Consider the following 49,587-nt stretch of genomic DNA (forward strand, 5'->3'; position numbering starts at 1 on the left):
ACCGCTGCGCCCACACCTTCATGTCCGCCATCTGCCTCGCCGCCACCGTCCTCTTCTGGATCAAGGAGTCCTGAGCCTAGGCTGAAGACCTGACCGGTATGCTGATTTGAAGCAGTTCTTCTGATCCGCTCAGCCTGGGCTACGGAGGGTGCATGAGCGGATCAGACCGGCTGAATGAGGGGCTTTGCTGTAATGGGACCCGACTTTTGCAACGGCTCCCAGCCACGACCAACACCCAGCTAAGGAAACTCTCTGTTACAGTGCATCTGCGGTAAGCTCGCCGGAGCTGCCGTGCTGACCGGATGAACCAACCATCGTGCCGACGGCGCCGTACTTCTGACGCGGCAGTAATTGGGCCTTGCTGCTCGCTTCAGGACCCAGGAAGCGTAGGCGCTGCGCGTTACGAACCGAACATGTCACGTGTGATGCTGGCGTACCAGCCATCCGCGTGCAGAGCCTCCAGCCGCCGCTGCTCTGGCAGGCCGCCACGTGGAGAGGTGCCGCCAGAGCCGGGTACCTCCAAGAAGCTTCCGGCCCCGGTATCCGCGTGGAAGATGTTCGCAACGGAAATTGCGTAGTCCGGCCCAATATGGGAATAGCAGGTGTTGACGAAAACCGGCTCCGGTGGAGCTGCGCCGCGCAGCAGGGCGGCCGCTGCGCTCACCGCAGCCTTTGCCTCGGAATTGGCGAGGAAGCCGGATTTCGGCATGGGGCCGGGAAACATCGCGTCCCCTACCACATGGATGCCCGGCGCGATGCGTGACTCCAGCGTCCGTGGGTTCACGGGCACCCAGCCCGTACTGTCGGCCAACTCGCCTTCGGTCGCGATGGCGGCAGCCGTTTGCGGCGGGATGACATTCGCCACATCCACCCGGTGGTGGGTGCCGAACTCCGTTTCCAGCACCATGGCCTCGGGGTCGACGCGCACCACACGCCCGTCATTCGTGGCCGAGACCCACTCGATCATGCCGGGATAAAGGGCCTGCCAGGCATCCTGGAACAGCGCCTGCTTGGAGAAAGTGTCTTTCGCATCGAGGGCCAGGATCTTGGAGCGCGGCTTGTGCTTCGAGAGATAGCTGGCGATCAGGCTGATCCGCTCATATGGGCCGGGAGGGCAGCGGTAGGGATTGGGCGGAATGACAAGCCCGACGACGCCACCATCCGGCATGGCTTCCAGTTGCCGCCGCAGGAGCGTGATCTGCGCGCCATCAGCGGCGATCCAGGCATGCGGCATTCGTGTTGATGCCGCCTCGTCATAACCTTCCAGCGCCTCGTAACGCAGCGCGATGCCTGGTGAGAGGATCATGCGGTCGTAGGAGAGGGTCTCGCCGCCGCCGAGGCGCAGGCGCCGCGCCACAGGGTCAAGATGGACGGCGCGGTCATGGATCACCCGCACGCCCATGGCACGCAGGCCCTCGTATCCATGGGTGATGTCCGGCAGCGCGAGGTCGCCCGCGAGGACGCGGTTGGAATAGGGGCAGGTGACGTACGACTGCCGCTGCTCCACCAGCGTCACGTCCAGCCAGGGATATTCGCGGCGTGCAAAGGATGCGGCAGTTGCACCGCCAAAGCCGCCGCCGACCACCAGCAACCGGGCCGCGGCCTGCGCATGGACGAGCGAGGGTGCGGCGAGCGTGGCACCAAGAAGAGTGCGGCGGGTGAGGGGAATCGTCATCGCAACCCTGAGAAATAGGCGGCGGCGGCGGCACTCTCCGCCTCGGTATAGCCGCGTGCGATCCGGTTCATGATGGTTGCGGGCCGCTCATTGGCGCGAAAGGCGGTCATGGCCGCGCTGAGTTCGGCCGCATCCCGTCCCGCAAGCGGCGGCACCGTTCCGGAGCCCCTGCCGCCGGGGCCATGGCAGGCCACGCAGCCCTCGGCCACGACACTCGCGGTCTGTGCCGCGGCGGAACTCGCGAGGAGCATGAGGAGGAGGGCCGCCCTGATCATCGCCGCAACCCCGGCGCCTCGATGGGCAGCCCCTTCGCACGGCTCGCCAGGAAAAGCTCCAGCGTCAGGTATTCCCGCGATCCCGGGGGAAACTGCTCCGCCCTCACGCCCAGCGAGCAGGCCCGCAGGCGGCGATGCAGCGAGCCCATCGTGTTCCATTCCAACCGGTAGGCCGGGTATCCGGTGCCGAGGCCGTTGGAGATCACATCGCCCCGCAGCCGCCGGCCTGCATTGTCGTCATGGCACTGGCCGCAGGACAGGTTCAGCTGCCCTTGCCGGGTCTGATAGAAGCGGCGCCCCTCTTCCAGGAAGGGCGCCGCAGGCCCATCCGTCGCGACCGCCACGGGCATTCCCCGGGATTGCAGCGCGATGGCGGCTGTCAGTGCCAGCAGCGCCTCGCTTTCCCGGCCAAAGCTGGCCTCCCCTTGATGCTGGGTCCGGCATCGTTCGATCCGCCCCTCCAGATCCAGCAGCTCGCCATCCGACGCGACGGCGGGATAGCGTGCGGCCACCCCCGTCATGCCGGCGATGCCCCCGTGGCAGGAGGCGCAGGGCTTCTCCCCGGCTCGCCACAAGGCCTCGCCCTCCTCCACCCAGAGCCAGCCCGGGTGACGGGAGGGGTCCTCCTGTGCCTCGCGGATCTCCGGCGAGAGGTATTCCTGCGTGGGCCGAACATCCGCGCCGCCGAGGAGGAGAGCCGTGAGCGGCAGCAGCCCTCGCCAAGCGCCGGTCATGTCACCACCAGGCGCGCCTCGCGCTGGTAGAGCGTCCCGCCGTCCTCCTCCCATGTGAAGACGAGGTCGCCCGTCTCCGTGGCGACCGTCGTGAACTCCAGATAGGGATTCGCGGCGATGCCGGGGGAGAGCGCCATGCGGAAGACCTCCTCTCCGGCATAGGTGACGCGCAGAGTATGAAGAATTTTCCGCGGCAACGGCGTCAGTCCCGGTGCGTCCACCGCGCGCTCCATAGGGTGGCGGACAAGGACGCGCACCGTCACTACCTCGCCCCGCTGCGCGGAAGGCGGAAGCGTGATCCGTGCGGTGATCGGGAGTGTCGGCATGGCTAACCCGTCTCCACGCAGGCGCCGAGCACCACGATCACATCGCGCGTTGCGCGATGGACCACGCCCCGGTTCGTCTCGGCAAGCGCCACGATCTTCTGGCTGGTGGCGAGGCGAATGCGGGTAGCGACCTCCGCCCGGCCAGCCCGCGGTGTCAGCGAGAAGGTGGCAACGAGGGGGAAGGGGTTCTTCTCGGCCAGGATGTGGATGGCGGTGACGTGGTCCTCCGTTGTCATGGGGCTATCCACGCGCACCGAGAGGTCCACCGAGTTCCCGTTCTCGGACAGCGGCGGAATGTCGAAAGCGATCGCGCCCTCATCCGGGCTGCGGTCCTTGAGGATGGCGCGCAGCGCTCCGGCGAAATCCGCCGCCGCCGCCTCGGAAGCACCGGCAAGCAGTAGGGGAACCGCCAGCACGGCACGGCGAGACAGCACCGTCATCGCTCCGGCGCCTCCAGCGCGCTTAGGTAAGCCACCACGTCCTCCACCTCCTGCGCCGTCAGCACCGGGCGGCCGCGGTATCGCGGATCCACCCGCAGCAACCCTTCCGTGCGGTGATAGGCTGGCATGATCGCCTGCGGGTTCCACAAGGTCGGGTCCACCACGCGAAGCCGGATCTGCCCCGGATTCAGGCGCGACCCCACCCCGGCGAGCGGGGGCCCGACCTCTCCCATAAAGCGCTCGGCCGTACCAGGAATGCTGTGGCAGATCAGGCAATTGGCCGTCTCCCGGTTCCGTACGACCACCTCACCCCGTGCCCGGTCACCCCGCAGCCCGTCCAGTGGCACTTCGATGGCATCCTCCGTCACCGCGAAGGATGCCACCTGTCCGGCTGCAGGCATGGCCAGAAGGAACAAGGCCAGCATGGGCGCGGTGCCCTGCACTTCAGGTCCGCTGTCGCAGTTGATCCCCCAGCGGCATGTTGCGGATGCGCCGGCCGGTTCCCGCGAAGACGGCGTTCAGCACCGCCGGCGCCGCGACCATGATGGTCGGCTCACCCACGCCGCCCCAGAAGCCGCCGGAGGGCATGACGATGGTCTCGACCTCCGGCATCTCATCGATCCGCATCACGTTATAGGTGTCGAAATTCGTCTGCTCGATCGCGCCGTCCTTCACCGTGCAGGCGCCATAGAGCATGGCGGAAAGGCCATAGACGAAGGACCCTTCCACCTGCATCTCGATCTGCCGGGGGTTCACCGCGTGGCCGCAATCCGTCGCGGCCACGATGCGGTGCACCCGCAACTGCCCCTTGTCGCTGACGGAAACCTCGGCCGCGGCGGCGACATAGCTGCCGAAGCCCATTTGCTGCGCGATGCCGCGATGGATGCCGGCCGGTGCCGGCTTGTCCCAGCCGATCCGCTCCGCCACCGCGTTCAGCACGGCCAGATGCTTCGGGTGGTTCGCCATCAGTGAGCGGCGCAGCGCCAGCGGGTCCTGGTTGGTCGCATGCGCCACCTCGTCCAGGAAGCATTCGAGGTAGATGGCGTTCTGGTTGTGGTTCACGCCCCGCCAGAAATGGGCGGGCACATGCGGGTTCCGCATCGCGTGATCGATCAGCAGGTTGGGAAAGGTATAGCCGATGGCGCCTTCCGCCCCCCCCGCGTTCAGCCCCTGGAACTGCACCGGGTCGCGCCCGTTCTGCAGGCCGCCCGGGAAGGCGGTGGACAGGATGGACTGGCCAGAGATGCGCATGTGCAGCCCGACGATCCGGTTCTCCGCGTCCAGGCCCGCAACGAGGCGGCATTTGGTGACGGGGTGGTAGCGCCCCTGCACCATGTCCTCCTCACGCGTCCACATGGTCTTGACCGGGGTGCCCGGCACCTGCCGCGCGATCAGGATCGCATCCGCCAGCCAATCGTGCACCGTGCGCCGGCCGAAGCCGCCGCCGAGGTCCACGCGATGGATGTCGCAGGCCGTCTGCGGCAGGCCCGCCGCCTGGGAGGCAGCGGCCAGCGCCGCCTCGCCGTTCTGGGTCGGGCACCAGACGTCGCAGCGTTCGGCCGTCCAGACCACCGTGGCGTTCATCGGCTCCATCGGAGCGTGGTTCTGGTAGGGGTAGGAGTAGGTCGCCTCCACCCGCCGGGCCGCGCCCGCGATGGCCGCCCGCGCGTCGCCCTGCTGGTTGCCGATAAAGGCCTCGGGCGCCGTGAGCCCCTCGTCCAGCATTGCCGAGATGGTCTCGGAGGAGACGCGGCCATTCTCGCCAGTGTCCCATTCCACCGGCAGCGCATCGAGCGCAGTCTTGGCTTGCCAGAAGGTGTCGGCCACCACCGCCACGGCGGCATCACCCACCTTCAGGACATGGCGCACCCCGGGCATGCCGGATACCGCCGCAGCATCGAAGGACTGCACCGTGCCGCCGAAGACAGGGCAGCGCTTCGGCACCGCGATCAGCATGCCCGGCATCCGCAGGTCCTGGCCATAGACCAGCTTGCCCGTGGTCTTGTCCGCGGTATCCAGGCGCGGGAGAGGCTTGCCGATCACCGCCCACTGCGCCGGGTCCTTCAGCGGCACATCCGATGGCGGGGTCAGGCGCGATGCTTCCGTCACCACCTCGGCATAGCGCAGCGTGCGGCCGCTGCCGGCATGGGTGATGACACTGTCCTTGGCGGAGCATTCGGCGGCCGGCACGCCCCAGCGGGCGGCCGCGGCCTCGGTCAGCATCATCCGCGCCGCCGCGCCGCCCTTGCGGACGATCTCCTGGCTCGACCGGATCCCCTGGCTGCCGGCAGTCAGGAAGTTGCCCCAGACCCGGTTCCGGGCCAGGCTTTGCCCCGGCGTGACATATTCCGTGGAGAGCTTCGACCAGTCGCAGTGCATCTCCTCCGCGAACATCTGCGCGAGACCCGTCCGGACGCCCTGGCCCATCTCGGTCTTCGCCATCCGCAGCACCACCCGGCCATCGGGATGGATCACCACCCAGGCGTTCAGCTCGGGCTGGGAGCCGGCGGCGGGAAGCCCCTGCGCCAAGGCCTGACGCGAGGGCAGATGGAACCCCAGCAGCACCGCCCCGGCGGCACCCTTCAACAGGCCGCGGCGGGAGGGACGTATGGCTTCATGCATCGTCATGTCGTGCCCTCCCTCAGCCTGCAGTGGCGCCGCCGGCGGCGGCGGCCTGATGGATGCCCGCGCGCACCCTTCTATAGGTGCCGCAGCGGCAGATGTTGGTGATGGCCTCGTTGATCTCCTCATCCGTCGGGCGCGGCTTCTCGGCCAGCAGCGCGGCGGCGGCCATGATCATGCCGGACTGACAGAAGCCGCATTGCGGCACGTCCAGCGCGCGCCAGGCGACCTGGAGGGGATGGCTGCCATCGGGCGAGAGGCCCTCGATGGTCACGATCTTCTGCTCCTCGGTCACGGCCGAGACCGGGAGGACGCAGGAGCGGACAGCCTGCCCGTCCAGATGCACGGTGCAGGCACCGCATTGGGCAACGCCGCAGCCGTATTTCGTGCCGGTGAGGCCGATATGCTCGCGAATGGCCCAGAGCAGGGGGGTATCCGGGTCGGCATCCACCTGCACGCTTTGCCCGTTGATGTTCAGCGTCGCCATCTTGGTGTCCTCTCCTGCGCGGACTGTCGCCGCGCTGTTCCTGCAACTATCGGCAAGGCCGCACCTGGGCCGCAACGCCGAAGTGGTTTCTCGCCACGTCTCGCGCCAAAATGATCGCTGAAGGCTTCGGAGACGGTCGTTACATTACGTTCGACTACACGCACCTTGCCGGGGCCGAACCATGTGCCAGGCCTTCACGCCACGATCCGTACGCATATCTCCTTGAGCGAATCAGAAAAAGTCGCCTTAGGTCAGGATGCTGATCAGGTTCTCAGCTTGGCGTGCCACGGTGAGCCAATGGCTATTGTTGGGAGTGAGCACTTCCCGCAGCGCGTGGAGCTTTGAACCGGCGGCAGTCTCTGCGGCGCAACCGGGGGTTTCGTCCGGCCGGAAGCCGCAGCACGGCAAGCCGTGAAGACTTGGCGTTGCTGCGGATCATCCTTTCTCAGCCAAAGGCGCCAGCGCAAGACTTGATGAACTATCAGGTTGCATAGTCGGGCTCCTCGCGGTCAAGCACCCGGCGCCAAGCGTTCAAATGCAGCCGGGCATCGATCTTGTCGCCCCATGTGCCGTGCCAGTGGCGGCGCAGGCGGTCCGGTAGCGTATGCATCGGCTGCCCGGTGGACATGGCCGTCATCTGGTACATCGCCGTACGCTCCGCGATGAAGCATTCGTCGAAGGCGTCGTGCACCGTGGGGCCCACCACCGTCACGCCATGGCCGCGCATCACCATGACCGACTTGTTGCCCATCAGCCGGGCGATGCGGTCGCCTTCCTCGTTCTGGTGTACCGGCTCGTCGCCTTCATGGTCATAGACCACGCGGTCGTTCAGCAGCAGGTTGTTGTGGTGCGACAGGTGCAGCTCCGCATCCCGCAGCAGCGACAGGGCGGTCAGCCAGCGCGGGTGGACATGCACCACGCATTTCGCTTCAGGGTTCTGCAGGTGGATGCGCGCATGGATATGGAAGGCCACCTTGCGCAATTCGCCGCTGCCCTGCAGCACCTTGCCGTCCAGGTCGCAGATGATCAGGTCGCTGGCCTTCAGCTCCTGGAACAGGTAGCCGCGCGGGTTGATCAGGAAGCGGGGCGGTCCGTCGCCAGGCAGCATCAGGGAGTTGTGGTTGCCGATCTGCTCGTTCCAGCCCTCCCGCGCCGCGACGCGAAAGACCGCCGCCATGTCGCGGCGAAGCTCCCATTCCTGTTCCTCGGCCTCGCTTCCGCTCAGCGCTTCGATCACAGCCGCCATCGATGCCTCCCAAGGCTACGGAAGGGCAGCATGGTATGGCGGGGCAGCGCAGGTCTACAATTTATAAATCATGCGCAACGATGGCCACGGGGTCGCCGGCCCGCACCCGACCGGCGAAGCGCACGCACCAGAGCAGGCCGGAACTGCCATAGGCGAGGGGGATGGCGTCGCGGCCCGGCGCCTCGGTCAGGTGCAGCCGCCCGGCGGGGGCACCGGCTTCCACGGCGCTGCCCAGCGGATCGGCGGCCTCCCAGATGCCGTCCTGCGGCGCGAAGACATAGTCGGAGAAGTCCGGCACCGTCATGCGCCGTGAAGGGCCATAGGGCCCTGCCTCAGGCTGCCCTGGCAGCACGCCGGCATGGCGCAGCACGTTGGTGGCGCCGCGCCGCGTGATGGCCAGGTTGCCCGCGTGCAGCCGGCCGCCGCCACCCAGCTCGGAAGACAGCGCCACGATGCCGCGCCGCTCGGCGGAGGCCAGCAGGGTCGGGCCGGCATTCACCTCCCGCAGCACCATGGTGATGGGGGCGCCGAAGGCATCGGCCATGTCCAGCGTGCGCCGCATCATCTCCGGCTCGTCCAGCGCGTGGCCGACGGCGCAGGGCAGGATATCCATGCCCGTGCCGCCGGAATGCAGGTCCATCTGGAAGTCGCAGAGCGGCAGCAGCACGCTGTCCACAAAATGCGCCAGCACCTGGGCGAAGGTGCCGAAGGGGTCGCCGGGGAAGCAGCGGTTGAAGTCGCGGCCATCGATGGGCGAGAGGCGCTTGCCGGCGGCGCAGGCGGGGTAATGCATCGCCGGCAGCAGGATGACGCGGCCCTGCACCTCCTCCGCCCGCAGGCTGCGGGCGAGGTCCAGCAGAGCGACCTGGCCCTCGTATTCGTCGCCGTGGTTGCCGGCAGTCAGCAGCACGGTTGGGCCGCTGCCATTGGCGACGGACACGATCGGCACCAGCTCGGTGCCCCAGCCGCTGTCGTCGCGGGAGCGCGGTACCCGGAGATGGCCGACCTGCTTGCCATTCTTGCCGAGATCCAATTCCGCCACGACCGGACTTGCTGCCATCGAGCCTCTCCCGAAAAGGATTGATTGATGCAAACTATAAACGAAGGCTAGCATCCCACGCAGAAGATGGGAGAGGGCTCGACCATGCTGACGCGACGGGATCTCGGCCTCGCTGCGGGTGGATTGGTGGTTCTTCCGGGGCTGGCGCGGCCCGCGCTGGCGCAGCGCGCCGGCGGCAACCTGGTCATGGCGCAACAGGCCCAGCCGCCGACGCTGGATGCACAGGTCACCACTGCGCAGGCTGCGCGCAACATCTCGCTGCATCTCTATGAGACGCTCTATGCCCGCGACGAGGCCGGCAACCCGGTGCCGGACCTGGCGGAGGGCGTGGATATTTCCCCCGACGGTCTGACCTACCGCTTCGCCCTGCGGGAAGCGCGCTTCCACAACGGCAAGCCGATGACCTCGGCCGATGCGAAGGCCAGCCTGCTGCGCTACGGCCGCGTCGGCGGCTCGGCCTTCATCATGCAGCCGGTGGATGCCATCGACACGCCGGACGCCCGCACGGTGGTGGTGCGCATGAAGGCGCCTTCGCCGGGCTTCATCGCCGGCATTTCCTCCCCCCGCGCGCCCTGCGCCATCATGCCGGAGGAGGAAGCGGGCAAGGACGCCAACAAGAACGAGGCGATCGGCACCGGCCCCTACCGCTTCGTGGAATACCGGCCCGACAGCCATGTGCAACTGACGCGCTTCGGCGACTATGTGCAGAACCGCGCCTACCAGGGCATGGACGGCTTCGCCGGCCGCAAGGTGCCGAATGTCGAGAACATCACCATCCGCTTCGTGGCCGAGGGCGGTGCGCGCACGGCCGGGTTGCAGGCGGGCGAGATGCATATCCTGGAAGCCATCGCGGTGCCGGCAGCGGAGCGGCTGCGCTCAGATGCCTCGCTGAAGATGCATGAGATGATGCCCTGGTCCTTTCAGACGCTCATGCTCAACCTGGCGCAGCCGCCGATGGACAATCCGGCCTTCCGCCGCGCCCTGCAGGCGGCGCTGGACCTAGAGGAGATCATGGCGATCTCCACCGACGGCCTCTACCGCATGACGCATGGCTGGCAGCACCCCGGCACCACCTATTTCGCCGGCGATGCCGGCAAGCAAATGTACAACATCAACAACAAGGACCGCGCCAAGGCCCTGCTGAAGGAAGCGAACTACAAGGGGGAGGAGATCGTCCTTCTTGGCGACAGCAGCTTCAAGAACCACAACGATACCATCGTCACCGCGGCCGAGCAGCTGCGCGGCATCGGCATCAATGTGCGCGTGAACATCACGGACTGGCCCACCGCCTTCAGCCAGCGCACGCAGCGCAGCGGCTGGCATGTCTGGGCGCTGATGCTGGGCATCGAGCCCTATGAAGGGCCTTATGGCGTCGTCGGCTTCTTCTCCGGCCACGCGCCGGTGCAGCATGTGCGGGACGAGGTGATCGAGGACTGCCAGCGCCGTCTGACGACGGGCCTGAAGGAGGAGGAGCGCAAGCAGGCCGTGGTAGATTTCCAGAAGCGCATGTACGACGAGGCCATCGCCATCAAATGCGGCGATGTCGGCATCGTGCAGGCCACGCGGGCGCAGGTGCGCGACTACAAGCCCTATCGCATTCCCCGCATGTGGGGGGTGTCGCTCGGTTAGCCCGGCATGTTGAGGTATGCGGCGGGACGGTTGGTGTCGGCGCTGCCGGTGCTGCTGCTCGTCTCGCTGATGTCCTTCGCCATCGTCTGGATCGTACCGGGTGACGTGGCCTCGGAAATGGCGGGTCCGACCGCGACGGCCGAGGAACTGGCGCAGCTGCGGGACCGCCTGGGGCTGAACAAGCCCTGGCCCGACCAGCTTCTGGGCTGGTACAGCGCGCTGGCGGTGGGGGATCTCGGCCAGAGCATCCTGCTGCGCCAGGGCGTCGGCGCCGCCATCCTGGAGCGGCTGCCGGTGACGCTGTCCCTGACCTTCCTGGCGCTGGCCATCGCCCTGGTCCTCGGCACGGCGCTGGGGGTTCTGGCCGCCGTGCGGGCGGGGCAGGGGGCGGACCGGCTGGCCATGGGCGCGGCGCTGATCGGCTTCTCGCTGCCGGATTTCTGGCTGGGGCTGGTGCTGATGTACGTGCTGGCCGTGCAACTGGCCTGGCTGCCGACCGGCGGCTTCGTGCCCTTCAGCCAGGACCCGCTGGGCTGGCTGCGCTTCATGGTGCTGCCGGCGGGCACCCTGGCCCTGTCCCAGATGGGCCTTTTCGCCCGCATGACCCGCGCCGCCATGCTGGAAGTGCTGTGCCAGGACTACGTCCGCACGGCGCGTGCCAAGGGCATGCCAGGCTGGGTGGTCATCGGCAAACATGCCTTCCGCAACGCGCTGATCCCGGTGGTGACGGTGGCCGGCATCGCCTCCGGTGTGCTGCTGGGTGGGGCCGTGGTGATCGAGCAGGTCTTCAGCCTGCCAGGGGTGGGGCGGCTGATCATCGGCGCCATCCAGCGGCGGGATTATCCGGTGATTCAGGGCGGGCTGCTGCTGACCGCGACCATCTTCGTCCTCGTCAACCTCGCGGTGGACCTGCTCTACGCCTGGCTCGACCCAAGGATCCGCCATGGCCGTGGCTAAGCGTGTGCCGGGCACATGGTCCCGGCTGCTGGCGCATCCTTCCTTTCGCCTGGGCCTGGTGCTCTTCGCGCTGGTCGCGCTCTGCGGGCTGCTGGCGGCCTGGCTGGCGCCGTATGACCCGTTGCGGAACAACTTCCGCGCCCGGCTGGTGGCACCGGGAGAGGCGCATTGGCTGGGCACCGACCGCTTTGGCCGCGATATCCTCAGCCGCACGCTCTACGGCGCGCAGGTCTCGCTGCGCATCGGGCTGGCGGTGGCCGGCGTCACGGCGCTGGTGGGTGGCGCGGTGGGCGCGCTGGCGGGCTTCGCGCGACGGCTGGACGGGCCGCTGATGCGCTTCATGGATGCACTGATGGCCTTTCCGGCGGTGCTGCTAGCGATTGCCCTGGCGGCGGCGCTGGGGCCTTCCGAGGTCAACGCGATCCTGGCGCTGAGCATCGCCTATGTGCCGCGCACCGCCCGCGTGATGCGCGCGGGTGTCATGGTAGTGCGGGAATTCCCCTTCGTGGAAGGCGCGCAGGCCATCGGCGCTTCCTCCACCCGCGTGCTGCTGCGGCATGTGCTGCCGAATGCCCTGGCGCCGCTGGTGGTGCAGCAGACCTATGTCTTCGCCCTCGCGGTGCTGGCGGAAGCGGTGCTCTCCTTCCTCGGCGTCGGCCCGCCGCCGCCGACGCCGACGCTGGGCGGCATCATCTCGGAAGGGCGTGACTACATCCAGGAAGCGCCCTGGATCTCCATCGTGCCCGGCATCGGTATCGCGTTGACGGTGCTGGGGCTGAACCTGATGGGGGATGGGCTGCGCGACGCCCTCGACCCCCGTCTGCGGGACGCTGTGCGGTGACCGCGCCGCTGCTCTCGGTGCGGGACCTCTCCGTCACCTTTGGCCCGGTGCGGGTGCTGGAAGGCCTGTCCTTCGACCTGGCGCAAGGGGAGGTGCTGGGCGTCGTCGGCGAAAGCGGCAGCGGGAAATCCATGACGGCGCTGGCCATCATGGGACTGCTGCCGCGCGGCGGGCGTGTTGTCGCCGGGCGCGCGGTGCTGGAGGGGCAGGAGGTCACCGCGCTGCCGGAACGCGACCTGCAGCGCCTGCGCGGCGCCCGCATGGCGATGATCTTCCAGGAGCCGATGACCAGCCTGAACCCGGTACTGACAGTGGGGGAACAGGTGGCGGAGGTGCTGCGCCAGCATCGCGGCATGAACCGCCGCGCCGCCCATGCCGAGGCGGTGAAGCTGCTGCGGCTGGTCGAGATCCCGGCCGCCGAGCGGCGGGTGGATGACTACCCCCACCAGCTTTCCGGCGGCCAGCGGCAGCGCGCCATGATCGCGATTGCCCTGGCCTGCCGCCCCAGGCTGCTGATCGCGGATGAGCCGACCACGGCGCTGGATGCCACCGTGCAGGCAGGAATTCTCGATCTCCTGCGTGGATTGCAGCGGGAATTCGGCATGGCGGTGCTGCTGATCACCCATGACCTTGGCGTCGTTGCCGATTTCGCCGACCGTGTGCTGGTGATGTATGCCGGGCGGGTTGCCGAGACGGGGCCGGCGGCTGCCCTCTTCGCGCATCCGCAGCATCCCTATACCCGTGCGTTGCTGGCAGCCATTCCCCGCCTCACCGGGCCGATCGCCGGGCTGCCCTCCATCCCCGGCGTGGTGCCCAGCCCCATGGATTTCCCGGCCGGATGCCGTTTCGCGCCACGGTGTCCCCATGCTCATCTTGAATGCACGCTGGCACCGCCGCCGCTGGTGCCCTTGCCGGATGGCGTCGCGGCAGCCTGCATCCTGCACCTGGAGCGCGCTTCATGACGGATGTGCCGCTGATCGAGGCGCGTGGCCTCCACAAGACTTTTCCAGGCGGGGTGCATGCCGTGGACGGCGTGGACCTGCGGCTGCGGGCCGGAGAAACGTTGGGACTGGTCGGTGAATCCGGCTGCGGCAAATCGACCATGGCCCGGCTGCTGCTGCGCCTTATCGAACCGGACGAGGGGGTGCTGCACTTCCGTGGAGAGGACCTGCGCGCCCTCGGCGCAACGCGCCTGCGCCAGATGCGGCGCGACATGGGCATCATCTTCCAGGACCCTTTCGGCAGCCTCAATCCCCGCATGACGGTGTCGCAGCTGCTGGCGGAACCGCTGGTTGTGCATGGCATCGGCAACCGCGCGGCGCGGGCGCAACGGGTGGCGGAACTCCTGACGCTGGTGGGGCTGCTGCCGGAGCATGCGGCGCGTTATCCGCACGAGTTCAGCGGCGGGCAAAGGCAACGTATCGCCATCGCGCGCGCCTTGGCCAGCCGTCCTGCGCTGCTGGTCTGCGACGAGCCGACCAGCGCCCTCGATGTTTCCATCCAGGCGCAGGTGCTGAACCTACTAGGCGACCTGCAGCATCGGCTGGCGCTGGGCGTGTTGTTCGTAAGCCACAACCTGGCGGCCGTGCGGCACCTCGCCCCAAGGGTCGCGGTGATGTACCTGGGCCGCGTGGTGGAGGAAGCGCCGCGGGAGGCCATCTTCTCCAACCCGCAGCATCCCTACACGCAGGCGCTGATATCGGCCGTGGTGGACCCTGGCGCACCGCCCCGGCGCCGGATCGTGCTGCGCGGGGAGGTGCCCAGCCCGGCCAACCCGCCCAGCGGCTGCGGCTTCCGCACCCGCTGCCTGCGCGCCCAGCGCCGTTGCGCCGAGGAGAAGCCCTATCTGACCGAGCAGGGACCCCGCCATCTGGCTGCCTGCCACTTCCCCGGCCAGTACACCATGGCGGAGCTGGAGCGTGCAGGCACGGCGCCCGCCCATAGCTGATGCCGTGGCGCAGCAATGGTGCGCGGCGCCGGGGAACTTGCGATCTGCATGCGGCGGTTCATGCCGCTGCGGGAACACCCACCACTGCTGCAGCGAAGACAATGAAGGTCCGGCGTTCAGGCCTTCAGCATGAGAACGGCCCTCTGAGGAGCGGCCTGCTGCCTACTCGATCCGCATGCCTGTCTGCCGCACGAAGCGGGCGAAGCGGTCCGTCTCTGCCGCCATGTAGCTGGCAAATTCCTCCGGGGAGGAAGGCCGTGGCTCCAGCCCGTTGCGGGCGCACCATTCTGCCATGGCCGGGTCCGTCATCACCGCCCGCAGGTCGGCGTTCAGCCGCTCCTGCTGCGCCGGCGGCAGGCCGGCGGGCGCCAGCAGCCCCAGCCAGGTCACGAAGAGGTAGCCGTCCAGCCCGGCCTCGGCCATGGTGGGCACATCCGGCAGCAGCGCGGCGCGCTGGCGGCCCGTGACAGCCAGAGCCCGCACGCCCCGCGACTGGATATTGGGCATGGCGGTGATCAGGGTGTCGAACATGCCCTGGATCTTGCCGCTCAGCAGATCGGTATTCGAGGCAGCAGCGCCGCGATAGGGCACGTGCAGGATCTCCACCCCGGCATCGGCCTTGTAGAGTTCCAGCGCCCGGTGCGATGCCCCGCCATTGCCGGATGAACCAAACGCCAATGCCTCCGGATGCGCCTTGGCATAGGCGGTCAGCTCGGCAAGGCTATTGGCCGGCACGGAAGGGTGCACTGTCAGGGCCAAAGGGGATTCAATCAGCAGGCCGAGCGGCGTGAAATCCCGCACCGGATCATAGTTCAAGCGGGGATAAAGGCTGACATTCATGGCATGCGTGCCGGCGAAGCCCACATAGAGCGTGTCGCCATCTGGCGCGGCGCGGGCCGCGATCTCGGCTGCCAGGTTGCCGCCCGCACCGGGGCGGTTGTCCACGACCACGGGGCGGCCCTGCCGCTGCCCCATTGCATCCGCCACTCGCCGGGCAACAAGGTCCGTGATGCCGCCAGGCGGGTAGGGCACGATGAGACGGATAGGCTTACCGCCCTGAGCTGAGGCACGGCGGGCGGGCCACAGTGCTGGAAGGCTGAGGCCGCTGGCGAGAACGAGGCGGCGAGGCAGTTGTTCGGGCATGTTCAGGTTTCCTCCGCCGCCAATATACACCATATATATGACCTTTAGGACTATCGCGGATCACATCATGCCCGACCGCCGCCTTGGCCATGGGCCAGTGAGGCAATCTTGGGGTGCTAGCCGCTGGTGATGTTGTTCTTGCGCGCCACCTCGCCCCAGCGCGCATGGTCGGCGCGGACGCGTCGGTCGAAAGCCTCGGCCGTGCCGCCGCCGACAACCGCGCCCTGGGCCTCGATGCGCTCGCGGACATTCGGGTCGCGCAGGGCCTCGTTCACGGCGGCATTCATGCGCGCGACCATCTCAGGCGGCGTACCCTGCGGGGCCGAGATGCCGGTCCAGGCACCGACGACGAAATCACCGATCCCCTGCTCGCCGCCGGTCGGGATGTCGGGGAAGGCGGAAACGCGCTGCGTGCTTGTCGCCATCACGCCACGAACCTGGCGGCCGTTCAGCGCCGGTGCCATGACGGAAAGGGAGTCGGTCATCACCGGGAAGCGGCCGGCCAGGAAATCCTGCAAGGCAGGGCCGCTGCCGCGATAGGGAATAGGCTGCAGCTCCGGCAATCCCATCCGCGAGCGGAAAAGCTCCATCGCCAGGTGCGGCAGGCTGCCGGAGGCCGGGATGCCGTAGTCGATCATGGCCGGCTGCGCCTTGATCCAGGCCACCAGCTCAACGGCATTCGCCACGGGCACCGACGGATGCACGCAATAGGCCAGCGGCGCGTCCAGGATCATGCAGACATTGATCAGGTCGAGCGGGTCGAGGCCCGTCGGTGGGAAGGTATGCGGGTTGATCACCATCGGGCTCGAATTCGAGGCCAGGAAGGTGTAGCCGTCCGGCCGCGAGCGTAGCACGGCTTCCAGCCCGAGATTGCCGCCGGCTCCGCCCCGGTTCTCGATCACGACCGGCTGGCCGAGTGCCTTGCTGATGCCAGCCTGCACGATGCGGGCGGCGAAATCCGTCTGGCCGCCGGGCGGATAGCCCACCACCAGCGTGATCGGGCGGCTCGGCCATGCCTGGGCGAGGGCCGGCTTCGCCAATGCGGCGGCGCCAGCGCCGAGCAGCAGGCGCCGGGACAGTGTGGGGCGTGCGGTCATTCTGGCTTTCCTTCCCTGTTCTTCTGGGCGGGTTACAGGCCGGCAGCCGCCAGGATGGCCTCGCCATCCGGCATCGGGCCGCCAAGGTCCGGGCTGGCGGCGCCCGCGGCAACAGCGGCCGCGCGGCGGGCGGGATCGGTCGTCAGCAGGGTGACCTCCGCCGGCGCGATGCCGAACAGCGCGGCGAGGCGCGGCACCAGTTCCGGCTCCCGCGTGATGGCCTCGGCGGGAAGGCGGCGGCCGGGCTGCTCGCCCTGGGGCAGGTAGATGCACAGCGCATCGGCCTGTCCGACATTCGCCGGCAGATCCTGGAAAAACGCGTCATGGGCGTACTGGACGCCGCGCCAGGTGGCCGCGTCGGTCTCCGGCGCATGCCAAGGGGAAGCGATGGCGAGATGTCCCATGCCAGCGAGTCCGGCCACGATCCGTCCCATGTCGGGGCGCGGCGTCAGGCGGCTTGCGGTGCCCGGCGGCAAGGTCAGCAGACCCGGGCGGTCCAGGATGGTCAGGCGGGTGTCGGGCGAAAAGGAGGCGCCCAGCTCCTCCTCCTGCATGGCCACCGGCTGCCCGGGCTCGATGCGGAAGACGCGGTAGCGGTGCGGCGGCTCGCAGAAGGCGGGGCAGCCGCCCATCAGGGCATTGCCGAGCTGCACCATCGGCGTGCCCTCGTGCCAGTGGCCGGAGAGCAGCAGGCGGCGGCCGGGCGCCTCCGCCACGCGCCGCGCGATGTCGTCGGCATCGCCGTAGAGCAGCGGGTAATGGTAATCGACATGCGGCCGGACAAGGAAATGCTGAAGGTGGACCTCATCGGTCTCCTCCGTCGCCGCGGCGATCACCTGCTCGAAGTGCCGCCGCGGCGTGCCGATGCGGAGGGCCTGGTTGCCGGCCTGCTCCCAGTCGTGGAAGGCATGCACCGCGAGTGGGCCGAAGTGCCTCGTGACCGGCTCCGAGCCGAAGACCACGTCGAAGGTGGGGCCATGGTCGTGGTTGCCGGGCAGCACCATCCAGGGCCGCCCCAGGGATTCGAGCCAGCGGCGCACCAGCCAATAATCGGCCAACGCGCCCTGCGTGAGCGCCCGCAGGTCGTAGCCCGGTTCTCGGTCGAGCAGCGCGTGGGGAACGTCGAGCAGATCGCCAGTGACAGCCACCAGATCGGGAGCCACGGCCTCGATGCGCTCGGCCAGCTTGGCGAGGAGCGACGGCATGTGCCGCGACAGCCGATGAACATGGCCGTTATGGCCGGGCAGAGCCTGGCGCAGGTGCAGGTCGGTGACGTGAAATATGGTGGTCATGCTGTTCCTCGCCGCGGCGGAAGCCCGCCCGAGTCTTGGCTGACGGGATAGAAGTATGAAATATTGTGCTATGGAAGATACAAAATATCAGAATCGTGGTGCGCGATGCGGTCAGACCGGGAACTGAAGCTCTGGGTGGGCTGGCTCCATCTGGTGGAAGGCGCCACGCAGGATTCCATCGCCCAGCGGCTCGGCCTGACGCGGGCGAAGGTGAACCGCTATGTCGCGGCCTGCCGGGAAGAAGGGCTGATCCGCGTCTCCATCGATACCAGCCTCCGCTTCTGCTTCGAGGCGGAACGCGAGCTCATGGCGCGCTACGGGCTCCCGGCCTGCTACATCGTGCCGACGCCGGCGGAGCGGGAGGGGACGGCCTCGGTGGTTGGCGCCGCGGCAGGGGCGTTTGTTTCCGCCCAGCTGCAACCCAGGCAGACGCTGGCGCTGGGCTGGGGCCGGACGCTCGATGCCTCGGTGCGGGGGCTGGAGCCGCGCAGCGCGGCGGGGAACGTGATCGTGGGGCTGATGGGAGGGCTGGCGCGCGCCGGCAGCATCAATCCCTATGACATCGCGGCGCGCTTCGCCCGCAAGCTGGATGCGGCCTGCTACTACCTGATCGCGCCCATCGTCGCGGAATCCGTCCAGGCGGCCGAGAGCTTCCGCTCCATGCAGATGGTGCGCGACGTGCTGGCGCGCGCCGCCGCCGCCGAACATGCGCTGGTCGGCGCGGGAGATCTGCGCCAGACATCGATGGACCTCTCCACGGGCGTACTGGGGCCACGGGACCAGCAGCGGCTGGAGCGGGCCGGCGCGGTGGGCAATGTCTTCGGGATCTATCTTTCCGCCGATGGTCAGGTGGTCGATGATGAAGTGAATACGCGGCGCGTGCAGCTCGACCCGGCAGCGATCCGCCGCATTCCCAACCGGATGGTGGCTGCAGGGGGGCCGGAGAAGGTGGCGATCCTGCGTGCCGCGCTAGTGTCAGGGCTCTGCACCAGCCTCATCAGCGACCTAGAGACAGCCAGACAGCTTCTCGATGAATGAGCCAACTCTGCAAGTAGCCTTGGGTCAAAGCTCTGTCGGCGGGACCGGGAGGGGTGGACAGCGGCGGTGCGCAACTCCGCTCTTGGACTTCAGTGGTTCAGCGTGGCAGCCAGACCGGGCTGCCGCCGCCGAGGGGCGGTGTCGGCTTGTCCCAGAATGGCGGCGCCCCGGACGTTCGCAAGACAGGCCCCACGGTCTTCAGGTCGCCATGTTCCTGGACTTGGCGGGCGGCGAGCTGCTCCTCGGCCAGGACTTCGGGAGCATCGCTGAACTGGCCCAGCAATTCCTGGCGCTGAAGAAGCATGGCAGACTGGCAGAGCGAGACATGCACCTGCCAGCCGCCGCCTTTGCGCGCGTGGCGGGCCAGGGCCGGTTGCGAGGTACCGGGTGGTGTAGTCGCAGACCGGCGCGAAAACGAGCCTGGGCTGGCCGGCCCCGATGGCTGCGCCGTGGGTCTCGCAGATGCCCGTCACCGCCTGGGCTACCTGGGCGGGGATCGCCGTGCTGGACGGCTTCGCGCTCATGAGCGAGCGGGAACAGGGGCTTGAAGTCAGGCCTTTCCGACTAGCCGTGATGATGCAGGCGCGGCTGCCCCAGTCACGGCGGCGTCCACTGTCCAAACAGGCGCATGCTTATGCGCAGATCCTGGCCTTGGATGTGGCCGATCCATCCGCCAGCCTCAGCGCTGGCGCGAATTGGCCCAAGCTTCCGCGATGCGGTCTATGCGTTGCTCGGCAGCTGTGCGGGGCGGGGGCCGCCTCGCCATGGGCGCGGTAGGTGTGGGCTCGCCGTTATCGGTCCAATGCCGCACGGGGCCGGAATCGAGGTGGATGAACCCATGCGTCGGATACAGCCCCACGCCGCCGCGGCCCAGCTCGATCGCTTCTTCCCCAAAGCTGCCAAACCTGGCCTTCGGAATCTGCAGGTCCAGCGCAGCGGCGCGTAGATGCTGGCTGTTGACTGCGCCGTTGACTTCGCGGTTCGTGGCCACGGTCCGGTAACCGGACAACACGATGAGTTCCGCCATGCGCTGGCGGCGGCCCATTTCCCAGGCGATGTCGAGGGCAGCAACATCAAAGGACCGGGTTTCGCCGGTGCGGGTATCGGCTAGCACTTCCGAGAGTTCCGCCAAGGCCCCAGGGTCTGCCCTGAGGCCGTTGTGGTAGATGCCGGAGAAGGTGGCGCCTGATGCGGCGTGGCGCAACTGAAGCCTGCGGGCGTTGAGCGGACCGGGCAAGGGGAGCATGGCGGCCGAAATCGATGCAGGCTTTGCAAACACTGCGGTTGTAAGCGAGGTGATACAGAAAATTCGGCGGTGCATGCCGATATGCTAGACAGTTTCCATTAATTTCGGAACGAAAACTGTTTATGCCGGAAAGATTTTCGTCTGGTTGAGCAAAATGAAACAAAATAACTGGCCTTGAAGATTCAAAACGGTGCTGCGCCTGTTCCTGCATCATTTTCCGCAATTGCCCTCGCTGTTCTCGCGCAGGCATCGTAGGAGCAGCGCTCCTCCATAAGCAGACTTCTCCGCCCACTACTCGTCCCTTCAGAAATCATGCCCCTGCGGCGAGTATGCTATTCGCCGATTTACGGAAGGCGGGTTGGTCAGGGTTGAAACATATTGGTGTCACCACCTCGGGAAAGCACCCACCATTGGTGGGTAGAGTCGCCAGCATTCGTCCCATCAGACGGAGGAACAACCGATGCCAGCGTCACGCCTCCTCCTGAAGCCGGGAGTTTTGGCCTCAGCTCTTGGCCGGGATAAGCCCAGGCGAGCGTGATGCCAGCCTCTGCGGCAATTGCGGCGAAAGGTTTGGTCGAAAATCCGATCAGCCTGTCGCAGCTGTCGAATGCCGCCTTCCTGGCGCTTTCCAGCGACTTCATCTTGATGTCGCTTCTCGAAAAAATACCCTTCCACGGGTCCGATTACACACCTGATCATATAGCAACGATGGGGAGGCTGCTTCGGGCCTCCTGCTCGGTGCATGATGGCGGCAGCCTTCCGTACGCTGGAATGGGGCTGAATGGTTGCTGCCAACCTCCTCAGGGCGGCGTACGACTGACCGCCTGCAGGCATGGAAAGGCCGGATTCCTCATGAACCGTCGTCAGGTGTTGATCGCCAGCAGCCTCGGCCTGCCGTTCCGGCGCGCGCAAGCGCAGTCCTTTCCCACGCGGGCTATCCGCGTCATCGTGCCATATGCTGCGGGCGGAACCGACCAGTACATCCGTGTGCTGCAACACAGCTTCGCGGAAGCGCTGGGCCAGCCCGTCCTGATCGACTCTGTCCCCGGCAGTGGCGGCGGCATCGGCGCCAACCGTGTCCGCACGAGCTCCGCGGATGGCTATACCGTGCTGTTCGCCGGCACCGCCGCACTGACCATCGTGCCACGCGTCCAGAACCTGTCCTACACAGCCGCGGATTTTGCGCCGGTCTGCAACCTCGTCTCCATTCCCATCATGCTGGCAGGCAGGCGGGGCTCGCGTTTCAGCACCATGGAGGACGTGCTGGCGGAGGCACGTGCCAAGCCTGAGAGCATCACCTTTGGCTCCCCAGGCATCGGCAGCTCGCCACACTTGGCCGGGGAAGCCGTGGCGCGCGCGGCGGGGGTGAAACTGCTGCATGTGCCTTATCCCGGCATCGCCCCGGCGCTGACGGCCCTGCTCGCGGGCGATATCGACCTGGTCGTGGGCGCTCCTGGCATCATCATGCCGGCGGTGGAGGCGCATGGCATCCTGCCGCTGGCGCAGACCGGCGCGACGCGCATCGCGTCGCTGCCGGACCTCGTGACCTTGCGGGAACTGGGGCTGGATGTGGACATGGTGACGCGCTTCGGCTTCCTCGCCCCACCCCGGACCCCTGAAGCGATCCTGGACCAGCTCGGCCGGGCCTTTCTGCGGGCGGCGAGTTCCGCCGAGTATGCCCAGGCCATGCAGCGCTCCTACAACGAGGTCCTGCTGCTGGACCGCGCGCAATTCGCCCAGGCTCTTGCCGAGGAGGATCAGCTCAATGCTCGGCTGATCCGGGATCTCGGCATCCGCGTCCAGTAACAGGAAGGAATTACCGGTGCCCATCGTGACAGCGGAACTGCGCCCTTGCGTCCAGCGGCAGGCGGACCCGGGCTGGACATTCGCCCGCGCGACGGTGCCGGAGCTGCAGGGCTGGGTGCTTGCCCTGACAGACGACGCCGGTGTCACCGGCCTTGGCTATGCCCATGCCGTGCCTGCCATCACCACGCATGGGGCAGGGGCGGAGGCAGCGCTGGTGTTCCTCCGCCCGCTTCTGCTCGGGCGCGAACCCGCCGAGCTGGCGGCCATCCTGGATCTGGTCGAGGCGACACTTGTCGGCAACCGCTCGGTCAAGGCGGCGATCGACATGGCGCTGCACGACCTGCTGGCCCGCCGCGCGGGCTTGCCGCTCTCGGCACTGATGGGCGGGCGGTTCCGCGACCGCATTCCGCAGTCCCGCATCCTGCCGATTAAGGCCCCGGCGGAGATGGCCGCCGCCGCGGCCGCCCTGGTGGCGAAGGGCTACCGGACCCTGAAGCTGAAGCTTTCTGGCGAGGCGGAACTGGACGCACGCCGCGTGGCGGAAGTGCGCGCCGCAGCCGGCAGTGGCATCACCCTGACACTCGATCCCAACCAATCCTACAGTGCCAAGGGCTTCCTGGCGGCTTGGCGGCATCTGGAGCGGCACGACATCGCCATGGTCGAGCAGCCCGTGCCGGCGGCGGACTGGGATGGCCTCGCCCTGGTCACGCGCAGCCTGCCCGTGCCAATCGAGGCGGACGAAACGGTGGAGACCGTAGCCGATGCCCTGCGGGTGGTGGAAGGTCGGGTGGCCGATGTGGTGAACCTGAAGCTGACCAAACTGGGCGGTGTGCGGAACTTCGTCACGGCGGCGCGCGTGCTGGAAGCGGGCCAGATCGCCACGCGGATGGGCGCGGCCTTCGGCCCGGCGCTGCTGCAGGCGGCCTCGGCCCATGCGGCTGCCTCGCTGCGCAAGCTGCCCTTTGCCTGCGAACTGTCGGAGCACGACCACATCCTCGACGACCCTTTCACGCCGCTGCCCATCCAGGACGGCGTGATCACGGTGCCAGAGGGGCCCGGCTGCGGGGTAGTCTATGCCTGAGGCCCGCTGCTGAGCGCGGAGAACAGCGGGGCGGTATCCTCCAGCCGCTCCAGCCGCAGCACCTGTTCCACGGTACGCGCGGCCACATCCGGGCGCAGCACGTCGCGGGTATTGGCCTGGAACTTGGCGATGACGTCATCCCGGCTCAGCGGGTTGTGGCGGGTGCCGCGCATGTCGTCGATGCGGTGCTCCACCTCCCGCCCGTCATGCAGACGGACGCGAACCGTGCCGCCGGACCGCAGCGGCGTGGTCGCAGGGTCGTCGAGATGCACGACCCTGTCGGCAATGGCGTTGATGGCCGGGTCGCGCAGGCTTTCCTCGGCATAGGCATCTTTGTCCATGCGGCCGCGCACCAGCGCTTCAGCCACCGTGTGCTGCAGGCTGATCCGCCCGTGCCAGGTGGTGGCGGGGCGGCGCTTGTCCTCGACCGGCTCACACATGGTGGCGAAGGATCGCTGGCCGATCAGGCAGGTCACGCCCGCGATCTGGTCCGGCCGGATGTCGTGCCTTTCGCGCAGTACCAGCGCCGCCTCGATATGCGGCATCATGGTGAAGGCGCAGGGATAGAGCTTGGAGGCGACGTTCAGCACCTCCCAGGTCTCGCCCAGGTCGCGGCACAAGGCCTCGAAGCGCAGGTCGTCGCGGCCCTGGACATGGCTGCGGAACCAGCCGAAGCGACCCTCGAAGACCGGCGCGGGGCCGGAGATGCCCTGTTCCGCCAGCCCCACCGCGCGCAGCGCGCCGGTGGCTGCGAAGCCGACATGCATCATCTTGGTGGAGCTGCCATCCTCAAAGGAGGCATTGAGCCCGGCGGAAAGGCTACCCGCCGCGCCGATGGCATCGGCGATGACCGGCGCCGCCAGCCCGCGCAGCTTCCCAAGGGCATAGGCGCCACCGAAGACGCCGAAGACAGCGGTCGGGTGGAAGCCAAGCGTGTGCAGCCGCACCGGCGTGATCTGCCCGAGGCGGCATGTCAGCTCGCTGCCCACCAGCGCCGCCTCCAGCAATAGCCGACCGGAGAGGTGCCGGCGCTGCGCTTCCGGAAAAGCTACCGCGACAACAGGAGCGTTGGGGTGGATGAAGCTCTCGATGTGGGTGTCATCATATTCCAGCACCGCCGACATCACGCCATTCACGAAGGCCGCCGCCATCGGTGACACGGGCGTGGCGTCGCCCAGGATCGCCGCCCCGCCGCCAGGATCGGTGGCCATCGCGGCGCGCTTCGCCGCCTGCACCAGCGGCAGCGGCTTTGCGGCCAGCATGACGCCGATGAGGTCGAGGATGCGCAGCCGCATACTCTCCACCACCTCCGGCGGCACATGGTCAAGCGACAGGCCGGCGGCCCAGCGGGCGGCCCTGGCGTTCAGGCTCTCGGCGCTCATTCGGCGCGGATGCCGCTGGCGCGGATGATCTCGCCGAACTGGCGGTGATCCTCGGTAAGGTCGATGCTGAACTGCGCCGGGCCACGGAAGCTGGGCACGGCATTGAGGCGCGCGAGGCCTTCCTGGAAGGCAGGCTCGGCCTGCATGGCCTCGAGATGCCCCGCGAGGCTGTCCACGACATCCGCCGGCATCCCCGGTGGCCCCAGGATCGCCTGCCAGCCAGAGGTCCGCACCTTGGGGTAGCCCCCTTCCGCAAGGGTAGGGAGGTCCGGCAGTTGCGGCAACCGGTGCTCGGCGACCGAGGCGAGGCCGCGCAGCTTGCCCTGCTGGACATACTGGATGACCACCGTGTCGATCATGAAGTCGATGTCGCCGGCCAGCAGCGCCTGCACGCCGGGGGCTGAGCCACGGAAGGGCACGTGCACCGCCTGGATGCCGGCCTCGCGGCAGAACATTTCCGTCATCACATGCAGGCTGGAGCCGATGCCGGAGGAACCGAAATTCAGCTTGCCTGGATTCTGCTGCCCATAGACCACCAGCTCGGCCAGGCTGGCAGCCGGCAAGCCGTTGCGCACGGCCAGCACACGCTGGGATTCGCTGATATTGGCCACAGGGCTGAAGCCTCTCAGCGGATCGAAGCCCACATCTCCGAGATGCGGCTGAATGGCGAAGATGGCGTTGCCGGCCATCAGCAGCGTGTAGCCGTCCGGCACCGCGCGGTTAACGGTCCGGGCGGCGATGACGCCGCCCGCGCCGCCCTGGTTCTCCACCACCACCGTGCCGCCGATGCGCCGGCCAAGCCCTTCCGCCACCAGCCGGCCGACCAGATCCCCGGTGCCGCCCGGCGGATAGGCAACGATCAGGCGGATCGGACGGTCAGGCCAGGCGGCGCGGGCTGGCTGGGCCAGTCCCAGCGGCAGCAGTCCCGCGGTGAGCAGCCATTGCCTGCGGCTGGAGGTGGCGAAGGGGCCCATCCCGGATCTTCTCCTAGTGTCGTTCAATCAACTCTGGTTTGCGCCGATACCAGCCAGTTGCGCGGCATTGGTGCTGACCATCTTGCGTACGTCGTCCTCGCTGTAGCCGAGCGAGAGGCAGAGGCCGATGATCTGCCGGAAGCCCTCTACCGGCAATGGCGCGTTGGTTTGCCCGAGGTCGGAGCCGAAGAAGGTGCGGTCCACGCCCGCGGCCTCGATCATCTGCTTCAGGAAGGCGTCGTCATAGACCTTCATGCGGTTGGCGATGAACATGCAGATCGAGTGCTCGATCCAGGCGCCCATGCCCACCAGTTCCTTGATGTCCGACAGCGTGGCGCCGACGGTGTAGCTGGGGTGGTTCACCAGCAGGCGGTTGACGCCACGCTTCTTCGCCTCGTCGAACAGCGGCCAGACCTCGCTGATGTGCAGGTGGCCGCAGGAGAGCACTGCGTCATGCTCGGCGATGATGTCCAGCACCTGCTTCACGTTGTCCAGCAGGTCGCCGCGCGCATCCACCGCCGAAAGTCCGACCTGCTTCAGCATCTTGCCCTTGGTGGGCAGCAGCGACTTGCGGTGACCTTCGCGGATATGGTTGGCGGCGGAAACCGTGGGCATCCACACCACCTTGGCGCCGCATTTCAGCGCGGGCTCCACGGCGAAGGGATTGATGCCGCCGACGGCATTGTTCAGCACGATGCTGCCCACCGGCTCCGCCTGCGTGGCCTTGCCGGATTCCTTCAGCACATCCACGAAGGGGCCGGTCGGATAATAGTGGTCCTTGAACAGCACGGCGCGCATCCCGGCCTCGGCGGCCTGTTCCAGCGCCTGCTCATGGTTCAGCGCGCGGGCCATCACGGAAGGGCCGCTGTGACAGTGCAGGTCGATCGCGCCCTGCATTAGCGACTGGACGAGGGCCGGATCGGCTTCGGTGGTCATGCGGGTATGTCCTGTCGGGCTTGGGGGGAGAGGGCGCGCAGGTCGGCCAGCGCCTTGGCCGCCGCCTGCTTCATCAGCCCCTGGTCGGAGGAATAAACAAAGGCGCTGGCGCCGATGCCGTGCAGCCAGCTGGCTTCCGCTATGCCGCCCACGAAGACCATCACGGGCTTGCCCGCGCGCTTCGCGGCGGCGGCGATGCGGTCGACGGCTTCGCGGATCGGCGGCGCGTCGTTGGTGGGTGCGCCCATGGCGGCGGTCAAGTCGCCACGGCCGATGAAGAGCGCGTCGATGCCCTCGGTCGCGGCGATCGCGTCGATCTCGTCCAGCGCCTCCGGGTCCTCGATCTGCGCGACCACGGTGGTGGCGGCATCGGCACGGTCCACGTAGTCCCACATCTTGCCGCCGCCATAGCCGGCGGCGCGGACCGAGCCGGAATAGCCGCGCCGGCCGCCCCGGTAGCGGCAGGCGGCCGCGACCTGTGCCGCCAGCGCGGCGCTGGCGACATGCGGCACCAGCACGCCCGCCGCGCCGCAATCGAGCACGGAGAGCAGGTGATGCGGCGCCGGGCTCTGCACCCGCACAAGGCCTGCCGTGCCGGTGGCCCTGGCGGCAAACAGCGCGGCATCCGTCGCCTGGCGGTCGAAAGGCGAGTGTTCCTCGTCGATCACCACGAAGTCGAAGCCCATCAGGCCCAGGATCTCGGTGCTGTGCAGGGTGGGTGTCTTGATGAAGGTGCCGGCCAGGATATCGCGGCGGGCGAGCCGGGCGCGGAAGCTGTTGTCAGGCGGTGAGGTTGGCATCGTGCGGCTCCCCGGAGCGAATGGACATGGTGGTGTGGTGCATCCCCGCCTCAGTCCAGCTTCAGCGCTTGCAGCAACTGCGCTGTCGCCTTGTCCTCCGCCTCCAGGAAGGCCTGGAAGCGCGCGCTGTCCAGCGGCTCCACTTCGTTGAAGCCGCGGTGCATGGTCTCGACATAGGCGGGGTCGGCGGCGCCGGTCAGCACCAGCCGTGACAGGCGCTCGATGATCGCGCCATCCGTGCGGCGGGGCGCGAAGAAGCCGAAGCGCGTGACAAGATCCACCGGCAGCCCGGCCTCGCGCAGGGTCGGCAGATCCGCCAGCGGCGCGATGCGGGCCGCGCCGGTCTGCGCCAGGGGCCGCACCCCGCGCTCCACCAGCGGCATGATATTGCCCGGCGCGCCCATCACCAGGTCGATGTCGCCGGCCAGCAGCGCGACCACGGCGGTGGAGACGCCGGTGTAGGGAACATGCAGCATCCGGATGCCGGCGGCCTTGGCCATGGCTTCCGCGATCAGGTGCGGCGTGCTGCCGGCGCCGGGCGTGCCATAGGTCAGGCCATCCGGCTTCGCGCGCGCCGCCTGCAGAAAGCCCGGCATATCCGTGAAGGCGGCATCCCGCCGCGCCGCCAGCACATAGGGGATGGCGATCAGGTTCGCGATCGGCTCGAAATCCGCGATGGAATAGCCGAGCTTCTGCAGGCGCGGCACCGCTGTCAGCGCGCCGGTGCCGGCGAAGAGCAGATTGTAGCCATCCGGCGCCGCATTGCGCAGGCGGTTGGCGCCCAGCGCGCCGCCGCCGCCAGGCACGGATTCGATGACGATGGCCTGGCCCAGCGCCTGCATCATGCGGTCCTGCAAGGGCCGGATGAACTGGTCGGCACCGCCGGCCGCATAGGGAACGACGACGCGGATAGGCCGGTCGGGCCAGGCCGCGGCCCGCGCTCCGCGCGCTGCCATGGCCATGCCGGCGGCCAACAAGGCACCACGCCGTGAGATGAGCATGGTCGTCTTCCCCCGAATGCCTTGTGGATCAGCCCGCAAAGCCGAAGAGCCGGGACGGGTTGGTCCAGAGCAGCTTCTCGCGCGCCGCCGCATCCGGCACGACGCGGTGCAGGGCGGCGAGCAGCGCGCCATAATCGGTGCGTTCCTTCGCGCGCAGGAAAGGCCAGTCGGAGCCCCAGATGCAGCGGTCGGGCGTGAAGGCTTCGATCAGCGCCGCGACATAGGGGTCGGTATCGGTGTAGGGTGAGCCCGTCCGGGTCATACGGAAGGCGCCGGAAAGCTTGATCACCGCATCGCTGTTGCGGCCGAAGTCCAGCAGCGCCTGGAAACCCGCTTGGCCGAGGCCTTCGGCAAGGTCCGGGCGGCCGCAATGGTCGATGACCACCGGCAGCCGCGCCGCCCACAGCACCGGCAGCGCCGCGAGGATGGACTCGCCGTGATGGTAATGGACCTGCACGATCCAGCCGGCCTCGCGCGCCTGCGCCAGGGCGCGCTGCCCGGCGGGGCCCAGCAAGGGCGGGCTGGTCGGGAAGTCCAGGTTGAAGCGGATGCCGACGATGCCGCCATCCACCATCCGCCGCACCTCCGCCTCTGGCGTGCCGTCCGGCAGCAGCGCCACGCCCTTCAGCCGGCCGCCGCTGGCCGCGATGGCTTCCAGCATGTAGGTGTTGTTGGCGCCGTAGCCCCCGAGGGGGTTGATCAGCACGCCATGGGTGAAGCCGTGGCAGGACAGCAGGTGCAGGAATTGCGGCGCGGTGCCGAGCTCGTTGGGCTGGATGTCGAAGCCTCGGTCTCCGCCCCAACCCTGGCGCGAGAGGTCGAAGGCATGGGCGTGGCTGTCAACGGCAGGCATGGCTCAGTCCCCGAAGCCGTAGAGGGTGGCGGCGTTGGTGACCAGCAGGCGCTGCCGGTCCTCCGGCCGGGGCGCGATCAGCGGCACCAGGTCAAGTAGCTCCGCCTCGTCCACCGGCACCGCCAGGTTGGGGTGCGGGAAGTCGGTGCCCCAGAGCACCCGGTCCGGGGCCGCGCGCAGCAGCGCGCGGGCGAAGGGCAGGGCGGCGGTGAAAGGGGCCGGCACCATGCGCTCGGCACCACTGAGCTTCACCCAGATGCGCTCGTCTTCCAGCAGCGCCAGCAGCATGCGGAAGGCACGGCCCTCCACGCCCTGCTCCGGATCGACGCGACCCATGTGGTCGATCACCACGGGCATGCGCAGCGCGCGGATGGCCGGTGCCATCTCCGCCACGCCATCCCCCTGCAGGTGCAGCACGACATGCCAGCCCAGGCCGCGCACGCGGTCGGCCGCGCGGCGCACCACGGCGAGATCGGGGCCGCCGCCCAGCGCCTTGATGAAGTTGAAGCGGATGCCGCGCACGCCGGCCTCGTGCATCTCCGCCAGCGTGGCATCCGGCGTCTCGTCGTCGATCATGGCGACGCCGCGGTAGCGCGTAGGGTCGGATCGCAGCGCGTCGAGCATGGCGCGGTTGTCGGTGCCGTGGCAGCTCGCCTGGACCAGGACGGCTCGGCCCAGCCCCAGCCGGGCATGGAGGGCGGCGAGAACCTCCTTCGGCTTGTCTTCCGGCGTGTACCGGCGGCTCTCGGCATATGGGAAACGGTCGCCGGGCCCGAAGACATGGCAGTGCGCGTCGCAGGACAGGCCGGGCGGAACAAAGACGCCCCAATGCGGCGACACCGGCTGCTGATCGGGCATTCATCCCCTCCCCCTGACACTGGGACGGTAGGGGAAGGGCCGGCGACGCCGGAGGGCTAAATGCCGGCGTTCCGCCCTGCGGAATGCTGGGCGGGGATGCCGTCCCGCTGCGGCAGGCAGGCGGGCGCGGTAGCCGTTACCTGCCCATCCCGCGCGCGCTGCAGCCGCTCCATGGAACTGGTGATCTCCTGGCTTGCCTTGTGCAGCGCCGGCACCAGCTCGCCCACCAGCATCCCGTGGCTGACGGCGGAGCGGAAATAGCTCAACCCGATCGTGCCCGCGATCGTGTCGCCGAGCCGGATAGGCACCGCGACGGTGTTGGAGGAACGCGGCTCCACCGCAGGGTCGCGCTCCGCATAGCCCTGGCGGCGGACCGTGGTGATCATCGCCTGCACCACGCGGACCAGATTGGGCGGGTTGTCCTCCGGGTCGCTGGAGGCGGCCAGCATGCGCATCAGGATGCGGCGCTCGGAATCCGGGCAGAAGGCCAGGTAGGCGCGGCCGACGGCACGGGTCACCATGCTGAAGCTGACCCCCACCGTAGCATGAAAGGGAGAGACCGCGCTGTCCGCCACGGTGCTGACGCTGACCGCGACGCGCCCATGCGCCGGCACGGTGATGGCGGCCGGCCAGCGCAGCCGGCGCGTTAGGTCCACCGCCCAGGGGCGCCCCGCTTCCGCCACCAGCGGCCCGCCATGGAAACCCGCGCTCAGCGAGACGACATCCGAGGTGACCTGGTAGCCGAGGCCGCGCTCCGCCTTCGTCACCAGCCCCGCGGCCGCCAGCGTGCCCAGCAGCCGCATGATGGTGGGCTTGGGCAGGTTCGTGCGGCGGTGCAACTGGTCGACGGTCGTGTTCTGCTGCCTGTTCAATTCCTTCAGGATCGACAGGGCGCGCAGCACGGACTGGACAGGCGGATCGCTCAAGCGGGCGGCTCCGGCACGGTTTCCGCGAGGGCGGATACGGTCAGCACCAGCTTGCCGATCTGCTCATTGGCGTCAAGCACCGCGTGGGCCGCCGCCACATCGGCCAGCGGATGCACGCCGCAGATATGGGTGCGGATGCGCCCGGCCTCCAGCAGCGGCCAGACCTGCTCCACCAGTTCCCGGGCAATGCGGCCCTTGTAGGCGACCGGGCGGGCGCGCAGCGTAGAGCCGGTCAGGGTCAGGCGGCGGATATAGATCTCGCGCGTGCTGATCTCGGCCTTGGGCGCGCGGTGGCTGGCGATCAGCACCAGGCGCCCGTCCGGCGCCAGCAATCCCAGTTCAACGGGCGTATAGTCGCCGCCCTGGCCATCCAGGATCACGTCCACGCCGCGCCCATCGGTCAGGGCGCGCACCTGTTCCGGCCAGTCGGCATCGCGGTAATCCACCACGGCATCGGCGCCCATCTCCCGGCAGACGGCCTGCTTGGCGGCGGAACTGCTGGTGGCCAGCACGGTGGCGCCGCGCAACTGCTTGCCGATCTGCATGGCGGCGAGGCCGACGCCGCTGGTGCCGCCCTGCACCAGCAGGGCCTCGCCCTCGGCCAGCCGGCCCAGCCAGATGACGTTGTTCCAGGCGGTGAAGAACACCTCCGGCAGCGTCGCGGCCTGGGCGAAGGTGAAGCCGCGCGGCACCGGCATGCATTGCGGCGCCGGCACCAGGCAGAACTCGGCATAGCCGCCGCCCGCCACCAGCGCGCAGACCGCGTCGCCAATACGGGGCCAGGCGACATCCGCCCCCACGGCCACCACCACGCCCGCGACATCGAGCCCAGGGATATCGGTCACGCCGGCAGGCGGCGGGTAGAGCCCCTTGCGCTGCTGCACGTCCGGCCGGTTGACCCCGGCGGCGGCCACCTGCACCAGCACCTCGCCAGGGCCACAGGCGGGCACCGGGCGCTGGGCGAGATGCAGAACCTCCGGCCCGCCCTGGCCGCGTATCTCAACAACCTGCATCTGCATCCCCGGCTCTGCCCTCGCCTGACATTGGCAGCGGACACCGTAGCACCGCGCCGCCCGGCAGGTCTCCGGGCCAGCCGGTGCATTCCGCACAGCGGAATGGCGCCAGAATGACCGCGCGTGCCAGGGGGCTCTCGCCTAGACCGAAGCTGCGGCCTCCCGGCCGGGCGCATGTCCTCTCCGAAGCCCCGCTCTGCCGCTGGGCCGGATGCCCGAAGCGGGGTGCCGATGCAGGAGGAATGTCCGCCATGTATGACAAGTCGGATCCGCGCGCGGCGCTCGCGCCGCCCAGTGCTGGCCAGCCCGTGCCGGCAGGCGGCTTCTCGCCAGCCAGCTACGTGAAATTCTACGAAACGCCACCGCAGGAGGACGGCCCGGAGGGCAGGACCTGGTATGCGCGCGGGCAGACCTTCGTCGTCGCCTATACCGAGGCACGCGACGGTGCCCGTTTCAAGCGCAGCGGGCAGCCTGACGAATACGTGCTGCTGCTGCCGGATGCCGCCACCTCCGCCGTGGTCTCGGCGGGCGGCGAACGGCAGGAATGCGCCGGCAATGCCGTCGTCTTCATCCCGCCGGGAGACAGCAGCATCGAGATCCCGCGCGGCGGGCGGATCGTACGGCTCTTCACCACGCTGTCGGAGGACCTTGTCGCGCGCTGCCCCAATGGCGATGCCTATGCGACGCCGAACCCGCTGATCCCGCCGCTGGCGGCCTGGCCGGCGCCGAAGGACGGCTACCGCATCCGGCGCTACGGGCTGGACGTGCAGGTGGAGCCGGGGCGGTTCGGCCGCATCTTCCGTGGCTCCACCTTCATGGTGAACTACCTGGACCCGCGCGACCGCCCGCGCGACATCACCAAGCTCTCCCCGCACCACCATGATGATTTCGAGCAGTGCTCGCTGGCGCTGGACGGCGAGTTCATCCACGACCTGCGCTGGCCCTGGACGCCGAACATGCATCACTGGCGGGAGGACCAGCATGAATTCTGCGGCTCGCCCTCCGTCGCGGTGATCCCGCCGCCTTCCATCCATACCACGCGCGCCCAGACGCATGGGCTGAACCAGCTGGTCGATATCTTCTGCCCGCCGCGCCTGGATTTCTCCAGGAAGCCGGGATGGGTGCTGAACGCCGACGACTACCCGATGCCAGACGGCACGTGAGGGGCAGGGGTCGGCAGCACCGCCCGGGGCTGCTGCCGAGCCGGTCCAAATTCCGCCCTCCGGAATGCATCGCCGAAGCCCTGGATGGCCACGGTGCCACTGTTAGGCTCGATCGCAATGGCACGATGACTGTGCCGCGGAGGGAGCTTATGCCGCCCGGTCCTGCACCAGACACCCGCCGCCTCGTCGCCGCGCCCCGGCGCCGTTCCATCCTGGCGGCGGGCCTCGGCCTGCTCGCGGCCCCGGCCATGGCGCAGGAACCCTGGCCGAGCCGTCCGGTCCGCATCATCGTGCCCTTCGCGCCCGGCGGCACGGCCGATATCCCGGCCCGCATCATCGCGGACCACCTGTCGCGACAGTTCGGCAAGCCTGTTGTGGTGGAGAACCGCTCCGGCGCCGGCGGCGCGGTCGGCATCCGCGCGGTGGCGCAGGCGGCGGATGGGCACACGCTGCTGCACAGCACCTCGGCGGTGGCCATCCTGCCGGCGCTGCAGCTCAACCCTGGCTTCGATCCTCTGGTGGATCTGGCGCCGGTCACCATCACCGCCGTCGCGCCCATCCTGCTTCTCACCCGCGCCGACGGCACCTTCCCGGACCTGCGACATTTCCTGGAGCGCGCGCGGGCTGCACCCGGCAAGGTCAGCTTCTCCTCTTCCGGCATCGGCAGCACCGTGCATCTGGCGGGGGAACTGCTGCGCGCGCGAGCGCAGGTGGATCTGCTGCACGTGCCTTATCGCGGCTCCGCCCCCTCCGCGACGGCGCTGCTGGCGGGGGAGACGGATGCCGCCTTCCTCAGCCCCATCGAGGCCCTGCCGCATATCAATGCAGGCCGGATGCGGGTGCTGGCCACAGCCGGGCGCCAGCGCAGCCCGATGGCGCCCGATGCGCCCACGATCTCGGAAGAGGTGCCGAGCTATGACGGCATCCAGCTCTGGTTCGGGTTGTTCGGGCCGCGGGACATGCCACAGGAGGCCGTGGCGCGCCTGATGCAGGAACTGGCGCCGCTGCGCCAGGATTCCGTGCTGACGGCCCGCATGGCGGAACTGAGGGCGGAAACGCCGCTGGACGGCCCGGCAGTGCTGATGGCCCGCATGCGGGCCGAGGTGCCGCTCTGGAAGAGCATCGCCCAACAGGCAGGAATCCCACGCGAATGAGCGAAATCCTCCAGGGTGCCGACGCACCGCTCGTGGACGCGCATTTCCACCTCTACACCACCGACATGCCGCTCACGCCCTGGGCCTGGCACCATCCGCCCGAGGATGCCTCGGCCGAGCAGTTCATCGCGCTGATGGACCAGCATGGCATCGGCTTCGGCGTCATCGCGGCTGCGAGCCTGCATGGCCAGTACAACGACTACGTCATCCGCTCCATGCGCCGGCACCCACGCCTGCGCGGCACGGCCTTCGTGCGGCCGGAAACCGACATGTACACGCTGGAGCGGATGAAGGCGGATGGCATGGTCGGCATCCGGCTGTTCTTCCGCCGCGTGCCGGAGCCGCCGGACCTCCGCTCTCCGGAGTACCGGCTGTTGCTGCGGCGGGTCCGCGACCTCGACTGGCATGTGCATACACTCGCCAGCGGCGAGGCGCTGCCCGAGGTCATCAAGGCCACCGAGGATGCCGGCGTGAAGCTGGTGATCGACCATTTCGGCAAGCCTGACGAACGCCTCGGCGTCAACTGCCCCGGCTTCAAGGCCATCCTGGCGGCGGTGGAACGCGGCCGTACCTGGGTCAAGCTCTCGGGCGGCTTCCGCATGCCGTCGCCCGAGGCTGCCCGAAGCTATGCGCGCGTCCTGCTGGGCGTATCGGGCGGCGAACGGCTGGTCTGGGGCAGCGACTGGCCCTTCGCGGCCTTCGAGGGCCGCGTCAGCTACGGCCAGACCATCGCGGACCTGCATGACTGGGTGCCAGATGCGGCGACGCGCCGGCTGATCACCGCAGACACGCCGATGCGGCTCTACTTCGGCAACTGACCAACGAACAAGCAAATACGGGGAGAAGAACGATGTCGACCATCACACGCCGGCGCGTCGGCGGCCTCGCCCTCGCCGCGGGCCTGGCGGCGCTATCCCGCCCGGCCCTCGCGCAGGGCTGGCCGGACCGGCCTGTCACCGTCATCGTGCCCTGGCCCGCTGGTGGCTCGACCGATGTCCTGGCGCGCGCGCTCTCCCGCAATCTGGGGGACCGCTTCGGCCATCCCATGGTGGTGGACAACCGCTCCGGCGCCAACGGCAATATCGGCGCCGCGACCGTCGCGCGGGCGGCGCCGGATGGCTACACGCTCATGATCACCACCAATGCGCCAATCACCAACAATGTGCTGCTGTACAAGTCGATGCCCTTCGATCCCGTCGCCGACCTCGCGCCGATCGCACTGCTGGCGGAACTGCCGATTGTCATCGCCGCGCGCAGCCAGATGCCTTACCGCACCGTGCAGGAACTGATCGCCTATGCCAGGAAGAACCCGGGCAAGGTGAATTGCGGAACGCCGCCGCTGGGCTCGGCCGCCCATCTTGCGGCGGAGCTGCTGATGTTCCGCACCGGCATCCAGATGAACATCGTTCCCTATCGCGGTTCCGCGCCGCTGACCAACGACCTTCTCGCCGGCTCGGTCGATATGGCGCTGGATCTGGTCACCACCTATCTGCCGCATGTCGAAGCCGGCGCGTTGCGCGCGCTTGGCGTCACGGCGGCGGAAGCGATCCCACAGTTGCCGGCAACGCCGCCGGTACAGGCGCAGGGCGTGCCGGACTACCAGGCCACCGGATGGATCTCCCTGCTTGGGCCGGCGAAGATGCCTGAGCAGGTCGTCACGCGCCTGAATGCCGACAGCAACGCCTATCTCGGCCTGGAAGACACGAAGGTGCTGCTATCCAAGCTCGGCCTCACGCCGCTCGGCGGCACGCCGGCCGATCTGAAGCGCCGCATGGCCACAGAGATCGAACTGTGGAGGCCGGTCATCAAGGCCGCCAATATCACGGTCGACTAGCGCATGATGGAGAAGGGAATTTGCCGGCCCGGCGTCGTCAACGGCGCCATCGGCAGCGTGCCTTACCTGCGCGAACGCATCCTCGCTGAATACCCGGCAGCCAAGTTCAACGACGATATCCGCCACCGGATGACCGAAGATGAGGTCATCGCCTTCCTGTCCGATTGCGACAGCGCGATCATGGGTGGCGACGTGGTGAACGACCGTGTGCTGGAGGCGCTGCCGCATATCCGCGACATTGGCATCTTCGGCGTGGGGCTCAACACGGTGGATCTGCCGGCCTGCCAGCGCCATGGCGTGCGGCTGGGCTTCACCCCTGGCGTCAATCGCCTGGCGGTGGCCGAGCTCACGCTGTGCTTCATGATCGCCGGATTGCGCTGGGTGGCGCCGCTCAGCCTGGCCATGCGGAACGGGGAAAGGCCACGCACCCGCGTCGGCCGCAGCCTGAGCGGGCGCGTGGTGGGGCTGCATGGCTGCGGCCATATCGGCAAGGAGGTGGTGCGCCTCCTTGCCCCCTTCGGCTGCACCATCATCGCCCACGACACTCGGGATTACCCAGATTTCTACCGGGAACACGATGTCATGCCTGTCTCGCTCGATGAGCTGACTGAGCGGTCAGAGGTGCTTTCGCTGCACATTCCCCGCTCGCGCGTGACGGAGAACCTCTATGACGCGGCAAGGCTGTCCCGGCTGCGGCCAGACTGTGTGCTAGTGAATACCTGCCGAGGTGGCATCGTCGATGAGGAAGCGCTGTTCGAGCGGCTGAACAGCGGCCAACTGGTTGCTGCCTGCTTCGACGTCTTCACGCATGAGCCACCCACCGACGACCGGCTGCTGCGGCACCCGAACCTCCTGTCCACCCCGCATGCCGGCGCCAGCACGGTGGAAGCACGCATCGCGATGGTGGAGGCCGCTTTGCGCGGGCTGCGGCATGGCGAATTGGTCGAGCCCGGCAACTTCACCGACTACCTTTAGGCAAGGAAACGGCAACCATGGCTGTCGATAAGCTGCGCATCCGGCAGGAGCTGGAAATGCTGAACATCGCCTTCTGGCACGACGTGGATTCGGACTGGGGACGCAGGGCCCACGAGTTCTTCACCGAGGATGGCGTCTACACCACCAGCCACAAGGCGCGGAAAGGGCGGGAAGAGATCCGCGGCTTCTATGCAGGGCGTGAGGCGAAGGGGCCGCGCGTCGCGCGTCACCTCATCCACAACTTCCATGTTACCGTGCATGATGCAGACCACGCGACAGCGGAATGGACCATGTGCCTCTATGCCGATGACGGTGAGGCGCCGCTGATGTCGGAGCCCCCCATCCTGATCGGCGCCGTGAGGGACGAATGCGTGCGCGGCGTGGACGAGGCCTGGCGCTATGCCTCCCGCACCACGACGCCGCTCTTCAAGGGCAGCAAGCCGACCTCTGGCTGAGGCATGGCGCGCGGCGGGCTCACCTTCAACCGGAGCCCGCCTCTTCGGCTCAGAGGTGGCGGCCGCCATCCACCAGCAGCGTGGACCCTGTCGTGAGGCGCAGATGCGTCACCGCCGCGACGACGGCTAGCGCCACGTCATCGGCCTGGCAGACGACCTTCAGCGGCGTCAGGGCGGCTTGCTTCAGCACGGCTTCCCGGCTCCGGCCGGGCACGAACTGGGTGTCCACGCCTGCAGGCGAGATGCCGATGACGCGGATCTCCGGCCCCAGCACGCGGGCCAACGACATCGTCATGGTGTCCAGCGCCGCCTTGGACGCGCAATAGGCGATGCTGCTGCCAAGTCCATTGATGGCGGCCAGCGAGGAGATGTTCACCACCACCGCATCGCCGCTGCGCTTCAGCAGCGGTGCGAAGGCGCGGATCGTCGAGAAGGGGCCGCGTACATTGGTGACGAGGATACGGTCGAAGGTCTCGTCATCCATGGCTTCCAGGTCGGCGTGCTGCACGGCCCGCGTGACACCGGCGGAATTCACCAGAACATCAGCGCGACCCAGCCGGGCTTCGACCTCAGCTGCGGCGGCACGGATCGCGCCGCTATCCGTCATCGGCAGATAGAGTGGAAGATGGCCGATGCCGGGCAGGCTGGCCGCCAGCGCTTCCGCCCGGTCACGGCCGCTGTTGTAGCCAATGGCGACGGTCGCACCGAGTTCCGCCAGGCGCTGGACAGAGGCCGCGCCGACACCGCTGCTGCCGCCCGTCACAACTGCCACGCGACCGTTGAGACCATACGGCCCTAGGGCACCGTTTTTCACGTCACTCATGTCGTTTCTCCCTTCCTTGGCAAGGATGATGCGGCAGTCTTCCGCCGGCGCCAACAGCAAGAACACGCCGATTCGCGCGCGGGGCGATTGCCGCGGGTTCCATCGTCTCCTTCAACAAGAACAGGACGTCCACATCATGCCGACCATCATCTCCTGCGCCGTGACTGGCAACATCACCACGCGCGCCAACCATCCGGAACTGCCGTGCACGCCGGAGGAGATCGCGCGGGCCTGTTTGGACGCGGCCAAGGCCGGCGCTGCCATCGTCCATATCCATGTGCGTTACCCGGACGGGCGTCCGTCCATGGAGCTGGCGCATTATCGGGAGACGGTGGAACGCATCCGTGACAGCAATCCCGATGTGATCATCAATCTGACCACCGGTCCTGGCCAGCGCTTCGTGCCAAGCCTTGATGACCCGAAGACTGCCGCGCCCGGCACGACGCTGATGCCACCCGAACAGCGGGTCGAGCATGTCGTGGCGCTGCGCCCGGATCTCTGCAGCCTGGATTTCAACACGATGTACTCGGGCTCTTCTGTTGTCATCAACACGCCGCACAACCTGCGGGTCATGGCGAAGCTGATCCGCGAGGCCGGCACGGTGCCGGAGCTCGAATGCTTCGACAGCGGCGACATCCACCTGGCAAAGGACCTGCTGGCAGACGGCACGCTTGGCCCGGACCCGTTCTTTCAGCTTGTCCTTGGCGTCAAGTACGGTGCTTCCGCCAGCCCGGCTACGATGTCATACCTCGCTTCCCTCCTGCCATCTGGCGCGACCTGGAGCGGCTTCGGCGTGGGGCGGTGGGAATACCCGATGCTCGCGCAGGCATGGCTGCTGGGCGGCCATGTTCGCGTCGGGTTGGAGGACAATGTCTATATCCGTAAGGGTGTGCTCGCCCCCGATAACGCCGCCCTGGTGGCCAAGGCGGCCGAGATCATTGATGCTCTGGGGGGAGAAGTCGCGGATGCGGCCCAGGCGCGCCGCATCCTCCGGCTCAATCCATCCCGTTGACCTTTGGCTGGTCCTGCTGCCACGCAGGACCAGCCGCGTATCGGAGGGGGTTTTGGTTCGGTATGGTACTGGTGTACGGCCGCCGTCTTAATCCCGCAGAAGGAAGGCCCGAGGCCATGCTGGCACTTGAACCGAACGTGCCGTCCTCAGCTGCGTGTTGACCCGGCAACTGCAGCCCTGAGGGTCTGCATGGCGCCTACGAGCAGGGCAGTGGTGTTGAAGCACACCATTCCGATGCCAGTGGCTTCCAGGCGGCGGACGTCCTCCGCCATGCGGCCTACCGTCGCCCTGGCCACTCCGGCGCGCTTCGCCGCCTCCGCGATGCGGGAGACTGCCTCCTGCACGATGGGGTGGTTCATGTCGCCCGCGTGGCCCAGTGACGCAGCGAGGTCACCCGATCCGATGAAGACCATGTCGATACCAGGAACCGAGACGATCTCATCCACGATGGGTAGGGCCTCGGCATCCTCGACCATGACGATGATGGCCGTGTGCCGGTTGCGCGTCGCGTAATAGGCTTTGTTGTCGACCGTGCCGTAGGCAGAGGAGCGAGACAGTGCCACCCCGCGCTTTCCCTCCGGCGCGTAGAGAGAACGCTCCACCACCTCCCGCGCGATGGCGACGCTGGACACGTGCGGCACAAGGATGCCGTCCGCGCTAGCGTCCAGCACACGCTGGATGCTGGCCACCGATCCGTCCGGCACGCGCACCAGCCCTGCCATGCCGTGCATGGCGGCAGCGCGCAGCATGTTCTCGATCGTCTCGATGTCCGCCGGGCCATGCTCGGTGTCTATGATGACGAAGTCATAGCCGCACATGCCTGCCATCTCCACCGTGGCGGCCGATGGGGTGCCGATGAAGAAGCCAAGCAGCTGGTCACCCCGCCGCATCCGCTCTTTGAAGCTCTCAGGCATCGTGGTTCATCTTCCTTCCACTGGTGGCTTACTACCTGCTTTTGGGTCGCCTCAGCATGTTGCGGCCCATGTAGGTGAGCTGCGGACACCAACCTTCTCCGCAATGCAGGCAGATACGGTCAGTTGGTCGGCAATCCGGCTTCGGTGATCACCTTGCGCCAGTTTGCGGTATCCGCAGCAAGAAGGTTCCGCACATCGGACGGCCCGCCAGCTTCTGCGGCCAATCCGATCTGCGCCATGCGCGACTGATAAGCCGGGTCTTCCGTAACAGCCCGAAGAGCCAGCGCCAGCTTCTGAACCACTTCCACAGGCGTATGGACTGGGGCGAACAAGGCCATCCAGAGGACGGCCTCGAAGCCAGGTAAGGTCTCCGCCACCGTTGGAACATCCGGCAGGTTAGGCAAGCGTGCGCGGGACGAGATGGCAAGTGCCCTCGTCTTTCCCTCCTGAAGCGATGGCAAAGCTTCCACTGGCGATTGGAAGTTGCAGTGGATGCGACCGGCCTGAAGGTCCAGCAGGCCCTCGACGCCGCCACGGTTGGGAACAGCCGTCATCTGGATGACTGCGCGCTGGCACAGCATCTCCATCGCCAGATGCACAACCGTGCCGACGACGCCGCCGTAGTTTAGTTGGCCGGGGTGAGCCTTGGCACAGGCTACGAACTCCGGAAGCGTCCTCACGGGAAGCCCGGGATAGATGTGGAAGACAAACGCGCCACGATAGATCATGCCGAGGGGCATCAGCTCTGTCTGCGGGTCGCGGGGTGTGAGCTTGGGCTGTAAGGTAGGGTTGATAGCGAGTGAGCTTGTGCCGGCGAGCAGCATGTACCCATCTGGCTTAGCCTGCGCGACCGCTGTCGAGGCTATGGAAGTGGCACCTCCAACGCGGTTCTCCACGACGACACGTTGGCCGATGGTGGCGCCTAGGCGATCGGCAGTTAAGCGTATGGCGATATCGGTCTGGCCACCTGCCGCATAGGCATTCATGATGGTTATCGGGCGCGACGGAAAAGCTTCCTGGGCTCGGGCACGCGGCATAATGAATGGCATAGTGCCCAGGAGCACGCGGCGGGTCAGCTTGGATGACATGCCTTGTTTCCTCCAGATTTTTTCTTCTGAGGCACGCGTGGTCTACGGACGGGCGTGGCCCCATCTCCACTGTGGAGAGGAGACCACTTAAAGGGTATGTGGGGCAAGGCGCCATGCGGAAGCTGGGCCTTTTTCTTTCTGAGGTTGCAGGGCCAAGTCCTTCAGGTCGCTGTGCCCGCCGAAGCGATCCGATCATCAGCCAAGGTTGACTCGGCGCAAGGTCAGGAACTTCAGGGAAGATTGGCTGAGGATTACTGAAGCACGCGGGCTCACATCTCGGACTTGGAGGATGAAACCAACATTCCTTTGTTGTACCGAAAGCTGGGCCTGCCTCGGGGGCGGGAGTAGCTGCACAACAATCGCAGAAGCCTCACCGTGTCCTGCACGTGCTGCTGATCGCCATACAGGCTCAAGAGGTGCGATCTCCTTTTTAAGGTGTTATCTGACTACAGGATGTCGATTCGGCACCGTTTCATGCTGGGTGTTTGGAGGAGGCAATAGTGCGGCCCCAGATCAATGCTATTGAAGTTGGCAAGAAAGGCAGCGGCGCTGTATGCGGGCGCTTCACTGCCGTCAGCTGTAAGCAGGGTAGATCGGCTTGAAGGTCAGGCTTTCGATCCAAGCCCGGATATTGGCAGGTCGTTCGACTGTAGCGAGACCGCGATCAAAGATCGGCGCCGATACATGCGCGGCGGTGTTGATTTCTGTTTCCAGGATACGATCCTGGTGGGGAAACAGTATACCCCGTTGTCGGTCCGCCTGACTTACTTGGTTGGCGCAGCCATGAGCCGCCGCGATGAACATCGCGTCATCGATGCGCTCCGGCTTCGTTGCATATACAGCAAGGCCTATGGCCGGGAAGATGTAGAAGTTATACGCTTGGCCGAGCGTGAATGTCTTTCCACCAAACTCGACCTCAGGGAACTGCACGCCGCAAGCCACGAGCGCCTTGCCGTTGGTCCAGCGATAAGCCTGTTCCGGCGTGCACTCCGCTTTGTCGGTTGGATTCTATAGGGGAAAGATAACTGGCCGTTCGACGTGGCGAGCCATGTTGCTGATGACTTGCTGTGTAAGGAGGCCACTGACCGTTGAAACGCCAATCAGGATCGTTGGCATTACCTCTTCGACCGCTTCGGCAAGGTCGCCTGTGGGCTGGAGATCATGAGCATAGGCCTGCTGCGATGCCTTGAGGTCGGAGCGCTTGGACTGAATGAGCCCCTTCACGTCAAAGAGGGAAATCCTTCTCCTTGCTTCCTCAAGGCTGAGGCCCTCCTCCATCATCTTTTCGACGATCAGGTTTGCAATTCCGGTTCCCGCGGAGCCAGCGCCCGCGAACAGGATACGCTGATCAGCAAGATTCTCGCCTTTGATCTCCATGGCAGTGAAGTGGACAGCGATCGCTATACTGGCCGTGCCCTAGATATCATCGTTGTAGACGAGGTACTTGTCCTTGTAGCGCGCCAGCAAACGGATCGCATCGTCACCATTCCAGTCCTGAAAATGAATGCAGACGCCGGGAAAGACCCTATTGGCTGCATCCATGAACTCGTCCACAAGTGCATCCACTTCGTCAGTGGAGGGTGACTTGCTCCGCAAGCCACTGTAAAGCGGGTCAGAACGCAGTGCTGCATTCTCGGTGCCGATATCGAGATGGATTGGCAGCAGTGCTTCCGGAGGAACGCCAGCACAGGCGGTGTAAAGCTGGAGCTTTCCGATCGAGATGGGTGCACCATTGGCGCCGATATCGCCGAGACCGAGAATGCGCCCACCGCTCGAGATGCAGATGAACCTTATACCCTGTATCGGCCAGTTGCGCAGAACTTCAGCGAAGCGGCCTTTCATCTCCTTCGTCAGCTACATGCCTTGCGGCCTCCGGTAAATGTGGCCGTAGGTCAGACATGCGCCGGCGATAGTCGGATCGTAGACGATGGGCACGAAACGTGCCGGGTTTGATGCAGGGGTGGCGTAGAAGAGGGTCTGGTTGCGATCCCACAGTTCCTGCAGATAGATGAAGCATTCAAGATCGTTCGGCTTGGCGGCGAGGTGGCCAAGTACGCGCTTCAATTGGATATCGAGCGTTTCCACAGCAGCGGGCAGCAATCCCTCCAAGCCGAGCGCCTTACGCTCCTGGTGGGTGAAGGCAGTGCCCTTGTTCATAGCAGGCCGTGACAGCAGCCCTCGTCCGTGATTGATGTCCGACTCCCTATGCCGGGAGGTCATGTCAGCATCCTTTTGGGAAACATCTGCCAAGCGATGGAAACAAAACACTTTCAGAATGGTTCCGCGGGGCGCACGGTCTAAGTCGCCACTGCGGTGCTTCGTCATAATAACGTTGCAGCCGAGCTGAGGCTATTCTGGCCTCGCATGAGGGCTCTTGCTGACCATGGCCTAGGCGATACGACCACGCACCCTGCATTCACCAGATGGGATTGGTATCAGCCTGCAAGGATGATGATTGAGCTACAGCTCGTCAACGAAGGTGCTGTTGCGGATGTCATGCCGCTGAGATGAGGTGGGCTACCTCTTGCCTTTGATTGGCCTACCGTGCCTTTGCCAGCTCTCGATCCAGGATTGTCTCGGCCCGTGCCGCATAGGCATCTTCGGCCGCCATGAGGCTGTCCAGGCCAACGAGGCTGTTGTACCGCGTCACCGGCAGCAGCACGTCCTCGTCAACTGCGACACGACCGGTGCGGCGCAGATTGCCAGAGGCGGTCCATTGCGTGGAGCGCGGTCAGCAGCGCTGCCATGGGGAACATCACCGCCGCTGCACCGGCTGCCTAGCACTCGGCGGCGGAAAGGCCAGGGCGGCCGCTGGCCTGCGAAACATTGGCCAGATGCGGCCCCGGAACAGAAGCGCAGACCTTGCGCAGGGTCTCGGCATCGTCGGCGCCCTGTACAAAGACCATGTCGGCTCCAGCTTCGCGATACAGCGCAGCGCGGTCCAGGGCGGCCGTCATGCCTTCAACGCCCAGCGCATCAGTCCGGGCGCAGATCACCAGTGCCGGGTCCGCCGCGCATCCAGGGCAGCCGCCAGCTTGCCGAGCTGTTCCCGCACCGGCACCACCGCCTTGCCGCTGAGATAGCCGCAGCGCTTGGGCGTGACCTGGTCCTCCATGAAGAAGCCGGCAACACCGCCCTGCTCGAAAGACCGCACCATGCGCGCCACATTATGCGGGCCACCAAAGCCGGTATCGGCGTCTACCAGTACCGGCAGATCGGTGGCGGCTGCGATGCGCGCATAATGGTCGACGAAATCCCGCAGGCCGAGCTGCCCCAGGTCGGCCGCCCCCAGCAGCGTCCCAGTCGCGGAATTGCCGCCGGCCGCCGGCGCTGTGAAGCCATGTGCCTGTGCCGGCCGGGCCGAGAGTGCGTCCTGCACTCCCGGCAGCACCAGAATGTCTACCTGATCCAGCAATGCGCGAAGGCGGGTTCCAGCATACATGGCTCAGGCTCCTTCAGTGGTGGAAAGGCGACTGTTCCAGCCTGGCGCATCAAGGCGTTGCAGCCACGGCCGCGCGGCGCGCTAGGTGGCCTCGTAGGCTGCGATCGCGGCATCGGAGCGCGGAGTGAGGGCGATATCGTCCAGTCCTTCCAGTAGCGCGATCCGCTTCACCGGCGCAATGTCGAAGGCCAGCATGAAGCCGTGCGGGCCGGTGATACGCTGGGCGGTCAGATCAACCTGGAACTCCGCCTTGCCGTCGGCCGCTGCCACTGCGGCCGAAAGGTGAGCATGCGCTTCTTCTGGCAAAGTGACAGGCAGGATGGCGTTGCGAAGGCAATTCTCCCGAAACACCTCAGCCGAAGCTGAGGGCCAGCAGGACACGGACGCCGAACCCATCCAGCGCCCAGGCTGCATGCTCCCGTGTGCTGCCACAACCGAAGTTGCGCCCCCCACCAGGATGCGCGTCCGCGCATAGCGCGCTTGGCTGAGCACGAAGTCCGGGTTCTGCCGCCAATTGGCGAAAAGCCCGGCACCGTAATCGACATTGCTGCCGCGCATATGTGCGGCAGGCAGGATCTGGTCGGTGTCGATGTCGTCCTGTGGCAGCACGGCGGCTACACCAGTGACAGTCTCGAAGCGGCGCACCATCGGGGAGCTCCCACACGCGGATCGGCGACCTGCCCGGCGAGGGCGGCAGCGACGGCCATGGCCGGGCTGGCTAGGTGCATCATCACGCCCGCACCCTGACGCCCGGCGAAGTTGCAGTTGGTGGTGGAAACGAGGCGCTGCCCCGGCCGGCCTTCATCGCCATTGACGCCGGCGCACATCGAGCAGCCGGATTGACGCCATTCGAAGCCGGCCTCCCGGAACTTCCGGTGCAGCCCCAGCCGCTCCGCTTCCTGCTTCACGGCGGCGGAGCCGGGCACCACGGCGGCCTCGACCCCTGGCGCCACCCGGCGCCCGTCCAGCACTGCGGCGGCGGCGATCAGGTCGCTGAGCCGGGCATTGGTGCAGGAGCCGATGAAGACGCGGTCGACCCGCAGGCCGGCGATTGGCTGCCCCGGGGCCAATTGCATATAGGCCAGCGCGCGGGTCAGCGCCTCCCGCTCCTCCGGTGCCGCCTGGGCGGGGTCGGGCACATGGCCGGAGATGCCGATGACATGGGTGGGGTCGATGCCCCAGGTGATCTGCGGCTCCAGCGCGCTGCAATCCACCGCAAGGTCGTGGTCGAAGACCGCGTCGGCATCGGTGGAAAAAGTGCGCCATTCGGCGCGGGCGGCGGCCAGCATGGCGCCGGTGGGGGCGCAGGGGCGGCCTTCCAGCCACTCGAACACCGTCTCGTCCGGTGCCACCAGCCCGGTGCGGCCGCCCAGTTCGGTGATCATGTTGCACAGCGTCAGCCGGCCTTCCACCGGCAGGGCGCGCGCCACGGGGCCGGCGAATTCCACCGCGTAGCCGTGCGCCATGGCGCCGCTTCGGGGCATCTCCCCGAGGCGCGGCAGCAGGGCGGCACGCGCCTGCGCGAAGTCGGTTACCGCGGCGACGAAGCGGGCGATATCCGCCTCCGACACGGGAAGGCTCAGCGCGACCATGCCGCGCCGCGCGAGGTAGAAGCCGGCCGCAGCCATATCGAGGAAGAAGAGCTCGCGCAGCGCCTCCTCCCGCCCGGTCTGGGCGAAGGGCCGCTCCAGCGGCCCCGGGCGGAACTGCGCGGTGGCCATGGAGCCGAGGCCGCTGAAGTGCATCGCGGTGCCCGCCTGCTCCAGCGCCGCGTTCAGCGCCGCGCGCATCTCCTCGCCGCGTCGGAACAGGTCCTCCGCCACCTCAGGCGTGAAGATGGCGCCGAGCGCCACGCGCCCCGCCGCCATGGAGAGCACGTTGTTGTTGAAGGTGCCCGCATGCGGCAGCTTGCCGTCGAAGAGGCCCATCACCTCGGCCCGCCCGCCGAAGGCGCCAAAGCTCATGCCACCCGCGATGTACTTGCCCAGCGTCGTCATGTCCGGCGTGATGCCGAGCCGCTGCTGCATCCCGCCGCCGCTCATGCGCGAGGTCATCACCTCGTCGAAGATGAGCAGAGCGCCCACTTCGCGCGTGGCCTCGCGCAATGCGGCCAGGAAGGCCGGATGCGCGGGGATGCAGCCGCCGCTGCCCAGCATGGGCTCCACGATCACGGCGGCGAGCCGGTCCGCGTTGGCGCGGATGGCGGCCACCGCGCCCTCGGTGTCGTTGTAATCCGCCATGACGAAGGGGAAGGGTACGGTGACGGGCGCGGGCCCCGCGCCGGAGAAGAGCAGGACGCCGCCGTGGTAGCCGCCGCGGAAAGCGAGGATGGCATCCCGCCCGGTGAAGGCGCGCGCCGCGGTCAGGGCCATCAGGTTCCCTTCCGTGCCGCTGTTCGTGAAGCGGACGAGGTCGATGGAGGGAAAGCGGCCGCAGACCAGCGCCGCCAGCTCCCCCTCGGCGGCGCCCACCGCGGCGAGGTTCAGCCCGCGCCCCATGGCGGATTGCACGGCGGCGTGGATGCGCGGCTCGGAGTGGCCAAAGAGCCCGGCCGTGTATTCGCCGCAGAGGTCGAGATAGCCGTGGCCGTCCACGTCCCACAGGCGGCAGTCCTCGCCCCGCTCCATGGCGATCGGGAAGGGGCCATAGGCCAGCACCGAGCGGGTGTTGCCGCCCGGCATGACGCGGCGCGCCGCCTCGTGCAGGCCACGGCTGCGGGGGTGGCTGGCGACATAGGCTTCCCGCGCCTCGGCTAGGGCCGAGGAAAGGTCGCTGTTGCGCAGGGTTTCGGTGGCGCTCATGGACATGGGCTCCCGCAGGCTGGGTTCTGGATCGGCCGCATCATTCAGCCTTGATCGATGCGGCGGTGACGACGGCCTGCCACCTGCTGCGCTCCGACGCCGTCAGGCTGGCCATCTGCTCCGGCCCTCCTCCCAGCGGCTCGGCGCCGAGGTCCAGGAGCCGTGCCCGGGCCTCGTGTGTGCGAAGAAAGGCATCCACGACCGCCGCGACCTTTTCGGCCTGCTGGCGCGGGAAGGCGGCGGGGGCAGCGAGGCAGAACCAGGCGGATGCCTCGTATTCCGCCAGCCCCGCCTCCCGCACCGTCGGCACGTCCGGCAGGGCGGGTGCCCGCTGCGCGCCGGTCGTCGCCAGGGCCCGCAGGCGCCCGGACTGGATGTGGGGCAGGGCTGAGGGGAGGTTGTCGGCGCTGAAATCGGCCCGCCCGGCGATGAGGTCGGCGAGCGCCGGCGCGCTGCCGGTAGGGAACATGCGTCATGGGCACGCCCGTCATGGTGCGGAGCAATTCCGAGGCAAGGTGGACGGTGCCGCCCGCGCCCGGCGTGACGTACATCAGCCCTCCCTGCCGGCGGCGGCCGAGGTCCAGCAGTTCCCCCAGCGTGGATACGCCCAGGGACGGCGGCACCACCACCACGTTCGGAACCGCGGCCAGCATCACCACGGGCGAGAGGTCCCGCTCCGGGTCCACCGCGACATCGCTGGAAATCAGGGCATTGATCACCTGCGTGCCCGGTGTTCCCACCATCAGGGTGTGGCCGTCGTTGCTGCGCGCCACGGCCTCGGCGGCGACGTTCCCGCCCGCGCCGGTGCGGTTCTCCACCACAACGGAAACGCTGAGCGCGGCGGTGAGGGGAACGGCGACGAGCCGGGCCAGGATGTCCGAGGTTCCCCCTGCGGAGAAGGGCACAACGAGGCGGATCGTGCGGTTCGGCCAGGCAGCCTGGGCGCGGGTTGCTTGCGGCATGATGAGGCTGGCCATGCCAGCAGTGAGAGCCGCTCCGACGCTCCGACGGGACCAGGAACTCATGCACGCCTCCTGAAACTGCCGCAGTCTGGATATTTTGCGTCAGATGGGTCAATACATGGAGTAAACAATCCAAATCCGGAGCAAGCGCTGACGTGGCCGCCGAAGCCGCAATCCGCGCCTCATACGATGCGATGTCTCCCGCGCTACGCCTGACTGCCCGGTGGGTGCTGGCCAATCCTGGCCAGGTTGCGACCCGCCCGCTGCATGAACTCGCCCGCCTTTCGGGGCAGTCCGCAGCCTCCTTTATCCGCTTGGCGAAGCGGCTTGGTCATCCCGGCTGGGCCGGGTTGCGGAAGAGATCGCCGTGAGGCTGCGCCAGGATGGGCGGCGCGCGGCCTTTGCGGACCGCCTGGCCGCCGGAGCCACAGAAGGGCCACGGGAAGAGGTTCTCCAGGTGGAGTGGGCGAACCTGAAGGTGTCCTTCGGCGCCTCGAACGCGCCTGTCATTGCCGAGGCGGTGAACCGCATGCTGCGGGCGCGCCGCATCGCGATTGTGGGGCGCCGCTCCTGCAGCGGAGCCGCGGCCTGGCTGCATTACCTGCTTCGCGTGACAACGCCGAAGGCGGTGCTCGCTGACGATCGAGGCGGCGCCTTCGGATTGGACCTCATCGATCTTGAGGAAGGAGACGTGCTGATCGCCATCGGATTCATGCCGTGCAGCGTCGAGACGGTCGCTGCCGTTCGGCATGCGCGCAAGGTAGGAGCCTGGACGCTTGGCTTCGTGGATGCGCCCCTCGGAGCCCTTTCGCGTGCAACGGATCAGCAGATCGTGGTTGGCGCGGCGAGCGGGGCCTTCTTTGACTCCATGGTCGGAATGATGGCGGCTATCCAGTGGCTGGCGGCCTCCTGGGTGGAAAGGATCGGGCGCAGTGCGACCGACCGTGCGAAAGCCCACCGCGACCTGATGTCCGCCACGGGCGCATTCGACGCGGAGGATCTTTCGGAGCATGCCGAAGGTCATTGACCTGCGGGCCCCGGCCCCCGTTCACGATGGAAGGCAGGGCGGTGTCTCGGACGTCGGGCAAGCGGCGCTGACGATACACGTGCAAGGCTGCTCGGCGCCCGATCTGGCTGGCGCTTGTATGCCTCTTGAAGGCCGGCTGAGCATGGCGCCCTGGCTGGCCGGAAAAAGCTGATACCGCCGAGCTTATGAAGTGACCTTTCTGATCCATGGATAGTTGGTGAGGGATTGGAGGCGGTCTGGGGTGAGGTGGT

At 67.5% G+C, this 49,587-nt stretch carries 47 protein-coding genes and 3 pseudogenes; 16 read left to right on the top strand and 34 right to left on the bottom strand.

The genetic code is table 11. From position 1 onward, the window contains the following. Positions 1-400: 400 nt before the first annotated feature. The 10 genes from EBE87_RS21815 to EBE87_RS21860 form a co-directional block, all read right to left on the bottom strand. Positions 401-1,675 carry an NAD(P)/FAD-dependent oxidoreductase gene (locus EBE87_RS21815; RefSeq protein ID WP_120637310.1) on the bottom strand — a complete coding sequence of 425 codons (1,275 nt, stop codon included), beginning with the start codon at positions 1,673-1,675 and terminating at the stop codon, positions 401-403. Continuing rightward, positions 1,672-1,950, bottom strand: a complete 279-nt coding sequence (locus EBE87_RS21820) for a c-type cytochrome (protein ID WP_120637311.1) — start codon at positions 1,948-1,950, stop codon at positions 1,672-1,674. The genes EBE87_RS21815 and EBE87_RS21820 overlap by 4 nt, the downstream gene beginning before the upstream one ends. After that, positions 1,947-2,684, bottom strand: coding sequence for a sulfur oxidation c-type cytochrome SoxA (gene soxA, locus EBE87_RS21825; protein WP_120637312.1), 738 nt, complete (start codon positions 2,682-2,684; stop codon positions 1,947-1,949). Before soxA ends, EBE87_RS21820 begins: the two co-directional genes overlap by 4 nt. After that, on the bottom strand, positions 2,681-3,010 hold the full coding sequence (locus EBE87_RS21830) for a thiosulfate oxidation carrier complex protein SoxZ (RefSeq protein ID WP_120637313.1): 330 nt from the start codon (positions 3,008-3,010) through the stop codon (positions 2,681-2,683). The genes soxA and EBE87_RS21830 overlap by 4 nt, the downstream gene beginning before the upstream one ends. Positions 3,011-3,012: 2 nt before the next feature. Further along, positions 3,013-3,450 (bottom strand): thiosulfate oxidation carrier protein SoxY, encoded by a 438-nt coding sequence (locus tag EBE87_RS21835; protein ID WP_120637314.1) that lies wholly within the window; start codon positions 3,448-3,450, stop codon positions 3,013-3,015. Further along, positions 3,447-3,875 (bottom strand): sulfur oxidation c-type cytochrome SoxX, encoded by a 429-nt coding sequence (gene soxX, locus EBE87_RS21840; RefSeq protein ID WP_147425983.1) that lies wholly within the window; start codon positions 3,873-3,875, stop codon positions 3,447-3,449. Before soxX ends, EBE87_RS21835 begins: the two co-directional genes overlap by 4 nt. Before the next feature lie 19 nt (positions 3,876-3,894). Then, the gene (locus EBE87_RS21845) at positions 3,895-6,078 is read right to left on the bottom strand and encodes a xanthine dehydrogenase family protein molybdopterin-binding subunit (protein WP_120637316.1); all 2,184 of its coding nucleotides are present in this window, start codon (positions 6,076-6,078) and stop codon (positions 3,895-3,897) included. A 13-nt stretch (positions 6,079-6,091) separates the two neighbouring features. Then, the gene (locus tag EBE87_RS21850) at positions 6,092-6,559 is read right to left on the bottom strand and encodes a (2Fe-2S)-binding protein (protein WP_120637317.1); all 468 of its coding nucleotides are present in this window, start codon (positions 6,557-6,559) and stop codon (positions 6,092-6,094) included. Between the two features lie 481 nt (positions 6,560-7,040). Then, entirely contained in the window at positions 7,041-7,805 is a 765-nt protein-coding gene (locus EBE87_RS21855) for a class II aldolase/adducin family protein (RefSeq protein WP_120637318.1), read from the bottom strand. A 61-nt stretch (positions 7,806-7,866) separates the two neighbouring features. Beyond that, positions 7,867-8,865 (bottom strand): succinylglutamate desuccinylase/aspartoacylase family protein, encoded by a 999-nt coding sequence (locus EBE87_RS21860; protein ID WP_158600831.1) that lies wholly within the window; start codon positions 8,863-8,865, stop codon positions 7,867-7,869. A gap of 84 nt (positions 8,866-8,949) precedes the next feature. Between EBE87_RS21860 and EBE87_RS21865 the strand changes: the two genes are divergently transcribed. Genes EBE87_RS21865 through EBE87_RS21885 form a run of 5 tightly spaced genes read left to right on the top strand, consistent with a single transcriptional unit; the run spans position 8,950 to position 14,240 of the window. Further along, the gene (locus tag EBE87_RS21865; protein WP_120637320.1) at positions 8,950-10,494 is read left to right on the top strand and encodes an ABC transporter substrate-binding protein; all 1,545 of its coding nucleotides are present in this window, start codon (positions 8,950-8,952) and stop codon (positions 10,492-10,494) included. 6 nt (positions 10,495-10,500) lie between these two features. Next, positions 10,501-11,451, top strand: a complete 951-nt coding sequence (locus EBE87_RS21870; protein ID WP_120637321.1) for an ABC transporter permease — start codon at positions 10,501-10,503, stop codon at positions 11,449-11,451. Then, on the top strand, positions 11,438-12,292 hold the full coding sequence (locus EBE87_RS21875; RefSeq protein ID WP_120637322.1) for an ABC transporter permease: 855 nt from the start codon (positions 11,438-11,440) through the stop codon (positions 12,290-12,292). The genes EBE87_RS21870 and EBE87_RS21875 overlap by 14 nt, the downstream gene beginning before the upstream one ends. Beyond that, the gene (locus EBE87_RS21880; protein WP_120637323.1) at positions 12,289-13,254 is read left to right on the top strand and encodes an ABC transporter ATP-binding protein; all 966 of its coding nucleotides are present in this window, start codon (positions 12,289-12,291) and stop codon (positions 13,252-13,254) included. Before EBE87_RS21875 ends, EBE87_RS21880 begins: the two co-directional genes overlap by 4 nt. After that, positions 13,251-14,240, top strand: coding sequence for an ABC transporter ATP-binding protein (locus EBE87_RS21885; protein WP_120637324.1), 990 nt, complete (start codon positions 13,251-13,253; stop codon positions 14,238-14,240). Before EBE87_RS21880 ends, EBE87_RS21885 begins: the two co-directional genes overlap by 4 nt. 162 nt (positions 14,241-14,402) lie before the next feature. Here EBE87_RS21885 and EBE87_RS21890 read toward each other — a convergent pair whose 3' ends face one another. The 3 genes from EBE87_RS21890 to EBE87_RS21900 form a co-directional block, all read right to left on the bottom strand. Continuing rightward, positions 14,403-15,383, bottom strand: coding sequence for a Bug family tripartite tricarboxylate transporter substrate binding protein (locus EBE87_RS21890; RefSeq protein WP_158600832.1), 981 nt, complete (start codon positions 15,381-15,383; stop codon positions 14,403-14,405). 116 nt (positions 15,384-15,499) lie between these two features. Continuing rightward, a complete protein-coding gene (locus tag EBE87_RS21895; protein WP_120637326.1) occupies positions 15,500-16,480 on the bottom strand; it encodes a Bug family tripartite tricarboxylate transporter substrate binding protein in 981 nt (326 codons plus the stop codon). A 32-nt stretch (positions 16,481-16,512) separates the two neighbouring features. Continuing rightward, positions 16,513-17,772: a metallophosphoesterase family protein gene (locus EBE87_RS21900; RefSeq protein ID WP_120637327.1), complete on the bottom strand. Its 1,260-nt coding sequence runs from the start codon at positions 17,770-17,772 to the stop codon at positions 16,513-16,515. Between the two features lie 105 nt (positions 17,773-17,877). Here EBE87_RS21900 and EBE87_RS21905 point away from each other — a divergent pair, with 105 nt between their 5' ends. Then, complete coding sequence (locus EBE87_RS21905) at positions 17,878-18,810, top strand: sugar-binding transcriptional regulator (protein ID WP_120637328.1); 933 nt, start codon at positions 17,878-17,880, stop codon at positions 18,808-18,810. A gap of 97 nt (positions 18,811-18,907) precedes the next feature. Here EBE87_RS21905 and EBE87_RS21910 read toward each other — a convergent pair whose 3' ends face one another. The 3 genes from EBE87_RS21910 to EBE87_RS29130 form a co-directional block, all read right to left on the bottom strand. Then, a complete protein-coding gene (locus tag EBE87_RS21910) occupies positions 18,908-19,114 on the bottom strand; it encodes a hypothetical protein (protein WP_120637329.1) in 207 nt (68 codons plus the stop codon). 375 nt (positions 19,115-19,489) lie between these two features. Next, positions 19,490-20,131, bottom strand: a complete 642-nt coding sequence (locus tag EBE87_RS21915) for a YcbK family protein (RefSeq protein WP_120637330.1) — start codon at positions 20,129-20,131, stop codon at positions 19,490-19,492. Positions 20,132-20,418: 287 nt separating this feature from the next. Beyond that, complete coding sequence (locus tag EBE87_RS29130) at positions 20,419-20,697, bottom strand: hypothetical protein (protein ID WP_158600833.1); 279 nt, start codon at positions 20,695-20,697, stop codon at positions 20,419-20,421. Between the two features lie 211 nt (positions 20,698-20,908). Here EBE87_RS29130 and EBE87_RS21920 point away from each other — a divergent pair, with 211 nt between their 5' ends. Continuing rightward, positions 20,909-21,862: a Bug family tripartite tricarboxylate transporter substrate binding protein gene (locus EBE87_RS21920; RefSeq protein ID WP_158600834.1), complete on the top strand. Its 954-nt coding sequence runs from the start codon at positions 20,909-20,911 to the stop codon at positions 21,860-21,862. Positions 21,863-21,878: 16 nt separating this feature from the next. Next, positions 21,879-22,943 (top strand): mandelate racemase/muconate lactonizing enzyme family protein, encoded by a 1,065-nt coding sequence (locus EBE87_RS21925; protein WP_120637332.1) that lies wholly within the window; start codon positions 21,879-21,881, stop codon positions 22,941-22,943. On the opposite strand, the gene EBE87_RS21930 is transcribed toward EBE87_RS21925, so the two are convergent. From EBE87_RS21930 to EBE87_RS21970, 9 genes are read right to left on the bottom strand one after another with little or no spacing between them, the layout of a single operon-like run. Further along, positions 22,934-24,325: an MmgE/PrpD family protein gene (locus EBE87_RS21930; RefSeq protein ID WP_120637333.1), complete on the bottom strand. Its 1,392-nt coding sequence runs from the start codon at positions 24,323-24,325 to the stop codon at positions 22,934-22,936. The two genes, EBE87_RS21925 and EBE87_RS21930, sit on opposite strands and share 10 nt — an antisense overlap. Further along, the gene (locus EBE87_RS21935) at positions 24,322-25,299 is read right to left on the bottom strand and encodes a Bug family tripartite tricarboxylate transporter substrate binding protein (RefSeq protein WP_120637334.1); all 978 of its coding nucleotides are present in this window, start codon (positions 25,297-25,299) and stop codon (positions 24,322-24,324) included. The genes EBE87_RS21930 and EBE87_RS21935 overlap by 4 nt, the downstream gene beginning before the upstream one ends. Positions 25,300-25,326: 27 nt before the next feature. Next, positions 25,327-26,235 carry a DUF6282 family protein gene (locus tag EBE87_RS21940; protein ID WP_120637335.1) on the bottom strand — a complete coding sequence of 303 codons (909 nt, stop codon included), beginning with the start codon at positions 26,233-26,235 and terminating at the stop codon, positions 25,327-25,329. Continuing rightward, on the bottom strand, positions 26,232-27,035 hold the full coding sequence (locus EBE87_RS21945) for an HpcH/HpaI aldolase family protein (RefSeq protein ID WP_120637336.1): 804 nt from the start codon (positions 27,033-27,035) through the stop codon (positions 26,232-26,234). The genes EBE87_RS21940 and EBE87_RS21945 overlap by 4 nt, the downstream gene beginning before the upstream one ends. A gap of 50 nt (positions 27,036-27,085) precedes the next feature. Then, a complete protein-coding gene (locus tag EBE87_RS21950; protein ID WP_158600835.1) occupies positions 27,086-28,036 on the bottom strand; it encodes a tripartite tricarboxylate transporter substrate binding protein in 951 nt (316 codons plus the stop codon). Between the two features lie 28 nt (positions 28,037-28,064). Further along, positions 28,065-28,889, bottom strand: a complete 825-nt coding sequence (locus EBE87_RS21955; RefSeq protein ID WP_120637338.1) for an amidohydrolase family protein — start codon at positions 28,887-28,889, stop codon at positions 28,065-28,067. 3 nt (positions 28,890-28,892) lie between these two features. Beyond that, positions 28,893-29,747: an amidohydrolase family protein gene (locus EBE87_RS21960; protein ID WP_120637339.1), complete on the bottom strand. Its 855-nt coding sequence runs from the start codon at positions 29,745-29,747 to the stop codon at positions 28,893-28,895. 56 nt (positions 29,748-29,803) lie between these two features. Next, the gene (locus EBE87_RS21965) at positions 29,804-30,673 is read right to left on the bottom strand and encodes a helix-turn-helix domain-containing protein (protein WP_158600836.1); all 870 of its coding nucleotides are present in this window, start codon (positions 30,671-30,673) and stop codon (positions 29,804-29,806) included. After that, on the bottom strand, positions 30,670-31,686 hold the full coding sequence (locus tag EBE87_RS21970) for an NAD(P)H-quinone oxidoreductase (RefSeq protein WP_120637355.1): 1,017 nt from the start codon (positions 31,684-31,686) through the stop codon (positions 30,670-30,672). The genes EBE87_RS21965 and EBE87_RS21970 overlap by 4 nt, the downstream gene beginning before the upstream one ends. A gap of 251 nt (positions 31,687-31,937) precedes the next feature. Between EBE87_RS21970 and EBE87_RS21975 the strand changes: the two genes are divergently transcribed. The 6 genes from EBE87_RS21975 to EBE87_RS22000 all read left to right on the top strand — a co-directional run bounded on the left by EBE87_RS21975 (position 31,938) and on the right by EBE87_RS22000 (position 37,267). Continuing rightward, positions 31,938-32,849: a cupin domain-containing protein gene (locus tag EBE87_RS21975; RefSeq protein WP_120637341.1), complete on the top strand. Its 912-nt coding sequence runs from the start codon at positions 31,938-31,940 to the stop codon at positions 32,847-32,849. Between the two features lie 149 nt (positions 32,850-32,998). After that, positions 32,999-34,003, top strand: coding sequence for a Bug family tripartite tricarboxylate transporter substrate binding protein (locus EBE87_RS21980; RefSeq protein WP_158600837.1), 1,005 nt, complete (start codon positions 32,999-33,001; stop codon positions 34,001-34,003). Further along, complete coding sequence (locus EBE87_RS21985; RefSeq protein ID WP_120637343.1) at positions 34,000-34,821, top strand: amidohydrolase family protein; 822 nt, start codon at positions 34,000-34,002, stop codon at positions 34,819-34,821. The genes EBE87_RS21980 and EBE87_RS21985 overlap by 4 nt, the downstream gene beginning before the upstream one ends. 32 nt (positions 34,822-34,853) lie before the next feature. Continuing rightward, positions 34,854-35,837 carry a Bug family tripartite tricarboxylate transporter substrate binding protein gene (locus tag EBE87_RS21990; protein ID WP_120637344.1) on the top strand — a complete coding sequence of 328 codons (984 nt, stop codon included), beginning with the start codon at positions 34,854-34,856 and terminating at the stop codon, positions 35,835-35,837. A 3-nt stretch (positions 35,838-35,840) separates the two neighbouring features. Next, complete coding sequence (locus EBE87_RS21995) at positions 35,841-36,812, top strand: NAD(P)-dependent oxidoreductase (RefSeq protein WP_120637345.1); 972 nt, start codon at positions 35,841-35,843, stop codon at positions 36,810-36,812. Positions 36,813-36,829: 17 nt separating this feature from the next. Then, entirely contained in the window at positions 36,830-37,267 is a 438-nt protein-coding gene (locus EBE87_RS22000) for a nuclear transport factor 2 family protein (protein ID WP_120637346.1), read from the top strand. A 49-nt stretch (positions 37,268-37,316) separates the two neighbouring features. On the opposite strand, the gene EBE87_RS22005 is transcribed toward EBE87_RS22000, so the two are convergent. Then, entirely contained in the window at positions 37,317-38,090 is a 774-nt protein-coding gene (locus EBE87_RS22005; RefSeq protein ID WP_120637356.1) for an SDR family NAD(P)-dependent oxidoreductase, read from the bottom strand. A gap of 136 nt (positions 38,091-38,226) precedes the next feature. Here EBE87_RS22005 and EBE87_RS22010 point away from each other — a divergent pair, with 136 nt between their 5' ends. After that, positions 38,227-39,102, top strand: coding sequence for a BKACE family enzyme (locus EBE87_RS22010; protein ID WP_120637347.1), 876 nt, complete (start codon positions 38,227-38,229; stop codon positions 39,100-39,102). Positions 39,103-39,248: 146 nt separating this feature from the next. On the opposite strand, the gene EBE87_RS22015 is transcribed toward EBE87_RS22010, so the two are convergent. From EBE87_RS22015 to EBE87_RS30515, 8 genes and pseudogenes are all read right to left on the bottom strand, one after another. Next, positions 39,249-40,016 carry an HpcH/HpaI aldolase family protein gene (locus EBE87_RS22015; RefSeq protein ID WP_120637348.1) on the bottom strand — a complete coding sequence of 256 codons (768 nt, stop codon included), beginning with the start codon at positions 40,014-40,016 and terminating at the stop codon, positions 39,249-39,251. 119 nt (positions 40,017-40,135) lie between these two features. Further along, on the bottom strand, positions 40,136-41,104 hold the full coding sequence (locus tag EBE87_RS22020; protein WP_120637349.1) for a Bug family tripartite tricarboxylate transporter substrate binding protein: 969 nt from the start codon (positions 41,102-41,104) through the stop codon (positions 40,136-40,138). 573 nt (positions 41,105-41,677) lie between these two features. Continuing rightward, a pseudogene (locus tag EBE87_RS22025) lies at positions 41,678-43,324 on the bottom strand (NAD-dependent malic enzyme). Positions 43,325-43,881: 557 nt separating this feature from the next. Then, positions 43,882-44,546: pseudogene (locus tag EBE87_RS22035) on the bottom strand (isocitrate lyase/PEP mutase family protein). Between the two features lie 81 nt (positions 44,547-44,627). Beyond that, positions 44,628-44,897, bottom strand: coding sequence for a 3-isopropylmalate dehydratase small subunit (locus EBE87_RS30505; RefSeq protein WP_199707198.1), 270 nt, complete (start codon positions 44,895-44,897; stop codon positions 44,628-44,630). Between the two features lies 1 nt (position 44,898). Further along, positions 44,899-45,210 (bottom strand): hypothetical protein, encoded by a 312-nt coding sequence (locus EBE87_RS30510; RefSeq protein ID WP_367605208.1) that lies wholly within the window; start codon positions 45,208-45,210, stop codon positions 44,899-44,901. Further along, positions 45,161-47,347, bottom strand: a complete 2,187-nt coding sequence (locus EBE87_RS29470; protein ID WP_233553104.1) for an aminotransferase class III-fold pyridoxal phosphate-dependent enzyme — start codon at positions 47,345-47,347, stop codon at positions 45,161-45,163. The genes EBE87_RS30510 and EBE87_RS29470 overlap by 50 nt, the downstream gene beginning before the upstream one ends. Before the next feature lie 40 nt (positions 47,348-47,387). Next, a pseudogene (locus EBE87_RS30515) lies at positions 47,388-48,372 on the bottom strand (Bug family tripartite tricarboxylate transporter substrate binding protein). 304 nt (positions 48,373-48,676) lie between these two features. On the opposite strand from EBE87_RS30515, the gene EBE87_RS22065 reads away from it, so the two are divergent. Then, a complete protein-coding gene (locus tag EBE87_RS22065) occupies positions 48,677-49,336 on the top strand; it encodes a MurR/RpiR family transcriptional regulator (protein WP_120637354.1) in 660 nt (219 codons plus the stop codon). The last annotated feature ends 251 nt before the right edge of the window (positions 49,337-49,587 follow it).

It is taken from the genome of Teichococcus wenyumeiae (genome assembly GCF_003696345.1).
Classification (GTDB): Bacteria; Pseudomonadota; Alphaproteobacteria; order Acetobacterales; family Acetobacteraceae; genus Pseudoroseomonas; species Pseudoroseomonas wenyumeiae.

Excerpts from the sequence above, each read along its gene's own strand:
- EBE87_RS21815 (WP_120637310.1), bottom strand. The coding sequence starts at position 1,675 with ATGACGATTCCCCTCACCCGCCGCACTCTTCTTGGTGCCACGCTCGCC.
- EBE87_RS21820 (WP_120637311.1), bottom strand. The coding sequence starts at position 1,950 with ATGATCAGGGCGGCCCTCCTCCTCATGCTCCTCGCGAGTTCCGCCGCG.
- soxA (WP_120637312.1), bottom strand. The coding sequence starts at position 2,684 with ATGACCGGCGCTTGGCGAGGGCTGCTGCCGCTCACGGCTCTCCTCCTC.
- EBE87_RS21830 (WP_120637313.1), bottom strand. The coding sequence starts at position 3,010 with ATGCCGACACTCCCGATCACCGCACGGATCACGCTTCCGCCTTCCGCG.
- EBE87_RS21835 (WP_120637314.1), bottom strand. The coding sequence starts at position 3,450 with ATGACGGTGCTGTCTCGCCGTGCCGTGCTGGCGGTTCCCCTACTGCTT.
- soxX (WP_147425983.1), bottom strand. The coding sequence starts at position 3,875 with ATGCTGGCCTTGTTCCTTCTGGCCATGCCTGCAGCCGGACAGGTGGCA.
- EBE87_RS21845 (WP_120637316.1), bottom strand. The coding sequence starts at position 6,078 with ATGACGATGCATGAAGCCATACGTCCCTCCCGCCGCGGCCTGTTGAAG.
- EBE87_RS21850 (WP_120637317.1), bottom strand. The coding sequence starts at position 6,559 with ATGGCGACGCTGAACATCAACGGGCAAAGCGTGCAGGTGGATGCCGAC.
- EBE87_RS21855 (WP_120637318.1), bottom strand. The coding sequence starts at position 7,805 with ATGGCGGCTGTGATCGAAGCGCTGAGCGGAAGCGAGGCCGAGGAACAG.
- EBE87_RS21860 (WP_158600831.1), bottom strand. The coding sequence starts at position 8,865 with ATGGCAGCAAGTCCGGTCGTGGCGGAATTGGATCTCGGCAAGAATGGC.
- EBE87_RS21865 (WP_120637320.1), top strand. The coding sequence starts at position 8,950 with ATGCTGACGCGACGGGATCTCGGCCTCGCTGCGGGTGGATTGGTGGTT.
- EBE87_RS21870 (WP_120637321.1), top strand. The coding sequence starts at position 10,501 with ATGTTGAGGTATGCGGCGGGACGGTTGGTGTCGGCGCTGCCGGTGCTG.
- EBE87_RS21875 (WP_120637322.1), top strand. The coding sequence starts at position 11,438 with ATGGCCGTGGCTAAGCGTGTGCCGGGCACATGGTCCCGGCTGCTGGCG.
- EBE87_RS21885 (WP_120637324.1), top strand. The coding sequence starts at position 13,251 with ATGACGGATGTGCCGCTGATCGAGGCGCGTGGCCTCCACAAGACTTTT.
- EBE87_RS21890 (WP_158600832.1), bottom strand. The coding sequence starts at position 15,383 with ATGCCCGAACAACTGCCTCGCCGCCTCGTTCTCGCCAGCGGCCTCAGC.
- EBE87_RS21895 (WP_120637326.1), bottom strand. The coding sequence starts at position 16,480 with ATGACCGCACGCCCCACACTGTCCCGGCGCCTGCTGCTCGGCGCTGGC.
- EBE87_RS21900 (WP_120637327.1), bottom strand. The coding sequence starts at position 17,772 with ATGACCACCATATTTCACGTCACCGACCTGCACCTGCGCCAGGCTCTG.
- EBE87_RS21905 (WP_120637328.1), top strand. The coding sequence starts at position 17,878 with ATGCGGTCAGACCGGGAACTGAAGCTCTGGGTGGGCTGGCTCCATCTG.
- EBE87_RS21910 (WP_120637329.1), bottom strand. The coding sequence starts at position 19,114 with ATGCTTCTTCAGCGCCAGGAATTGCTGGGCCAGTTCAGCGATGCTCCC.
- EBE87_RS21915 (WP_120637330.1), bottom strand. The coding sequence starts at position 20,131 with ATGCACCGCCGAATTTTCTGTATCACCTCGCTTACAACCGCAGTGTTT.
- EBE87_RS29130 (WP_158600833.1), bottom strand. The coding sequence starts at position 20,697 with ATGAAGTCGCTGGAAAGCGCCAGGAAGGCGGCATTCGACAGCTGCGAC.
- EBE87_RS21920 (WP_158600834.1), top strand. The coding sequence starts at position 20,909 with ATGAACCGTCGTCAGGTGTTGATCGCCAGCAGCCTCGGCCTGCCGTTC.
- EBE87_RS21930 (WP_120637333.1), bottom strand. The coding sequence starts at position 24,325 with ATGAGCGCCGAGAGCCTGAACGCCAGGGCCGCCCGCTGGGCCGCCGGC.
- EBE87_RS21935 (WP_120637334.1), bottom strand. The coding sequence starts at position 25,299 with ATGGGCCCCTTCGCCACCTCCAGCCGCAGGCAATGGCTGCTCACCGCG.
- EBE87_RS21940 (WP_120637335.1), bottom strand. The coding sequence starts at position 26,235 with ATGACCACCGAAGCCGATCCGGCCCTCGTCCAGTCGCTAATGCAGGGC.
- EBE87_RS21945 (WP_120637336.1), bottom strand. The coding sequence starts at position 27,035 with ATGCCAACCTCACCGCCTGACAACAGCTTCCGCGCCCGGCTCGCCCGC.
- EBE87_RS21950 (WP_158600835.1), bottom strand. The coding sequence starts at position 28,036 with ATGCTCATCTCACGGCGTGGTGCCTTGTTGGCCGCCGGCATGGCCATG.
- EBE87_RS21955 (WP_120637338.1), bottom strand. The coding sequence starts at position 28,889 with ATGCCTGCCGTTGACAGCCACGCCCATGCCTTCGACCTCTCGCGCCAG.
- EBE87_RS21960 (WP_120637339.1), bottom strand. The coding sequence starts at position 29,747 with ATGCCCGATCAGCAGCCGGTGTCGCCGCATTGGGGCGTCTTTGTTCCG.
- EBE87_RS21970 (WP_120637355.1), bottom strand. The coding sequence starts at position 31,686 with ATGCAGGTTGTTGAGATACGCGGCCAGGGCGGGCCGGAGGTTCTGCAT.
- EBE87_RS21975 (WP_120637341.1), top strand. The coding sequence starts at position 31,938 with ATGTATGACAAGTCGGATCCGCGCGCGGCGCTCGCGCCGCCCAGTGCT.
- EBE87_RS21980 (WP_158600837.1), top strand. The coding sequence starts at position 32,999 with ATGCCGCCCGGTCCTGCACCAGACACCCGCCGCCTCGTCGCCGCGCCC.
- EBE87_RS21985 (WP_120637343.1), top strand. The coding sequence starts at position 34,000 with ATGAGCGAAATCCTCCAGGGTGCCGACGCACCGCTCGTGGACGCGCAT.
- EBE87_RS21990 (WP_120637344.1), top strand. The coding sequence starts at position 34,854 with ATGTCGACCATCACACGCCGGCGCGTCGGCGGCCTCGCCCTCGCCGCG.
- EBE87_RS21995 (WP_120637345.1), top strand. The coding sequence starts at position 35,841 with ATGATGGAGAAGGGAATTTGCCGGCCCGGCGTCGTCAACGGCGCCATC.
- EBE87_RS22000 (WP_120637346.1), top strand. The coding sequence starts at position 36,830 with ATGGCTGTCGATAAGCTGCGCATCCGGCAGGAGCTGGAAATGCTGAAC.
- EBE87_RS22005 (WP_120637356.1), bottom strand. The coding sequence starts at position 38,090 with ATGAGTGACGTGAAAAACGGTGCCCTAGGGCCGTATGGTCTCAACGGT.
- EBE87_RS22010 (WP_120637347.1), top strand. The coding sequence starts at position 38,227 with ATGCCGACCATCATCTCCTGCGCCGTGACTGGCAACATCACCACGCGC.
- EBE87_RS22015 (WP_120637348.1), bottom strand. The coding sequence starts at position 40,016 with ATGCCTGAGAGCTTCAAAGAGCGGATGCGGCGGGGTGACCAGCTGCTT.
- EBE87_RS22020 (WP_120637349.1), bottom strand. The coding sequence starts at position 41,104 with ATGTCATCCAAGCTGACCCGCCGCGTGCTCCTGGGCACTATGCCATTC.
- EBE87_RS29470 (WP_233553104.1), bottom strand. The coding sequence starts at position 47,347 with ATGAGCGCCACCGAAACCCTGCGCAACAGCGACCTTTCCTCGGCCCTA.